This window comes from Methylobacterium sp. E-045 (assembly GCF_022829685.1).
In the GTDB taxonomy this organism is placed as follows: Bacteria; Pseudomonadota; Alphaproteobacteria; order Rhizobiales; family Beijerinckiaceae; genus Methylobacterium.
Genome location: NZ_JAKSYE010000060.1, coordinates 1 through 57,671 on the forward strand (window position 1 = coordinate 1; position 57,671 = coordinate 57,671).

Sequence of the window (57,671 nt, forward strand, 5' to 3'; positions counted from 1 at the left end):
AGCGCAACCGCGTGCATCTGGCCCGCACGCTCAAGGGCGGCGCCAACGTGCTGCTCCTCGACGAGCCCACCAACGACCTCGACATGGAGACCTTGCGGGCCCTCGAAGAGGCACTGGAGGATTACGCCGGCTGCGCCGTCATCATCAGCCACGATCGCTGGTTCCTGAACCGTATCGCGACCCACATCCTCGCCTTCGAAGGCGAGAGCCACGTGGAATGGTTCGAGGGCAACTTCTCGGATTACGAGGAGGACAAGAAGCGCCGCCTCGGCGCCGATTCCCTGATGCCAAAGAAGATCAAGTACAAGAAGTTCTCGCGCTGAGGACGAAGCCCGGTCCGAGACCGGGCCGTTCCCGTCCGTCCGGCTCATGGCCGGGCGGGAGGCTGAAGCGACGATGCCGCACCGTATCGAGCGGGTGATGGCATCGTTCTTGCGAGATGGTACCAAAACATCGTCCGACCTTCGTATAGGCCGGCACGATCTCGGCGGGAGGCTCAGCGTTGAAGCAAAGGTGATCGAAACGTTACCGATTTCGACGTCTTCCGCTTTTCACTATGCCGAACAGAGTTTCCGAGGGGCCGCGCCGCCGTATCGATGGAGATCGGCCGACGGCAGGCGTTTCTACGCCACGGTGTGGCTCGCGGGTCATAGGCGAGCCGCGGGGGAGGGGCTAATTTGACCACAAGGTCAGCCCCACGGACATCCTCATCATGATCGCGAAGCTTCTTCTTGCCGGCACCGCCTCCGTTCTTCTGGCCGGCGCCGCTTCGGCCGCGGATCTTCCGCGCCGCGCCGCCCCCCCGGCAGTGTTCTCCCCCGTCCCGGTCTTCACCTGGACCGGCTTCTATCTCGGCACGCACAGCTCCTACGCCTGGAGCGACAACCAGACGATCCGCACCACCGGCAACGAATTCAATACGCGCGAGAACGTGCGCCTGGACCGTCGCCCCGGCACCTTCCGCTCCGAGCAGGACGGCATCGGAAATATCGGTGGCGGCATCGGCTACAACTACCAGCTCACCCCCGGTTCGGGCTTCGTCCTCGGCGTCAACGCCGACGTGACCTGGACCGACATCAGCAAGAGCTACGCTTATTTCGGCCCCAGCAGCACCGTCGGCGGCCCCCTCAATCCCGCCAACCTGCGCCAGCGCCTCGACTATCTCGGCACCGTCCAGGGCCGCATCGGCTACGCCTTCGACACGGTCCTCGTCTACGGCACCGGCGGCTTCGCCTACGGCAACGTCAATTACGGCGCGAACTTCTTCAACGGTGCCGGCGCCCTGGCCTATGCCGGCCGCTACAACGACATGGAAACGGGCTACGCCTATGGCGGCGGCATCGAGTGGGCGATCCCCACCGACAGCTTCCTCAACCGCTTCAACTTCATCGGCAGCTTCATCGGCGCCAGCGCCATCACCCTGAAGGCCGAGTACCTGCATTACGACCTCGGCAGCCGCAGCGTGCTGGTGAACAACACGGGCCTCGGCGCTCCCTCCACCGGCTCCTACACCTCGCGCTTCAGCACCGAGGGCAACCTCATCAAGGCCGGCTTCAACTACAAGTTCGGCGGTCTCTGAAATCGAAGCCTGCCGGAGCGGTTCTCGCTTCGGCAGCATCGTCACAGCGACGAGACTCACACGGCCCGGTCCTCAGGACCGGGCCGTTCGTTTTTGGCAGACGATCCCGCTGCGCCGGCCGGTCCGCGCGTTCAGCGCGTCGCGTTCACGCCCAGCGCGGCACGCAGGTCGGCGCCATCGACGAGCTTGCGGTTTCGCCTCGCGAGAGCCGCCAGCAAGGCCCGGTCCGGGAACGGGCAATAGGGCAGGCTTCCGGCCGCCACGCCCTCGCCGAGGGTACCGGACGCGAGATCGCCGAGCACGTGGTCGAGGAGGATCCGCCCCCGCTCGTGCAGCAGCATCGCGGCACGGGTGGCGGTGGTGCCGGACGGCAAGTCCGAGGCCTCCTGGGCGAGGATCGCTCCCGCGTCGATGGCGGGCGTCAGGCGATGGATCGTGACACCGAAGGCGGGAGTCACTTCAGCCAGAGCATGAATCGTCGGTACCGGCCCGCGATGGCGTGGCAGCAGGCCGGGATGGACGTTCAGTCCCCCGAGCGGCGCCAGCGACAGGGTCGCAGCCGAAAAGATCTGGTCGAAGTGAAACGCGACGATGAGATCCGGCGCATGGGTCGCGAAGGCCTGGGCCACGTCCGGTCCGTTGACGTCGTCGATGCGCAGAGTCGGAATGCCCAGTGTCCGGCACGACGCCTTGAGGGGCGTCGCCGTGGCCGCGTCGCCAGTTCCGGTCAGGCGGCGCAGCAGTCCCGAGGCCGGAGCCAGCAGGTCGGGCAGCCCGAAATTCACCGCGAGATAGGGCAGGAACGCCGGGCCGGACCGGGCGAGATGGCGCCGGACCTGGCCGGTGAGACCGCCGGAACTCGGACGCTCGGCATTCGACAGTCCGACAAAAGCGATCTGCCCGGCATGGTCCTGCACGAACCTGCGCACGGCGCGGGCATTCGGCAGCGCTTCCAGCACGAAGAGCGCGATGCGCGGGCGGGTCATCGCTTGCTGCGCCCGACCTTGAACCGGAAGCCGCGCATGGAGCGGCGGCGCAGGCCTTCGGGCAGCAGGGCCGATCCGCGCGCCAGGGAGGCGAGGGGCTCGGGAAAGGCGATGATTTCGAGGTCGCGCGCGAGACCGCGCGCGATGCGGCCTGCCGCCTCTTCGGCGCTCATCTCCATCGGGCGCCAGCCCTCGTAATCCCCGCCCATGGTGGTCTTCACATAGCCGGGCGTCACGACGTTCATCTTGATGCCGCGGGGGGCGAGCTTGGCGCGCAGCGCCAGTCCATGGGCGAGCAGGGCCGCCTTGGTGCCGCTGTAGGCCGGCGCGTCGGGCAGGGGCGCGAAGGCGGCGAGCGACGAGATCAGGGCGATCTGACCGCTCCCGCGCGCCAGCATCAGGGTGACGCAGGGCAGGGCGACGTTCAGGGCGCCGTTGAGGTTCACGTCCACGGTCTCGAAGGCCATGGCCTCGGTCTCGATCTCACCGCCGGGATGGCCGCCATTGATGCCGGCATTGACGATGACGAGATCGAGGGGCGATGCCGCATGCGTCTCGCGCAGCCATTCGGCCACGGCCGGCCTGTCGCGCACGTCGAGGGACCGGGTCGCCACGGTTGCGCCGAGGGCCTGGCAGGCGGCGGCGACGGCATTCAGCCTCTCGAGACCGCGCGCATTGAGAACGAGGTGCGTGCCGGGCGCGGCGTAATGCCGGGCGAGGGCCGCGCCGATCCCGCTTGAGGCACCGGTGATGAGAATGACGGGCATGGGGCCTGTTCTAGAGCATCATTCCGGCAAGCGGGACTCCGCTCTCGGAGGAGATTACGCCGTGCCGATGACGGGACGTGACCGCTTGCGCGGAACGAACCGGGGACCGGCGCGCGGTCAGTAGACCGGCGCGAGTTCCGGCGTCGCGGTCGAGCGCTCGCGGATCGCCTGAGCCGCGGCCAAGGCGGGGGCGGGAAGCCTGGATTCCAGACGCAGGACGCTGCCCGCCACCGCCCGGTCGATGGACGCGCGGGAGAAGAAGCCGCCGTTCACCTGAGTCCGGTGAAGGACGACCCGGCGAAAATCCGCCATCAGCGCCATGTCCGGGGCTTCGGGCTTCCTCCAGAACGTGTCGAGGCCGCCCTGATGGGTCAGGCAGGACAGGTTGTAGATCGCCTCGCCTGCGGCGATGGTCGGACGTCCGAGTTCGAGGGACAGCATCCCGACCGTGCTGTTCACGAGCACCACGCCCCGGCTGCCCGCGATGAGTTTGGGCAGGTCGCCGCCATCGATGAAATCGAGCCGCTCGTCCACGCCGTGGCGCCGGGCGGAGTTACGGGCATGCTTGCGCCAATTCACCAGACCGCTGTCGAGCGGGTGGAGCTTGATCAGCAGTCTCGACGTCTCGGATGCATGGGCGGCAAAGGACGCGATGACCCGATCCATGAATCCTTCCACCCCGAGGAAGGGTGAGTGGACGCGGATCTGATAGTCGCTGTCGAGCTGCAACGGCAGCAGGAAATACTCCTCCTTGCGCGCCGCATAGATCTCGTTGAGCTCCCGCGCCTGGCGCCGTGTGCGGCTGCGACCGGCGAACTTCTTGATCCAGCCCACATATTCGGCCGCGACATGGATCGGCCGGTGGCTGCGGAAATGCGGGAAGAAATAGGGAAAGCCGATATTCGCGACGTTGTAGGCCACGTCCCAGAGGCTGCGCCGGGCCATGTCACCGCTCGCCGGCATCGCGCGCCCGGCCAGGGGCAGGCGCCGGGCGATGGCGCGGATCTCGTCCGGGCAGCGAGGCAGCGACGAATGGCCGTTGACGCCGCCGAGCTCGCACGTGACCCAGTTCGGCCGCAGGTATCCCTCTTCGAACACGTGAATGCGGATGCCGAGGGGCTCGGCGGCCTCGCGCGCCGCCACATGGTAGGGTCGGCAATCGCCGAACAGGACGACATCCGTCACGCCGTGCTCGACCATGTAGCCGGCGACGTAGGCGTCCCACCCCTCGCGGGGGCCGCGATAATTGTCCGAGCCGAGTCGCCAGAACAACCAGTCACCCGAGGAGAAGTTGATCCGTCGCACCTGGTGGCCGCGCTTGACCAGCGCACGGCCCAGATCGGCGAAGAACGGCGAGGCGATCCCCTGCAGGAACAGGAAGGTCGCAGGCCTCTCGCGTGGGGTGTCTACGCGTGTCGGCAACATGCGGAAGTGCTTGCTCCTGCGCCCGGGAAGGGCGTGTCGAATGGGCACGTACACCGCCCTGATCGCATGAATGGTGCAACGCGACAATTGCGTAGCACGGTGTTGTTAACGGAATTCCTGGGGGCGTGATGTGTCGGCAACAAGGCACCTCGTCGGTCCCTTCGAAACCCGACCCCGATCGTCCCTCGGACGACGGGATCGGATCGCCTGAGGGCGCGGATCGTCGTATGGGTGCGTCCTCCCGGACCGGATCAGCGAGCGCCGTTGCCCATTCTTTCGACGCCATTTCCCTCGGCAACGCGATCGCTCCTCGCCGCGAGCCGGCCCGTCCGCGCCCTGCGAGCGGAGATCGAAGCCGTGACGGGCCTCGGTTTCGCCCGGGCTTGGAAGCCGGGGACGATCGGCGTGGTCTGGGGGAGGGGCGGCCTTGCCGCATCGGGCCTGCGCCGAGCCGGTCGCGCGATCCTCGCCGTCGAACCCGGGCCTCTGCTCAGCCCCTACGATTCGCCGGCGACGGGCCTGTCGACCCTGCGTCTCACCCTCGACGGCGCCCCGTTCGGCGGGGATGCCGGGATCCACGCGTTCGACCCGTGGACGCGGCGGCCGATCCCGTTCGAGGAATGCCGAGACAAGGTGGCATGGCTGGAAAGCCGGTTCCGTAACAACCACCGTCCCACCGTCCTCGTGGGCATCTCCCGCTGGAAACGGCCGGCCCTCGATGTCTTCGTCGGCGGCCCGTCGGGCAAGCCTGTCCATGCCATGAACGCCGAGGATGCCGTGGCGAAGGCCAGGGCCGGTCATGCCCGCATCCTCGCCTGGGCAACGCGGATGCCTGAACGATTGCCGGCGCTCTGCGCGGAACAGGGCATTCCCCTCGCGCGGATCGAGGACGGGTTCCTGCGCTCGGTCGGCCTCGGAGCGAGCCTGCAGCCCGGCGCCTCCATCGTGGTGGACGACAGCGGCATCTATTACGACCCCCGCACCGAGAGCCGCCTCGCCCGCATCCTCAGGACCGAGAGTTTTTCGCCGGACCTCGTGGCCCGGGCATCGGCCCTGCGACGGCTCGTGGTCGAACGGCGCCTGACGAAATACAATGTCGGACTTGCGGGAGACGCATCGGACTGGCCCGAGGACCGGCGCATCGTGCTGGTGCCGGGCCAGGTCGAGGACGATGCCTCGGTGCGCCATGGTTCACCGCATGTCCGCTCGAATCTCGAACTCCTGCGCGCGGCCCGCGCCCGCAATCCCGGGGCTTTTCTCCTCTACAAGCCGCATCCCGACGTGGAGGCCGGGTTCCGGCCCGGCACGATCCCGGAGGCCGAGGTTCTGGCCTTGGCCGACCGGATCGTGGCCGGCCTCTCCATCGTCGATCTCCTCGACTGGGCGCACCACGTGGAGACGATGACCTCGCTCGCGGGATTCGAGGCCCTGATCCGCGGCCTGAGCGTGGCGGTCCACGGCCGTCCCTTCTATGCGGGTTGGGGCCTGACCGACGATCTCGCACCCGGTGCCGACAGGGGGCGGCGGCTCGCCCTCGACGAGCTCGTGGCAGGCGCACTCCTCGTCTACCCGCTCTATCTCGACCCCGTGGCGATGAAACCCTGCACCCCCGAACAGCTCCTCGACCGTCTGAGCGAGACTCGCGAGGCCGCGCCACCCTCGAAACTCGCCCTCAGCCGCCCGGCACAGATCGTCATGCGCCTGCGCTACGCCGTGCTGAACCCCATCGTCCGCCTGATCCGGGCGCGACGGGGGATCGGCAGAGGCGGCGACAAGGCATGACGGTCCTCGCGGCACTCGCCCTCGCACTGATCGGCTCCCTCGCCATCGAGGCGTTGGACGGCGCGGATCGTCGGCCCATCGGACGACGCCCTGCCGAACTGGCCCTGCGCCTTGCCGGATACGCGCTCCTCACGGTGTTCTGGTTCTGCTTCTCCTGGCGCCCCTGGCTCGCGGCCTTCTCCTGCCTGCTCACCGTCGCGATCCTCGTCGTCGTCAGCCGGTTGAAGCAGGCGGTGATCGGCGAGCCGCTGGTGTTCAGTGATTTCGCGCTGCTGCGGCAGGTCCCGCGCCATCCCGACCTCTATTATACGCGGCCGCTCACCGACCCGCGCATGGCCGTCCCCCTCGGGGCGAGCCTCGCCCTCGTCGCCCTGTGGTACTGGATCGAGCCCGCCGCCTTGCCCGAAGAGCCGAGCGTCGCCCTCGTCGCGCTCATCGGCTTACCCTGCCTCCTCGTCGGGCTGGCCTCGGCGCTTGGCACCGGACGTCTGGCGCCCTGGCTCGCGGCCCGGTTTGCCCGGCCCGATCTCGACGCGGATTGCGCCCGCTACGGGCTGCCGGCCACGATCATCGCCTATGCCCTGCGCTGGAAACGCGAACCATCGCCGCCGGAGACGGCCGGCGACGTCTCCCTCGGGCAGCCCAGCCCGCCGCCAGTGGTGGTGGTCGTCCAGCTCGAATCCTTCATCGACCCGACCCGTCTCGGCGGGCCGGCCCTGCCGCTGATGGAGACGATACGGACCCGCGCCTCGCGCCACGGCCGGCTGACGGTCCCGGCCCACGGCGCCTACACGATGCGGACGGAACACGCGGTGCTCACCGGGAGGGAGCCGGAGAGCCTCGGTTTCGGACGCTACGATCCCTACCTCAGCAACGGCGGCGACGAGCCGGCGAGCATCGCCCGGCGGGCAAGGGCTGCCGGATATGCGACCGTGTTCGTGCATCCCTTCCATCGCGACTTCTTCCATCGCGCCGAGGTCATGCGGCGGTTCGGCTTCGCGCGCCTGGTGATGGAGGAGGATTTCGCCGGTGCCCCGCGCATCGGCCCCTATATCGGCGACGAGGCCCTGGCGGCGCGCATCCTCGCGGAGGTGGAGGCGGCGACGACACCCGTCTTCGTCTTCGCGGTGACGATGGAGAACCACGGCCCCTGGAAGCCCGGCCGGCTCGACGGGATCGACGATCCGCTGGCGCAATATCTTCATCACGTGGCCCATACCGGCCGCGCCGTCGAACAGCTGATCGCCGGCCTCAAGGGGCGGGATGCGATCCTGTGCGTCTATGGCGATCACGCTCCGTCCCTGCCCACCTGCCGGCCGGGCTTCGGCGACACGGCCACGGAATATGCCGTCTTCGGGTTCGGGGCTTTAAAGGACGCTCCCCACCGCACCGATACCGCCGCCCACGAACTCGGTCGTTTCCTCCGGACTGTCATCGCAGGGTGCTCGGCAGAACTGCCAGGATCGGCTATCGGCTCACCATCGTGCTGACACGAACGTGACCGAGGCGACCCCGCGCATCGGTCCGACAATGCGATAGTGGAACGATCGTTAAACGATCGAAGAGATTTGGCGCTATCAAGGGTGGACCGTTCGTGACGACCGGCCTCGCACCGGCCGCCACGGCTGGCGGCCGGGACCGGCGCCGACGGACGGTTCGTATCCGCCGACCGACACGTGATCCGACAAGACACTCGTCGTGGGGGCGGGTCTGAGGAGAGTTCGATGTATCCCAAAGCCACGCTGGCCATCGCCATCGCCGTCACGGTGTCCGGCTGCAACGCCTTCCTGCCCGCCGCCGGTCCGTCGACCTCGGCCGTGGTGGACGGCGCGGACCAGGCGACGAGCGAGGGGACCTTCGCCCGCTACGAATTCATCGACGTGAACTCCGCCGTGGTGGAGGCCCTGCGCGGACGCCCCCTCGACAGCCTTCTCTCCTCGTTCGGTGACGGACGCATGCCCTCGGAACCGGTGATCGGGATCGGTGACGCCGTTGCCGTTTCGGTGTTCGAGGCCGGCTCGGGGGGCCTCTATTCCGGTCCGCTGACGGTCAACTCGATGTCCGCCGGCTCGAAGGCGGCGCAGCTGCCCGAGCAGATCGTCTCGCGCGATGGCGCCATCTCGGTGCCCTATGCCGGCCGGATCAAGGTCGCGGGGCGACGCGCCCAGGACGTCCAGGCGCTGATCGAGACCGAGCTCGCCGGCAAGGCGATCCAGCCTCAGGTCATCGTCACCGTGAGCCGGCCGGTCTCGCAATCCGTCACCGTGGGGGGCGAGGCGGTGGGCGGCGCCCGCGTCCCGCTCGGCACCCAGGGCGATCGCATCCTCGACGTCATCGCCACCGCCGGCGGCGTGAGAGCCCCCGTCAGCGAGACCTTCGTGCGCCTGTCGCGGGCCGGCAGGACGGCGACGGTGCCGCTCACGACCGTGGTGTCGAACCCCAAAGAGAACATCTACCTGCGCCCCAACGACAACCTCACCCTGGTGCGCGATCCCCAGACCTTCCTGGCCATCGGCGCCCTCGGCACGTCCAACGAGATTCCGTTCCAGGCCGAGGGCATCACCCTGGCGCAGGCGCTGGCCAAGGCACGCGGCCAGAGCGACGCCGACGCCGACCCGACCGGGACCTTCATTTTCCGCTTCGAGCCTGCCCCGGTGGTGCGCCGCCTCAAGCCCGGAAGCCCGCTCCTCGGCACGCCGCTGGTGCCGGTCGTCTATCGCTTCGACATGCGCGACCCCAACAGCCTGTTCCTCACCCAGGCCTTCCGCATGCGCAACCGCGACATGGTCTACGTTTCGAACGCGCCGTTCACCGAGATCAAGAAGGTCCTCTCGGTCTTCGCCGCCGCGTCCCAGCCGATCACGACCGGCGTCCGCGTGAGCGGCGCTTTTTAAGGTGGGATGAGCGCGCGCCGGCAAACGGCGCGTCGCAGGTTCTCAACCGCCGCAGGGAGAGGTGTCCGTTCGCCTGGGGCGGGCTCCAGACAATTTCGGCGCAGACTGCATGTCCATCACCGTTTTCATACTGGGTCGCGGTATCCCGTCGGGCGATCCCGCATCATCTGCCCGGCCGAGCCGGCAGGCTGACCTCAGGGCTTGCCGCGCTTGGCCATGAGCTGCTCGATCAGCGAGCCGCCCTTCTCGATCTCGGCGAGCTCCTCGGCCACGGCCGCGACGGTCTCGCGGATCTGCTCGGGCGTATGCTCGGAGGTGATGAAGAAGCGCAGGCGCGACGAGCGCTCGGGCACCGCCGGATGGATGATCGGCTGCACGTTGATGCCGCGCTTGTAGAGACGGTCGGACAGGGTCACCGATTTCAGCGAATCCCCGACGATGACGGGAATGACGGCGAGGCCGAGGCTCGTGCCGGTATCGAGCCCGTGCTTCCTGGCGCAGGACAGGAACAGGTGGCCGTTCTGGCGCAGGCGCTCCACCCGGTGCGGCTCGGCCCGCAGCAGCGCCAGGGACGCCTCGGCGGCGGCGGCCAGGGGCGGGGACAGGCCGACGCTGTAGATGAAGCCGCCGGCGGTGCATTTGAGATACTCGATCAGCGCGGCCGGACCGGCGATGTAGCCGCCGCAGGACGACAGCGTCTTCGACAACGTGCCCATCCAGATGTCGACGAGCCGCGGATCGACGTCGCAATGCTCGGCGAGGCCGATCCCGGTCCGGCCGAGGACGCCGAGCCCATGGGCATCGTCCACCATCAGCCAGGCGTCATAGCGCTGCTTCAGGGCGACGAGGCCGGCGAGATCCGGCGCGTCGCCGTCCATGCTGTAGAGGCCCTCCACCACGATCAAGGCGCGGCGGTGCTCGTGGCGGGTGGCGCCGAGCAGGGTCTCCAGGGCATTAAGGTCGTTATGGGCAAAGGAGCGGCGCTGGGCGCCCGAAAGCTGGGCCCCGGTGACGATGCTGTTGTGGCTCAAGGCATCGTGGAAGATCACGTCGCCGGGTTCGAGCAGGGCGCCGATGGTGGTGACGTTGGTGGCGTGCCCGCTCACCATCACCACGCAGGCTTCCGTCTCGTAATGCTCGGCCAGCGCCTGTTCGAGGCTGAGATGTCCGGGCCGCTCACCCGCGACGATCCGGCTCGCCGAGGCCGACGTGCCGTACGCGTCGATGGCGCGCCGCGCCGCTTCGCTCACGTCCGGGTGCCCGTTTAGGCCGAGGTAATCGTAAGACGAGAAGTTGATGAAGCCCTTGCCGGCGATGCGCGTGGTGGCGCCCGCCCTGGTCTCGTGGACCCGGAAGAACGGATTGCCGAGGCCGATGAGGTCGGCGGCCGAACGCTGCAGCCGCAATTCCCGGTAGCCGGGAAGGGACTCGAACTTCTGGACCGAGGCGTCCGTCGCCTTCGCCTCCGGACGCGGGGCGGCCGGCCGGTTGGCGTTGCGGCCGAGGCGATTGGTGACGAAGCCCGCGAGTGCCGCGCGGCCACCGTCGGGGCGGGGTGGGTTGGACATACGGATAGGGTCTTCCGGTTGCGGATCGCGAGGGCTGGCTCGGGTCAGCCCTCCTTTACGGCAGGATTTCTCTGATCTGGAGGCTGTTCTGCTCGACGAGTTCGTGGAACGGCTCGAGGGTACGCACGTCGACGCCCTCGCTGGCATGGCGCTGGGCCAAGCTCATCACCGCCGCCGACGCGTCGTCCACGGGGGCGGCCACGGACTGGATCAGGGTCTCCGCCAGTTCGACCACGGTCAATCCCGAGGAGATGCCCGAAGGCGGCGCTTCGAGGGCGAAGCGCTCCTGCAGGCTGGCGCCCAGTTCCACGCCCATCAGCGAATCGAGGCCGATCTCGGAGAGATGGCGCACGCGGCTGATATCGTCCTTGGGCAGGCGCAGGATGCGGGCGATGTCCTCGACGATGGCGTCGGAGACGGTCTTGCGCACGGCGTCGAGATCCTGGCCCTTCAGCAGGCTGCCGATGTCAATGGTGGCCACCGTCCCGGCTTCCGCCTGCTGGTCTGAGCCGAGGTCGCCGTAGCTCGGGGAGCGCATGGTGGCGAGGCGCTCGCGCGCCTTGCCCCAATGCATCGACGCGATGGCGAGGACGGCGTCGTCGGGCGACGAGCCCTGACCTTCCAGGGCCTCGGCCATGAGGTCGAGGGAACGGCGGGCATCCATCGGCGTCACGCCGACGCGGCCTGCCAGGGTCTCCATCACCGCGCGGTTGCGGGCGAGCACTCCGACATCGCCGATGGCGCCCCAGGCGACGGCAAGGGCGGGCAGTCCCAGCGCCCTGCGACGGCGGGCGAGGCCCTCCATGAAGCCGTTGGCAGCGACGTAGGCACCCTGGCCCGGATTACCGATGAAGGTCGTGGCCGACGAGAACAGGACGAAATAATCCAGCGACCGGTCCCGCGTCGCGGCGTCGAGGTGCTCGGCTCCGACGACCTTCGGGCGGATCACCGCGTCGAGGGAGGCGGCGTCGAGGTTGGCGATGAGGCCGTCCTGCAGCACCATCGCCCCGTGGATTACGCCGGCGAGCTTGCGGCCGCCGCTCTCCACCTCCTCGATGAGGTCGTCCACCGCCTGGCGGCGGGTGATGTCGCAGGCCATCGCGGCGACGCTGACGCCGCGGGCCGCGAGATCGGCCACCACCTGCTTCGCCTCGGGGCTCGACGCCCCCTTTCGTCCGACGAGAACGAGGTGACGGGCTCCCCGATCGGCGAGCCACCGGGCCGCCTCGATGCCGAAGCCGCCGAGCCCGCCGGTGATGACATGCACACCCTCCGCCGAGACCCGGAAATCGGACTTGCGCTCGATCACGATGCTGCCGGGCTTCGGCGGCGCGATGACGATCTTCCCCACATGTCCGGATTGCTGCATGAGCCGGAATGCGTCGGAAACCTCGTCGGCGGTGAAGGGCTGGAACGGCAGGGGCTTGAGGCCGCCTTCCGTGAACAGGGCCATCACCTCGCGGAACAGGCGTGCTCCGTCCTCGCCCTGGTGCTGGAGCACCTGATCGAGATCGACACCGAAATAGGAGAGGTTCCGGCGGAACGGCCGCAGGCCGATATGGGTGTTGGCGACGTAGTCGCGCTTGCCGAGTTCGATGAAGCGGCCGAACGGCTTCAGGCAGTTCAGGCTGCGCTCCATCGCCTCGCCGAACAGGCTGTTCAGCACCACGCCGACGCCGTCCCCGGTGATGCGGCGGACTTCGTCGACGAAGGCCAGCGAGCGGGAATCGAGGACGTGCTCGGCCCCGAGCGCCTTCACGAGGGCCCGCTTCTCGCGCGAGCCGGCGGTGGCGATGACGCGCGCGCCCTTCAGCTTGGCGATCTGCAGGGCGGCGAGGCCGACGCCGCCGGCGCCGCCATGGACCAGCACCCACTCGCCGCGCCGCAGGCGGGCGCAGCTGACGAGGCTGTAATAGGCGGTGAGAAAGGCCACCGGCACCGTGGCCGCCGCCTGCGGATCGAGACCGGGGGGGCTCGGAGCCACCACGAGTTCGGGCACGACGATGTGAGTCGAGAACCCCGACTGGGCAAAGGCGACGACGGAATCGCCGACCTTGAACGCCGCGGCGCCCTTGCCCACCGAGACCACGCGGCCGGCGACTTCGAGGCCCAGGCGCGGTCCGGCAAAGCCGTCCTCGAGGATCTCCTCGGGGAGCATGGAGAGCGCCCAGAGCACATCGCGGAAGTTGAGGCCAGTGGCCTCCACCGCGATCTCCACCTCTCCGTGCCCAGGCACGCGGCGCTCGGCCGGTCCCCAACGCATGTCGTTGAGGCCCCCCGTGGCGCTGCGCTCCAGCTGCGCGGCCGGCGCGGCCACGGCATCGACGGCCGGGCGGCGCGAGAGCTGCCCCGGCGAGAACCGGATCACCCGGGTGGCATCGACGTCGAGGACGATCTCCGTTTCGGGGGTGCCCGACAGGATCACGTCGCGCAGGCGCTCGGAGGCGATCTTGGTCGGCATGGCCCCGGTGAGGTCGATGCGGCGGATGTCGAGATTGGCGACCTCGTTGGCGAGGGTGCGGGTGAAGACCCAGAGACCGGCTTCCACCGCACCCGCTCCCTCATGGCGCGTCGCGCCGGGACAGACGACCCAGAGACGGGTCTGGCGCGTGCCGAGATGCTCGACGCAACGCTTGAGACCGAGGCAGCGCTCGCGCAGCCGGTCGGCGGCTTCGCCACCGGAGCCGAAGGCCCCGGCGAGGAACACCACCGTGTCGGGGGTCTCTCGTTCGAGCTCGAGCAGCGATTGCTCCGAATCGAGGATGATCGAGACATGGACGCCGGCGGCGACGAGGAGCGTCGCCAGCGAGGAGGCAGTTTCGGCCGCGAAGGAATCCTGCGAGCCGATGATGAAGGTGAAGGTCTGACCCGTGGCGGCCCTTGCCCGCACCGGCGCCTCGGCGAGGAAGAGGAGATCGTCACCATTGGCCGAGGCGGCCCGGTCGACAGCAATGCGGACGAGGCCGGTATCGCTGAGCGACCGCTGCCAACCGGTGATGTCGTCGAGGCGACCGAGCGGCATCCCGTCCACGCTCTCGAACCAATCCGGCATCAGGCCGAAGACGAGATCGCGGAACAGCGACGCACCCGGCTCCACCGCCAGGAGGAAGCCGCCGGTGGCGAGGGAATCGGCGACCTTGCCGAGGAGGCCGCGCTCCGAGCGATGCAGGACGTTGCTCGCCAGGATCGCGTCGAAGCCGCTCTCCGTCAGATCCGCCTCGTCCTCGATCACGGTGACGCCGCGAGGCAGGGCGAGGCGGGCCCGCTCGGCGAGGCGGCGATCGGTCTCGAACACGGTGAGCTGGGCGGCGATGCCGTCCGCGATGGCAGCGGCCTGCGCCGAAAGCGGCCCGAACCCGACCTGGAGGAGGCGCAGCGAGCGGTCCTTCGGCAGGTCCGCGCGGGCTCCTTCGCAGATCGCCGCGATGACGTCGGACGATGCGCGGGCGGTGGCGCTGCGCAGGACGAAGGCGTCGAGGGCGTTCTGCGACAGGGTCGGCGGGCTCGTGAGTTCACCGGCCACGAGGCGGGCGACGACGGCGCCGAGATCCGCCGTGAGCACCAGCTCGGCGGAGAGCTCCGGATGGTCGGCCGCGATCCAGCGCATGATCTCATCGGGCGCGGGGAGGGTGACGTCCTTGCGCAGGGTCCAGCGCGTTCCGTCGAGGGTGGCGAGGCCGCTGCTCTCGAGGGCGTAGAGGGCATTCAGCAGCCAGGGCCGCATCGCCTCCGGCACGCGATCGTCCACGGCGACGGTGCCGGAGCGCTGCAGTCCCTCGGCCATGCGGTAGGCCAGCGAGGTGGCCCAGCCTTCGAGCAGCAGATGGCCCGGCGAGAGGGCCGCATCCGCCGGGGCGAGGGCCGCCTTGATGCCGGGGCGAACGGCATCGGCGATGCGGGCGCGCCGGTCGAGGGGGATCGCGGTGGGTTCGGTGGCCAGTTCGGACCGCTGCGCGATGGCATAGGCGGCGAGATCCTGCCCGGACTTGGTGCGCAGGGCCTGGAAGCGGCCTTCGCGCAGGGTGGCGATCACCTCGCCCGCCTCGTCCACCAGGGTGAAGTCGGCCAGGATGCTGCGCTCGTTGCAGCGCCGGGTGCGGATCATCGCCCGCGCAATGACGGCGCCGGGCCGGATCAGCCTGATCTCGCCAAAGCGCACGGGAACATAGGCCTTGGTCGAGCCCTCGCCCATCAGGTCGGCGAAGAGCAGGATGAGGCCGTGGAAGCAGGCGTCCAGCCGGGCCGGCACGAGGCCGAATCGCGGGTCGGCCTCGGCCGGCTTCAACTGGGAGACGATGGTCGTCTCGTCCACGCGCGCACTGAGGGCGACCTGCCGGAAGCTCGGGCCAAAATCGAGGCCGGAGGCGGAGGCGAGGCGATAGAGCCCGGCCCCATCGACGGCGTTCTCGGCCGGGATGTCGATGTCCTGGCGCGCGCGGGCCGCGAAGGCGCCGTCCACGACCTTGGCGGAGGCATGCAGCTGCCAGCCCGCCTGGGTCAGGCGCGGGCGGCTCAGGATCTGGATCTGGTTGCCGCTGCCGGAGAGCCGAACGGCGACCTCGCGTAGGGCCTCCTCGGCGAAGACCATCGGAGACTGGATCTCGAACTCAGCCAGCACGACGTCGTCGCTGCGCATGGCTTCGCGGGCGACGCCCAGCGCCATCTCGATGAAGGCCGCACCCGGCAGGATCGCCTGGCCGTCGATGCGGTGATCGTCGAGGTCGGGCACCGTGGCGATGTCCACATGGCCGAGCCATTCGAGCCCGTCCGGCGACAACCGAGACCCGTAGAGCGGGTGATAGGTCCGGGCGGTCGCCGCACCGACGCCCTCCGACGTCTCGGACAGGCGGAAGGGCCGGCGCTGCCACGGATACGAGGGCAGGGCGACGTCGCCCTTCGGATTCTCGCCGAAGACCACCGCCTCCTCGACGGCGGCGCCGTGCACGAGGGCCGAGGCCAGGGCACGGGCGAACGGGTCGCTGCCCACGGGCTTGTTGGTGAGGACGCCCACCGTGGCGTTCTCGATGCCGAGGGGCTCGATGCAGTCACCGATATGCGGCAGCAGGGTCGCCCGCGGGCCGACCTCGACGAAGATCCGGGCGCCCTTGCGGGTCGCCTCCTGGACCGCATCGCAGAAGCGCACCGGCTCGCGGATGTTGCGCCACCAATAGCCGGCGTCGAACTCACCGCCGTCCAGCACGGTGCCGGTCACGGTGGACACCATGGCGATGTCACCGGGATGGGGCTTGAGCCCGGCGAGATCGCGCAGCAGCGGCGTCTCGGTCGGATTCATCAGCCGGCCGTGGAAGGGATAGGCGAGATCGAGCTTGCGGCCACGGCGGCGCTTGCGCGCCAAGGCCTTCATCGCCGCATCGATATCGGCGACGGGGCCCGCCACGGTGACGGCCTTCGGGCTATTGTAGGCGGCGATATCGAGGCTCGGATAATCCTTGAGGAAGATCTCGATCTCCTCGACGGGCGCCAGCAGCACGGCCATGGTGCCGAGGCCCCGCGTCGTCTCCTGGTGCTGGCTGCGGTAGAAGATGACCTTCACCGCCTGTTCCAGGCTGAGGATGCCGGCCCCCTCGGCCGCCGCGATCTCGCCGACGCTGTGGCCGAGGACGAAGGAGGGGACGAGACCGGCGGCCTTCAGGGCCGTGGTCGAGGCGCTGGAGATCGCGAAGATCAGCGGCTGCGAGACCCGGGTGAGGACCATGCGCTCGGCGAGATCCTCGCCGAACAGGGCTTCCTTCAGCGACCAGCCGGAGATCTCGGCGAACAGGACGTCGATCCGGTCGAAGGCCGATTGGAACGCGGCGCTGCGCTCATAGGCCTCGCGGCCCATCCCGACCCATTGGCTGCCGTTGCCGGAATAGACGAAGGCGACCTCCGCGTTGCGGTCGACGGCGGTGCCGACGCGGGCGATGTCGGTCTCCTCGGCATCGGCGACCGCCCGCAGGGTGGCGGGCAGGTCGGCGTCGAGGGGCATGGCGAGCCGGGTGGACAGGCGCTCGCGCCGATGGGCGGCGGCGGCGGCGATGCGAACGGTCTGGGCCTCATCGGCCTGCTCGAACCGCTCGGCGTAGTCGAGGGCGAGTTCGTTGAGGGCCGCGCGGCTCTGGGCCGAGAGGAGCAGCAACTCGGGCCCGCGCCCGGCCTCGCTCGCGGCGAGGGAGGGCGTTCCGTCTGTGAGGACGATATGGGCGTTGGTGCCGCCGAAACCGAACGAATTGACGCCGGCGAAACGCTCGCCCCGGCCGCGCGGGATCGCCAGCGGCGCGGTGACCACCGCGAGATTGAGCTTGGCGAAGGGGATGTCGGGATTGAGAACGGTCGCATGCAGCGACGGCGGCAGCAGGTCGTGCTCCAGGGCGAGACTGGCCTTGAGCAGGCCGGCGAGGCCCGAGACCGGCTCGGTATGGCCGATATTGCTCTTGATCGAGCCGATCGGCAGGGGCTCCTTGCGGGGCCGTCCGATCTTGCCGCCGATGGCGCCGGCCTCGATCGGATCGCCCACCGCCGTGCCGGTGCCGTGCGCCTCCACGAAGGCCACCGCGTCGAAATCGATCTCGGCCTCGCGATAGACCTGTTCGAGCAGGGCGCCCTGCGCGTAGCCCGAGGGCAGGGAGATGCCGGTGGTCCGACCGTCGGAATTCACGCCGCTCGCCGCGATGACGCCGCGCACGGTATCGCCGTCGCGGGCCGCCTGACGCGCCGATTTCAGGACGAGGACGACGCCGCCCTCGGACCGGACGTAGCCGTCGGCATTGGCCGAGAAGGCCTGGCAGAGCCCGGTGCGCGACAGCATCTGCGCGTTGGAGAAGCAGATGAAGTTGAACGGGCTGGCCAGCAGGTTCACGCCCGCCACCACCGCGGTGTCGATCCGGCCGCTGGCGATCGCCGCCACGGCGGCATCGAGCGCGACGAGCGAGGACGAGCAGGCCGTGTCGACGGTGAAGCTCGGCCCCTTGAGGTCGTAGATGTAGGAGATCCGGTTGGACAGGATCGAGAGCGTGTTGCCGGTGGCCGCATAGGCATCGCCCGAGGACGTATCGAGGACCCGCAGGTTGCCGTAGTCGAGGGACGACGCGCCCACGAACACGCCGATCTGCGAGCCGGCCACGGCGGAGGGACGCAGGCCCGCATCCTCCAGGGCCTCCCAGGTCAGTTCGAGAAGGAGCCGCTGCTGCGGGTCCATCTGCTCGGCTTCGCGGGGCGAGATGCCGAACACGCCGGGATCGAACGACCAGATGTCGTCGAGAACGCCCGCCGACCAGGTGTAGCTCTTCCCGCGCTCCTGAGCGCGCGGGTGACCGAACCGCTCCAGCGACCAGCGATCCTCAGGGATGCGACCAACGGCGCACCGTCCTTCGCTCAGAAGCTGCCAGAGGCCATCGACGCTGGCAGCACCGGGCAACCGGCACGAACGGCCGACGATCGCTATGTCTGTACGCTTGATCACGTTCGATTCGCACACGCTCTTGCATGGAGGAAACCACCGTCCTGCAGCGAACGGGCGACTTCAAGATGCATAGTATGCAGCCGGAACCGTGTCCAACCCATGGCAGCTTTGCTGCAGCACGAAGACGGACGGACTTTCATACCAAAGACAATCTCGGATGAGACAAATCTCGCGACGAGAAGACACGAAACGAACCTAATTCAACAGGATAGATAACGTTTATCAATCTTCATACAGAATTTCATGGTATTTACTGTTTTATCATACATCAATATCGACTTTATTCGATCAAATATAAATAGAAACCGTAAATTCTACGGTATCAGAAAACGATTTTCGTCACAAAAATGTTGATACGCTCTATCTTTTCATGTTACATAAGAAATATATTGTCAATATTTGATACGTCGGATCGATTATTAGCTGCATTACATTGAAAAAAGTTCCAACAACCATGGATAGAGGTCAAATCATCGATTTTGTGCTGGCATTTCGCGCACTCGACAGCTCAAGCCGGGTTTCACATTCTCCCGTGCCCGTCGCTTTTCCGCACCTCGTCGCTGCGATGCAACATGGGCATGTCGCGCCAACACGAAACGGGACGCCGGGAGGGACCATGACGGAAAAGGGCTTCGAACGCGCGGAACACAGGCTTTCCCACGAAAGGCCCTTGACGCCCGTTCAAGCCGAAAGCTATACGCCGCTCCTCGCTGCAGCGGAAACGCTTCAGCCGGGGCGCGTAGCTCAGCGGGAGAGCACTACCTTGACATGGTAGGGGTCACAGGTTCGATCCCTGTCGCGCCCACCATTCCCCTCTTCAGGGGAATGGACGAGAGAACAAAGGTCCCGGAAACGGGGCCTTTTCTCGTTGACGCAGAGCCTCTCCGTCAACGCAGGACATGCTTCATCGGCAAGGAACCTGCGCCCTGGGGGTGAATGGCCCCTGCCCGATGTCCTTGAGCGTCACGCTTGCGTGAGCCGGAGCGCCGGTCACAGAACCGCCTCAGACAGATCGTGTAAGACGAGCGCTTTCATTCGGTGCAGAGCCTCTCGGCCAGAGCTCCCGGATGCCGGAGATGATGATGAGCCGAAACTTGGCCTTCTCGAATGCGGTCGGACGGTTCGGTCTCGGATGCGGCGCCCTCGATCTGCCCGCCATTGACGATCCGCGCGGCTACGTCCGCGTGCAGCTCGACATGCCGTTGACGATGCCGGAAGCCAAGTTGATGTCCAGCAGTGACCAGCTGCAGGCGATGATGCATCGTCGTCAGCTCGCGCGGCAGCGCCGCGAGGCAATGGCGGATACGGGAAACGCCAAGGTCAAGCAGGACGGCGATATGCAGGACGGCGCCATGGCCATGGCGCCCCGCCCGGAGCCGTCGATGGGCGGCGGCGTGATGGGGAACGAGCCCGAGACCAAGGGCACGCCGGGTCCGATCACGAAGAACCCCGATGAACTGATCGCCTGGCTGAGACTGGCGGCGACGACGAAGGCGCCCCTGCACGAGCGGCTGTTCCTGCACTGGAGCAACCACTTCACCGTCGGGGTGGGGAAGGGGAAATCCAGCCTGACGGCGGGCTCGTTCCAGCGGGAAGCCATTCGGCCATTCATCCTCGGCCACTTTCACGACATGGCCAAGGCGGCGATCCTGCACGCCTCGATGCTCTATTATCTGGACAACGCATCATCGACCGGCCCCGATTCCAAGGTCGGACGCATCAAGAAATCCGGCCTCAACGAGAATCTCGGGCGCGAGGTGCTCGAGCTCCACACCCTCGGCGTCGATGGCGGCTACAGCCAGGCCGACGTCACGGCGCTGGCCTCCGTCCTCACGGGCTGGACCGTGGATCTCAAGCCGCAATCGGAGACTTTCGGCGAAGTGGTGTTTCGCGAGCGCCAGCATCAGCCGGGGCCGAAGACCATTCTCGGCAAGCGCTACGCCGAGGCGGGAGCCGACGAGTTCCTCGCCGTCCTGACCGACCTCGCCCGGCATCCCTCCACGGCGCGCTACGTGACGCGACGGATGGCGCGTGCCTTCGTCTCGGAGAAGGCGTCCGACTCACTGCAGAAGAGCCTCGCCAAGGTCTTCAGGGACAGCGACGGCGACCTCAAGGCCGTGACCGCCGCCCTGATCCAGAGCGACGAGGCCTGGACCGCAGCCCCCGTGAAGCTGCGCCCGCCGATCGAGTTCCTCGCCGCGACCGGTCGCCTCCTCGGGCGCGCACCGGTCAAACCCTCGCCGAAAGCCTCGCTCCTCGCCATGGGCCAGCCGTTCCTGGCCGCCCCGTCGCCGAAGGGGTGGGCCGAGGAGGACGATGCCTGGGTGACATCGGATGGGATCAAGAGCCGGATCGACTGGGCGCAGCAATGCGCGACGCTCAACGCCGACCATGTCGACATCCGCACGCTCGTGGACGACCGGATCGGGGGCTACTTCTCGGACGAGACGCGGCGCGTGATCCGGCAGGGCGAGAGCCCTGAACAGGCCTTGGCCCTGCTGATGCTCAGCCCGGAATTCCAGCGGCGCTAAGCAGGTCCGCCTTGGCAAGCCGGCGCTTCACCTCGCTGAGGCCTTTGGAAATGTCGCAGGTTTTGAGGCGCGAAACCGGTGACCACGTTTGCGAAACCCGCTTAGCCGGTCGAGAGGCGATGACCCCATGAACCCTCAGGAACACGCCCACCTGCCGACCCGCCGCAACCTCCTGCTCGGCGCCGGTGCGCTCTTCGCGTGGCCCTATGTGCCCAAGGTCTGGGCCGCCTCGGGCCGCGACCCGCGCTTCCTCGTGGTGGTGCTGCGCGGGGGCCTCGACGGCCTCTCGGCGGTGATGCCGGTGGGCGATCCGCAATTCGCGGCGATCCGCTCCGACTTCAAACTGTCTCCGACGCACACGCCGTTCCGGCTCGATCCGCTGTTCTCGCTCAACCCGGCGATGCCGAACCTGGCGGATCTCTATGCCAAGCGCGAGGCCACGCTGTTCCACGCCGTCGCCACGCCCTATCGCGCCCGCTCGCATTTCGACGCGCAGCAAGTCCTCGAGAACGGGATGACCCGCGCGAATGCGGGCATCGATACCGGCTGGCTCAATCGGGCGCTGTCCCTCATTCCCAAGGCCAAGGGCATCGAGTTGCGGCCGACGAAGGCCCTCTCCGTGAGCGCGACGACGCCACTGATCCTGCGCGGGCCCGCCCAGGTGGAGACGTGGCAACCACAGACGATGCCCTACGCGGCGGCGGACACGCTGATGCGCCTCCAGGCCCTCTACGACGACAAGGATCAGGCCCTGGCCAATGCCCTGCGGGAGGGCGTGCAGGTCGACGACTTCATCGCCTCGGATCCGAGCATGGCGGCCATGGGAAAGCAGCCGTTGAGGGGCCCCAACAGCTTCGCCTCGGCCGCCCGCGCCGCGGCCTCGCTCATGGCACCGGTGACCGGGCCCCGCATCGCCGTGATGAATTTCGACGGCTGGGACACCCACTCTTCGCAAGGCCCCTATGAGGGGCGTCTCGCCAAGAACCTCGCCTCCCTCGATGCCGGCATGGCGGCGATCAAGGAGGGGCTCGGTGCCTCCTGGGCCCAGACATCGGTGCTGATCGTCACCGAATTCGGCCGCACCGTGCATGTGAACGGCTCCTCCGGCACGGATCACGGCACGGCCACGGTGGCTTTCCTCGTCGGAGGCGCGGTGGCCGGGGGACGGGTGATCGCCGATTGGCCGAGCCTCAAGGAGAACGCCCTGTTCGAAGGCCGCGACCTCGCGCCGACGATGGATCTGCGCGCCGTGATGAAGGGCCTGCTGATCGACCAGTTCGGCTTCGAGGAGAAGGTCCTTTCCGAGACGATCTTCCCCGGCAGCGAGAAGGCGCCCGGCATGAGGGACCTGATCCGGGCCTGATGCGATCACGGAGACCGCCTCGGTCCCGCGTCAGAAGGACGTTGGTTTCCGCCTGCGCGAACGAATCCCGACACCGCCTGGTTCGTCGATCGTCGGCGGCCGGTCCGAGGAAGTCGTCACCGGCTCCGGCGCCGCGACCTGGACACGCGGCGGCGCGACCTTGCCGACGCGCTCGATCCTGACGCCGACATAGTCGCCGCGCCTCCAGGCGAGCTTCACCATGCAGACGAAGTCCCGGCCGATGATGCGGAGCAGGAACGACTCGGGCAGCGCGTGGTAGCCTGGGATTCCGAGCTTGGCGCCGGATTTTGAGACGTCCTTGACGGTGCACGGGATCTCTCGGCCGTCGGGAAGCCGGACGTTCGCAATCCAGTTGGTCGCGTTCCGGTCCTCGCGCCGCGGTACCGGCTCCGGTGCCTTATCAGATTCCTTGTCCGACCGCACTGAGGACGCTCCGACGCTTCACCGCTTCTCATACCGGTATAGGCCGAGAACGTTTACGGACCATGCGTGATCGGGGTTTCCGCTGGGGCTCAGACACCCGTGTCGACCGCATCGTCTCCTCTCCGCATGCGAAAGGTCTCGTCGCGGGCGGAGGAAACGGCTCATCGCCCCCCTGGGGCCGCGCGAGGGCCGGGGGCGAACGCATCGAGAGACGGACTCGCCGGCCACAGGCGGCCATAATCCAACCGCAGAAGCATGTTTTCGAGTTCTCGACTTCGCGCTTTTCTTATAAAGGGAGCGAGTGTCGGACCGCCGTTCCCGAACGGTATCACAGACTACCATTCCATCTAAACTTGACAATTGAACGCGACGGCGGGGGCGGCAGTGGCTAAGGGGCGGGAATCAGCCGAGATCATTTCGGCATTGGCAAGTTGCCGGACGGCATTCATCGGCGTCGCGGTGATGAGCGGCTTGGTGAATATTCTGTATCTGACCGGCTCGTTCTTCATGCTCGAAGTCTACGACCGCGTCATCCCGAGCCGGAGCGTGCCGACACTGGTCGGCCTCATGATCCTCGCGCTCGTCCTCTACGGATTTCAGGGCGTCCTGGAGACGATCCGCTCGCGCATCCTCGCGCGCGTCGGCGCGTCGCTGGACGAAGCGCTCAGTGCGCGGGTGTTCGACATCGTCGTGCGGGCCCCCCTGAAGGGCGCGACCCCGGGCGACGGGCTGCTGCCCCTGCGCGACCTCGACCAGTTGCGCGCCTTCCTCGGCGGCACGGGCCCCTCGGCCTTCTTCGATCTGCCGTGGATGCCGATCTACGTCTTCATCTGTTTCCTGTTCCACCCTCTCATCGGCATCGCGGCCCTCGTGGGCGCGGCGGTCCTGGCGGTCCTGGCCCTCACCACGGATCGATCGACCCGCGCTCCGACCCAGACCGCAACCGCCCACGGCATGCGCCGCAACGGATTGGCGGAAGCCGGACGTCGCAACGCCGAGGTGCTGGCCGCCATGGGTATGCAGGGGCGCTTCGCCGATCGCTGGGGTGGCGCCAACCGCGACTACATGCAGTCGCAGATGAACGTCTCGGATGTCGCCAGCGGTTTCGGCGCGGGCTCGAAAGTGTTCCGCATGGCGCTGCAATCGGGGGTGCTCGCCCTCGGCGCATGGCTCGTCATCAACAACCTCGCTTCGGCCGGCGTCATCATCGCCTCGTCGATCCTCGTCGCCCGCGCCCTAGCTCCGGCGGAACTCGCCATCGCCAACTGGAAGGGATTCGTCCAGGCGCGCCAGAGCTGGGGCCGCCTCTCGGAACTGTTCGCGCGCCTGCCTGCCGTCGAACAGCCCCACGCTCTGCCCGCTCCCTCGCAGAATCTCGTGGCCGAGAACGTTACCCTCGCACCGCCGGGAACCCAGCGCATCGTCGTGCAGGACATCAGCCTTTCGCTGCAGCGGGGGCAGGGGCTCGGGATCATCGGCCCGAGCGCCTCGGGCAAGTCGAGCCTGGTCCGCGCCATCGTCGGCGTCTGGCCGCCCGTGCGCGGCAAGGTCAGAATCGACGGCGCGGCCATCGACCAATGGTCGAGCGCCGATCTCGGACCTCATATCGGCTTCCTGCCGCAGGAGGTGGAGCTGTTTGCCGGCACCATCGCCGAGAACATCGCCCGGTTCGATCCCAATGCACAATCGGGCGCCGTCATCGCGGCGGCCAGATCGGCGGGCATCCATGAGATGATCCTGCGTCTGGCGGAAGGCTACGACACCCGGATCGGGGAGGGCGGCGCCGGCCTGTCGGCGGGTCAGCGCCAGCGGGTCGGGCTGGCGAGGGCGCTCTACGGCGACCCCTTCCTCGTGGTGCTCGACGAACCGAACTCGAACCTCGATGGAGAGGGCGAGAACGCCCTGACCCAGGCGATCGTCGGGGTACGGCAGCGCGGCGGCATCTGCATCGTCGTGGCGCACCGCCCCAGTGCCCTGGCGGCCGTCGACATGATCCTGATGATGGCCGACGGGCGCGCCCAGGCCTTCGGCCCCAAGAACGAGGTGCTCAAGCGCGTCCTCCGGTCGACTCCGGCTCCCGGCGCCGAGCCGGTCGCCGCACAAAGAACAGGCGCGAACGTCGCCACCCTGCAGGAGAGCGCGTGATGGCCATCGCAGTGTCGCCCAGCGGACTCCCCGCCGCTCCGATCCGCCCCACCGCCAATGGATCGATCCGCCGTCACCTCGCCGCGGCGATCGGGATCGGCGCCGTCCTCGTCATCGGGGTCGGAGGCTGGGCCACCTTCACGATGATTTCGGGTGCCGTGATCGCGCCGGGTCAGCTCATGGTCGAATCGGACGTGAAGAAGGTCCAGCACCCCACCGGCGGCGTCGTCGGGGAGTTACGGGTGAAGGAGGGCGCGCGGGTAAAAGCGGGCGACATCCTGATTCGGCTGGACGAAACCCAGACCCGCGCCAATCTCGACATCATCCTGAAGGCGCTCGATGAGTTCGCGGCCCGTCGGGCGCGGGACGAGGCCGAGCGCGACGGCGCGTCCGAGATCACCTTCCCGCCGGACCTCCTGGCCCGTAAGGCCAAGGATCCGTCCGTCGCCCACCTGGTCGATAGCGAAACCCGCCTGTTCCAGGCACGCGTCGCCGGTCGTGAAGGCCAGAAGGCGCAGCTGCGCGAGCGCGTCTCGCAGCTTGGCGAGGAGATCAAGGGGCTCACCGAGCAGGCCTCCGCCAAGGAGCGGGAGACGGCGCTGATCGGGACCGAGCTGAAAGGCGTACGTGAACTCTACGGCAAGAACCTCGTGCCGCTCTCGCGGGTCACCGCCCTCGAACGCGACGGCGCCCGCCTGCAGGGCGAGCGCGGGCAGCTCATCGCCTCCACCGCTTCGGCCAAGGGCAAGATCACCGAGATCGAGCTGCAGATCTTCCAGATCGACCAGGACATGCGCACGGAGACCGGCAAGGAGCTCGCCGAGATTCGCGGCCGCTGGTCGGAATATGTGGAGAAGCGAATCGCCGCCGAGGACCAGCTCAAGCGCATCGACATGCGCTCGCCTCAGGACGGCACGGTGCACCAGCTGACGGTGCATACGATCGGCGGCCTCGTCGTTCCCAGCGAGCCGGCCATGCTGATCGTGCCCGATGCCGACAAGCTGATCGTCGAGGTGAAGATCCAGCCGCAGGACATCGACAACGTGCGCGTGGACCAGCGGGCGATCCTGCGCTTCGCGGCCTTCAACCAGCGCACGACGCCGGAGATCGACGGGGTCGTGAGCCGCGTTTCGGCCGACGTGTCCCAGGATCCCAAGACGGGGATAACCTACTACACCGCGCGCATCCGCATGACGGAGGATCAGCTGGGGCGCCTCGGCAAGGTCCAGCTCGTGCCCGGCATGCCCGTGGAAGCCTTCATGCAGCTCGGGGACCGCTCGGTCCTCTCCTACCTGACGAAGCCCCTGACGGACCAGATCGCCAAGGCCTGGCGCGAGCGCTGACGGCTCCGAACGGCGAAGGATGAGGCCCCGGCCGTGCGCCGGGGCGAGAGTTTGAAGAATCCGCATCCCCGGCAGGTCGGTTGCACCTTGCCTTCAGGCGCTCAAGCCTGATATGGCAACCGCCTTTCCGCGATGCGTGAACTGCCATCGCCGAGGACGCCTTACCGAGGTGCCTCGTTCCCGAGACCCTATGGACAGGCGGCGGGCTCAAACCCGGCCGACGTGAGACCGATGAAGATTCGCAACTCCCTCAAGTCCCTCCGTGGCCGTCACCGCGACAACCAGCTCGTGCGCCGCAAGGGCCGCGTCTACGTCATCAACAAGACGCAGAAGCGCTTCAAGGCCCGCCAGGGCTGAGACTGCGGGCTGCCGGGTATTCGGCAGCCGCGTCAAGCCTGCCTGTTGACGGCGGCGTGAAGGGCGAGGAAGCTCGCTGTCATGACGCTGTCCCGGCCCCTCGGCACTCTTGTCACCGCTGCGCTCCTGAGCGCCGCGTTTTTTTTGTTCGGGATGTCGCCGGCCATCGCTCTGCCGCCGGCGAGCCAGGGCAGAGAGAGCGGCGATGCGCCCAAGAAGGCGCAGGCGCCGAGCCTCGATGACCTCTATGCCCGGCTGAAGGCCTCCGAGGACGATGCCGAGGCCAAGGGCATCTCCCGCCTGATTGAGCAGCGCCTCGGCCGCTCCGGCAGCGCCACCGCCGACCTTCTCACGGAACGCGCCCGACAGGCGATGTCGGGCCGCGACTACGCCCTCGCCGTCGAGTTGATGGACCGCGCCACCCATCTCGAACCGCAATGGGCCGAGGGCTGGAACCGGCGGGCCACGGTGTTCTGGCTGCTCACCGACCAGACCAACGCCGTGGCAGATCTCCAGCGGACACTGGTGCTGGAACCACGGCATTACGAAGCCTGGGCGGCGCTGGGGCGGATCTATCTCTCCATGGACGACAAGCGTCGCGCCTTGGACGCCTTCCGCCGCGCCTCCGCCATCTATCCGCGCATGGAGAAGCTTCAGAGCGCCATCGATCGATTGGCGCCGGAGATCGACGGGCGGGATCTCTAGCCGGACATGATGGGTCTGCACTGGCTAGGACTGATCGCGGGCGCGATGCTCGGGCTGATCGTCAGCGTGCTCGCGGCCGGAGCCCTCGTCACCCTGATCGTCACCCTGCGGGTCGGCACCCGGTTTCCGCCGCAAGGGCCTTTCATCGAGGTGGATGGCGGGCGGCTCGCCACCATCGAGGCCGGCCCGAAGGCGTCGTCGAAGGGGACCGTCGTGCTCCTGCACGGAGCCTCCGCCAACGCGGCCGACCCGATGGAGGGTGTCGGCCGCAGGCTCGGCGAGAGCGGCTTTCGCGTGATCGCCTTCGACAGGCCCGGATACGGCTGGAGCGACCGCATCGGCGGTCGTGAAGGGGCGAGCCCGGCGGCGCAGGGCCATGCGATCGCGCAGGCGATCGGGCGGATGGGGACGGGCCCCGTGATCCTGCTCGGCCATTCCTGGTCCGGCGCCCTCGCCACCGCCATCGCCCTCGACCATCCGGAGGTCGTCTCGGGCCTCGTGCTCGTGGCGCCGGTGGCGATGCCGTTTTCCGCCATGCCGCCCCTGCCGTGGTATTACCGCCTCGCGCTGAAGCCTCCGGTGGCCTGGCTGCTCAGCCGCACCGTCGCGACGCCGCTCGGCCTCTATTATCTGGAGCGCGCGGGTCGTGCGGCCTTCCGGCCACAGGAACTCCCCGGGGACTATCTCGAGCGCAGCCGCTCGGCCCTGGTGCTGCGCCCTCCGACGATGCTCGCGAATCTCGAAGACCTGATCGGCCTGCCCGCCGCCCTGGCGGCCCAGGCGCCGCGCTATGGGACCATCGCCGTACCGACGGTCATCGTCTCCGGCGATGCGGATGCGGCCGTTCCGTCGACGCGGCATGCCGAACCCCTCGCCAGAATCATCCCCGGCGCCCGGCTCGTTCTCCTGCCGGGCATCGGTCACATGGTGCCCTACATGGCGACGGACGCCCTCGTGGATGCCGTCGAAGGGCTCGCCGTCCGGATCGGCGCGACGGGACAGGCACCCGTCGCGCCCTGACAGTCGATCAGGCTCTTGCGGCGTGATCGCGGGTGACGAAGGCGATCCGCACCAGGTTGGTGGCGCCCGGCGTCCCGAACGGCACGCCGGCCACCACGATGACGCGATCACCGATCTCGGCGAATCGCTCGCGAACGGCGAATTTCGCCGCGCGGAACGCCATGTCGTCCACGTCGCTGGCATCGTTGGTGACGATCGGATGCGTGCCCCAGCACATCGCCAGGCGCCGGGCGGTCTCGCGCTTCGGGGTCAGCGCGATGATCGTGGCATTGGGCCGCGAGCGGGCCAGGCGCAGGGCCGTCGATCCCGAATGCGTCCAGGCCATGATGGCGGAGAGGCCGAGAGCGTCGACCATCTGATGGGCGGCCGCCGCGATGGCGTCCGACGCGGTGGCGTCGGGCTCGGAGCGCTGCGCCGTGAGGATCGTCCAATAGAGGGCGTCGCGCTCCACCTGCTCGGCGATGCGGCTCATCATCGAGATCGCCTCGATGGGGAAGGCGCCGGACGCGCTCTCCGCCGAGAGCATCACCGCATCGGCGCCCTCGTAGACGGCGGTCGCCACGTCCGAGACCTCGGCGCGCGTCGGCACCGGGGCGGTGATCATCGATTCGAGCATCTGCGTCGCGACCACGACGGGCTTGCCGAGACGACGGGCCCCACGCGTGATCCGCTTCTGCACGCCGGGCACCTGCTCCAGCGGCATCTCCACACCAAGATCGCCGCGCGCCACCATGATGCCGTCGGAGATCTCGATGATCTCGTCGAGGCGGGTGAGGGCCTGCGGCTTCTCGATCTTGGCCATGACCAGGGCACGGCCGGCGGCGACCTTCTTCACCTCGGCCACGTCCTCGGGGCGCTGGACGAAGGAGACCGCGATCCAGTCCGCCCCGGCATTGAGCCCGGCCTCGAGGTCGCCGCGATCCTTCTCCGTCATCGCCGCCACCGGGATCACGGTGTCGGGCAGGGACACGCCCTTGCGGTTGGAGATCCTGCCGCCGATGACGACCTCCGTCACCGCGCGTCCCTCGGAGACGTCGGTCACGACCAGGCGCAGCTTTCCGTCGTCGATGATGACGACGTGGCCGGGCTCCAGAGCCGAGAGAATCTCGGGATGCGGCAGGTAGACCCGATGGATGTCGCCCGGGGTCGGATCCGAATCGAGGACGAAGGAGGCCCCGTTCTCGAGGATCGCGCTGCCCTCGGCGAAGGCGGCGACCCGCAGTTTCGGCCCCTGGAGATCCACCAGCACCGCGATGGGCCGGCGCAGCTCGCGCTCGATGGTGCGGATCACCTCGATCTTCTCGGGCAATTTCTCGCGCGGAAGATGGCTCATGTTGAGCCGGAACACGTCCGCACCGGCGCGGAACAGCTTCTCGATCATCTCCGGCGTATCGGAAGCCGGACCGAGGGTGGCGATGATCTTCGTGCGGCGCGAGCGTTTCACTCCGGTCTCCAATTTTTCGAGGATACCCGTCGGTTTCGATCGGCCGATTGTGGGTAGGGGGGCCAGAAGCACTGCGACGGCATACACGTCAAGCTGCTGAGACTTGTTCTCTCCGGCCTCACCGAGGGGGTAGCTGCCGCCTATGGAGCCAATGTGACTGAAGGGCACGTTCGCCGGCTTCGCAAGCTGCGAGACGATATGCGGGAATCATGGGCTCGACACTCGAACCTTGCCAACCCAAAATCACCTGCTGCGGAAAGGTGTTCGGGTTTACAGAATTGTCCGGCATGCTGTACCTCGCACGTGCAATGCCGGACGCCCAGTCGGGTTTGGGTCGAGATTGGACAGGAGTGAGTTCGATGAACGAACAACATACCCCTCCTCGTTCGGAAAAAGCCGAACTGAAGCGCCAAGCCCGCATAAAAGTGCGCAAGGACGCTCACATTGAGGCTCGGAAGGCGGAACGTAAACAGAAGCGTATTGCTAGCCGCACGTCCGATGCGGGAAAATCCTGAATCTCCTCGGCCAAATTTTCGATTAAGAACAGGATTAGTGATCAGTGCTATTTGGCGCCCCTTCCAAATCTATTAGTCGCGCACGAGAAGCAGTAAGGACCTGCCGCGACGAGGCAGCGGCCAATCGCTGGGATCAGGTAATAGCAATCACTGACAACCCCGAGCTGATTACACAACAACCACAGCTGCTTCTTCAACGCCTGCAGGCTGCCTTTATTCTTGCCGATGACGATATTATCGGCCGCATCTTGAAGGATCTTCCCAACGCAGCGCTTCCGCAAGCGGTAAAGTTTGCGACTGTGCGGCAACTTGCTGTTAACAAGCGCGCACATCTGGCGGCCCGCCTACTCATAGACACGTCATCCCTTCACGATACGACACGTTTTCTCAAGTCGACTGGCCTCGTTTTTAAGAACCTGCGCGACGCCAAGCTCAAACGTGAGCTTCTTGATCTGGTCGCGAAGGTGAGTGGAGGCGGATCGTCGATAAAACCAACTGTATCTAAACTGACATTTGCTCCTCAGCCTGCTCAGGAAGTTTTCGGTAGCGTCAAGCTCGTTGCATCGTCCAACACTGATGCGATTCACCTCAAGGGTTTGAAACGTGAAGTTGCGATATTCAATCGGCTCATTGCACGCCCCCTGAAACCCACAGTTTCTGAGTACAGGAACGTTTTCACCCATCCATCCGGGCAAATTTGGACCGAGAACAAAGCGATCGTCGTTTCGAAGGGGTTCCCCCTCGATGTCACCGACAGGACCCAAGCGGAGAATATACCGCTCGCGCTTGGTCTCAATCGTGGAAGCCGCGGAATATATCATTGGCTCATTGATTATCTTCCAAGACTAGCATGGCTCAAAAGCAGTGATTTGATCGAAAATGAGGGGTGCAAAATCCTTCTCAACGCTGCGCGGTCCAGCTTCGAGCAAGATACTCTCGAAATGCTCGAGCTTGGAAATGCAGTCCAAAAGCTAGACAGATCGGTCTTCGTCGAACGCCTGTTGGTCGCGCGGGTCGGTTTCCGTGGCATGTCAGGATGGCGCCATCTAGACAGCATCTACGAAGAACTTGGTGAACGCGCGAGCACCTTGGCCGCAAGCAACTCCGCTGAACTACCGGATCGCGTCTACGTGACACGACGAGACGCCGCCCGGCGTGTGATGAAGAATGAAGCTAATGTGGAAGCCGTAGCGAGAAAGCTCGGATTCACCGTGATGGAGTTCTCAAAGATCCCTCTCTGGCACCAATTCGCTATCGCCCGGCATGCCTCGGTCATCATGTCCCCTCACGGCGCTGGATTATCTCACATCATTGTCGCGAACCCCGGCCTTCAAGTGATCGAGATCCTTCCGATCATGGAGGGGACGTACCAGCTGCGTTTCAATTACGCTCGCCTTTCAATCGTCAAGGGCCATCGATATTCCGCGTGGCTCGAACCCCAGCATCCAGGCTTTGATGCATGGACTGTCGATCTGCCGGCTTTCACGACTTTCCTCAAGAAGACTCTCAAGGCACAGCCGGCTGGCTCGGGTCGGTGAGCTGGATCGTCCAGCTCTTCTGCTCGCCGGTATCGACCTCGTAGAAGCCGTTGCGGTCGTAGCCTCGTGCGAGACAATCCTCGACGCCGCGTATCGTGAATTCGGTGTCGCGGGTGCACATGAGCGAGCGGCCGTTCCACTCGCCGCCGCGGGTATAGTCCACCGCGTAGACGTAATAGAACCGCGCCGCCAGGGCGCCGCGCAGCAGGGTTTCGCACCCTTTGGGCGCCACGTCCCACCATCCTTCCGTCACCCAGCCCTGCGTATCGCGATAGCCCAGCGAGATGCCGACCTTGCTGGCGGTCTGGTTGCACATGCGCAGATCGGCGCGGGCGGGCGCGGCGGTGAGGAACAGAACGGCCAGCGCGGGGGCGAGCCGGAGACCCTTTCCCCTCCCCACGCGCGGCGGGGAGGGGGCCTGTGGGCAACGGTTCACGCCGTTAGCCGACGAGGATGATGCGGCAATCGTTGACATTGGTGCGCGTGGGACCTGGCTGGACGAGATCGCCGATCGTGGCGAAGAACTTCGTCGAATCATTGTCCGCGAGCATCGCAGCGGGATCGAGGCCGGCGGCACGGGCACGCGCCAGGGTCGTCGGGTCGACGAGACCGCCGGCCGGATCGGTGGCCTCGCCGCGTCCGCCATCGGTGCCGTCGGTATCGGCGGCGATGCCGAGAATGCCGGATTCGCCGTCGAGGCCGAGGGCGAGGGCGAGGGCGTATTCCTGGTTCGGGCCGCCATGGCCCTCGCCGACGATGGTCACGGTGAGTTCGCCGCCGGAGATGATCGCCACCTTGCGGCCGGCCGCCTTCATCTCCTTAGCGAGGGCGGCGTGTTCCGCCGCGACCTCACGGGCCTCGCCTTCCACATCGGGGCCGAGCATCACGATCTCGTAGCCGGCGCGCTTGGCCGCTTCGGACGCAGCGTTCAAAGCGTCGATGGGACGGGCGATGATGCGGTACTCGGCTCGGGCGAAGGAGGGGTCGCCTGCCTTCGGGGTCTCGTTGGCCGGGTCGTTGAGGAGCGCCTTGGCGGTCTCCGGCAGGGGGATGTTGCGGCGCTCGCAGATCGCGCGGGCGTCGGCGAGGGTCGAGGGATCGGGCACGGTCGGTCCCGAGGCGATGACCGCCGGATCGTCGTGCGGTACGTCGGAGATGGCCAGGGTCAGGATCGAGCGGGCGTTGCGGGCCATCATGGCGAGACGTCCGCCCTTGATCCGGGAAAGGTGCTTGCGCACCGCGTTGATCTCGTTGATCGGCGCGCCCGAGCGCAGCAGCGCCTTGGTGACCGCCTGTTTCTCGGTAAGGGTGAGGTCGCCGGCGGGCGCGATCCAGTTGGCCGAACCGCCGCCCGAGAGCAGCACGAGCACGTCGTCCTCCGGACCGGCATCGGCCGCGATCTTCAGGGCGTCGATGGTGGCGTCGATGCCGGCCTGGTCCGGCACCGGGTGCCCGGCCTCGACCATGCGGATCATCGGCGCCTCCTCGCCGTAGCCGTGACGGGCCACCGCCAGGCCGACGATGCGGCTCTCGTCGACGCCGTGCTGCTCCCGGTAGAACCGGCTCGCCACGGCGGCCATGCTGCCGCCGGCCTTGCCGGCACCGAGGATGATCAGCCGTCCCGTCCCGGGGGCGGGCAGGTGCGGCACCAGGCAGCGGGACGGATGCGCGGCGGCGATCGCCTCGTCGAGGAAGCCGAGAAGCAGGCCGCGAGCGGCGTCGTGGGACGAAGGAGAGGAAGCGGGCGAGGCGTCTGAAGGCGCGGTCATGGCGTGTCCGTGTCTTATCGAGGTCCGATCGCGCGGGCCGGATTGCTTGTCCGCCGGATTGTTGCCGTGGCGGCGCGATCGCCTATACGTGCTGTGCCCGAGCCCTGCCGCCTCGGCAAGCGTGCGATGACGCGACCGGCGGCGTGTTTCCTGCCTGCCGAGGGGGATTTCCTCCCGATCGGCCCCGAAGGACCGTGTCCGCCACATGTTTCCGCCGCATCCCGTCGAGACGATTCCCGGCAATCCCGCCCTGGGGCTCCTCCTCATCTGCGAGCATGCCTCGAATCACGTTCCCGAGGATCTGGCGCAGCTCGGCGTTCCGGAACGGGAATTCGCGCGTCACATCGCCTACGATATCGGCGCGGCCGAGGTCACCCGACGTCTGGCGGCGCATCTGGGCGTGCCGGCCATCCTCACGCGGTTCTCGCGCCTCGTCATCGATCCCAACCGGGGGCGGGAGGACCCGACTTTGGTCATGCGCCTGTCGGACGGTGCCGTGGTGCCGGGCAACGCCCGCATCGACGAGGCCGGAAAAGAGGAGCGCATCCGGCGCTTCTACGTGCCGTTCGACGAGGCGGTGGATGCGGCCGTGGCACAGGCCATGGCGGCTTGCGTGCCACCCTCCATCGTGACGATGCACAGTTTCACGGCGTCCTGGCGGGGATACATGCGGCCCTGGCACGTGGGCATCCTCTGGGACGGGGACGACCGCATGAGCGCGCCCCTCATCGCCGGCCTGCGCGCCGATCCCGCCGGGCTGACGGTGGGCGACAACGAGCCCTATGGCGGCGGCCTGCCGGGCGACACGATTGACCGCCACGCCATCGCCCGCGGCCTGCCCAATGCCCTGGTGGAGATCCGGCAGGATCTCATCGCCGAGGAGCCGGGCCAGATCGAATGGGCCGCACGCTTCGCCAAGCTCCTCCGGCCGCTGATGCCGACACGGGGCTGACCGTCATCGTGAGCCGACACCCAACACAGACGAAGGCGGCGGAGCTCACGCCCCGCCGCTTTCGTCATCGTCGTAAGGTCCGGGTTTAGCGGGGGCCGCCGGAGGTGCGGCCGTACTGCCAGACCGGGAAGCTATTATGCTCGGCATTGCCTTCCTGGGCGGAATCGCTGTCGCGCCGGCTGACGACCGAGCCCGTGGTCAGATCGTCATCGATGAGGACCTGACGGTCGGCATAGCCGGGAGCCGCGTTGGCCGAGATACCGGCAGGAGCCGTGTAGCTCTGGGCCAGGGCGGGAGAAGCGACAGCGGCCGCGCTCAAGACAACGGCAGCAATAGCGGAAGCAAGACGGGTCTTCATGACTGAGTCCTATTAGATGTCGCGGTCTCCGTCATAGGGCGGTGGGCCGTGAGTTCTTGTATAGACCCAACATAGGACGACCTCCGTCGCAATGTCGTGCGATTTGGCACCCCATGCACGAGACGACTGACGAGTGCCCATGAGGAGCTTGGCCCTGCGCCGGTTGCACGCAGCGGGCGGCAGGGACCGCCGTGGCTGTCGCCCGCGGGGGCCGCAGGCGGGGACGCGCCGTGGTACCGGCTCGAAGGCCGTGATCGCCCCCCGCTCGGAGACGGGACCGCATGACAGCGATGGTGTATCCTGCAGCGGACGCGGCAGCACCCGACCGCACGCCCCATGACAAGGATCCGACCATGACCGAGATCGACCCCGCCACCCGGACCGAGCTCGAAGCCGCGGTCTTCCGCCGCCTCGTGGCGCATCTTCAGAAGCGCGGCGACGTGCAGAACATCGACCTGATGAACATGGCCGGCTTCTGCCGCAACTGTCTGTCGAACTGGATGAAGGACGCCGCCGACGAGCGCGGCCTCGACCTCAGCAAGGACGAGAGCCGTGAACGCGTCTACGGAATGCCCTATGAGGAATGGAAGCGGCTGAACCAGGCCGAGGCCACGCCCGAGCAACAGGCAGCGTTTTCAAAGGCGCAAGCCGAGCCGCACTGAGTGTCTCTCACAAAACTGCCGATGCGCCGTCGTGCTCCGAGCGAGACCACACCGAGACCGGGAGTTTTGTGAGGCACTCTAAGCTTCCGGTAAGCGTGATCGCTTAACCAGCCTCCTCCGGCGCATCCGACCCGATGCGCGTCAGATCAGGAATTGAGACGCTCATGGCCGCTTCCGCCGCACCCGCCGTCGATGCCTCCTCGGTTGCCGCCGACCAGCTCAAGAGCTTCATCGAGCGCATCGAGCGCCTGGAGGAGGAGAAGGCCGGCCTCGCCGGCGATATCAAGGACGTCTACTCCGAGGCCAAGGGCACCGGCTTCGACGTGAAGGCCCTGCGCAAGATCATCTCCCTGCGCAAGAAGGACCATGCCGAGCGCCAGGAGGAAGAGGCGATCCTGGAACTCTACATGCAGGCCCTCGGCATGGTGTAGGCCGACATCGCCGCGTGCGGGCGCGTGCCTCCCGCGCCTACGGCCACAGCCACGACACGACGTGCCACGCGGGCGGGAGGTCCTCGGCGCCTCCCGCCGCCTCAGCGCCGGGTCCGTGCCTCGCGCAGGGTGGAACCCGGCTCGACGGCGCCCCCCTTTGAGACGGCGATGCGCTGCGACAAGTAGATGCCGTGATGCCCCGAACAGGCATAGGCGGCAAAGCAGGCGACCGCCATGGCGACCCCATGCGTCGCCCCGAACAGTTCGATCCCCATCAGCGTGCAGGCGAGGGGCGTGTTGGCCGCGCCCGCGAACACCGCCACGAAGCCCAGCGCCGCCATCAGGTCGAGGGGCGCTCCCATCCATCCGCCAAGGGCATTGCCGAGGGCGGCGCCGATGAAGAACAGCGGCGTCACCTCGCCGCCCTTGAAGCCCGCGGCCAGGGTGACGACGGTGAAGAGGATCTTCCAGGCCCAGGACCAGGGATGGACCTCCGGGCCGAAGAAGCTCGCGATGCTCAAGCCCCCCGCATCCGGCGCAGTGACGCCGAGGCCGAGATAGTCGCGGGTGCCCAGCGCGTAGACGAGGCCGATCACCGCCAGGCCGCCGAGGACGGGGCGCAGGGGGGCGTAGGGTATCAGGCGCTTCAACCACCCGCCGAGGATGTGATTGGCCTCGGCGAAGACGAGGGCCGCGAGCCCGAAGGCGATGCCCGCGACGGCGACTTTCGCCAGCAGGATCGGATCGAGGGCGATGGGGCCGGTCGCATCCGCCAGATAGGCGATGCGGAACAGCGAATGATGGATGCCCCAGGCCTGGCAGGCCCAGTCGCCGATGACGGAGGCGAGCAGGCAGGGGATCAGAGCGGCATATTCCATCCGGCCGATGGCCAGGACTTCGAGGGCGAAGACGGCCCCGGCGATGGGCGTGCCGAACACCGCCCCGAACCCCGCCGCCACGCCCGCCATGAGGACGATGCGCGTACCCGCCGGATCGAGCCGCGCCAGCCGTCCGATGGCGCTGGCCAGGCTGGCGCCGAGCTGCACCGCCGTGCCCTCACGGCCGGCGGACCCGCCGAAGAGATGGGTCACCACGGTCCCGAGAAAGATCAGGGGCGCCATGCGCAGGGGAACGCCGCCACCGGGCTCATGGATCTGATCGACGACGAGGTTGTTGCCGCCCTCCACGCCACGCCCGACGCGGTGGTAGAGAAGGCCGATGGCCAACCCGCCGACCGGCAGCAGGAACAGCAGCCAGGGATGCGCGAAGCGGGCGTTCGTGGCGGCGTCGAGGCACCAGAGAAAGGCCGCGCAGAGGGAGCCCACCGCCGCCGCCATCGGCACGAGGATCACCGCCCAGCGGGCGAACGCGACGACCCAGCCCACGCGGACCATCGTGGCGCGCTTCAGGTCGGCGGCTCGGTTCTTCAGAGCGACAGGCATGGTTCCACCGTCTTGCTGCGTGGCAAAAGGGTAGGAATCATCAGCCCTTATGGCGGTTCGGCTGAGTGTCTCTCACCAAACCCCCGCTGCGCCGTCGTACTCCGAGGGAGGACCGACCGTGATCGGGAGTTTTGAGAGGCACTCTTCACGCCCGGCAGAATCCATTGCCGCAGCCTTCGTGTCGCGGCGCAAAGAGAACGTCAAGCCGAAGATCGCGCTCCGCCTCCGACGTGTCGCCGCTCATGAACGCGGAACGGTTCAGCGCCCCGCAGCCACCGCGCGGGTAGACGAGCCGGTGAAGCGTGCGGCGGTGAGGTCGTCGCCGGGGCTGCGTCCCGAGAAACGGCTGCGCACGCCGCTTTCCGCCTGGGCGACGAGGCCGGCCGGCGCGGCATCGGCGCGGGCGCGGGCCGGGGCGACGTGGACGGGTGAGGCGCGGCTGGCCGGCGCGGTCTCCGCGGCGGCCACCTCGAACAGGGCGCGCAGCTGCGTGCGCGCATCGGCATCGGCGGCGACGGGCCGGGCGAAACGGGTCGGCGTCCCGGTGGCGGGCGGCGTCGCGGCCATGCCGGTGGGAGCGAGACTCGCCACCTGAATGGCGGGACGCGGCGGCGGCAGGGGCATGGTGAGGGCGGCGGCGACGGCCGCGAATTCCGATGGCCGGCGTGGCGGCAGCGGCACGTCGATCGACGTCGATTGCGTCTCGTCGGCGATCGCCGGCTGGGAGACGTCCTGGGTGAGAAGGCTCTGGGCATCGCGTCCGTCGCGGCGCAGGAGGGCACCCTTGAGGGCATCGGACGCGGCCGGCGCGGCATAGGCCAGGGCCTCGCGGGTGCCGGATTGGTCGTCCGGATCGGCGCTGGCCACGAGAATGCTGGGCTTTGCCCGGGCCCGGGCCGGAGCCTCCGGCTGAGCGGCGGGCGCCTTCGCGCCGCCGCCGAAGAGACTGGCGAAGAAGCCCTTGATGCTCGGGCCGTCATCCTCGTCGATCATCGCGACCTGGGTCACGCCGAGCACGGTGCCGCCGCGCGCGAGGACCTCCGCACGGGCGAGCTCGTAGCCGGGCAGGGGGCGGTTGTCGGCGGGCAGGTGCACGGTCTTGCCGTCGGGGAACAGGCGGGCCAGCTGGTCGTGGCTCATGCGCGGCCAGGAGCGGACAGAGCCGACATCGAGATGGACGAAGGGCGAGCCGGCATGGGGATACCAGCCGACACCGCCGCGCTGCATCCGCATGCCGACGGCGCGAAGCTGGTCGATGGAGACATCCGGCAGGTAGAAATCCATCGCCTTGCCGAGCATGTGCTGGCTGAACTCGGCTACCGCGCGCGACCGGCGGCGCAGCATGGCGTTGGTGCCCGGCGAGCGATAGGCCGAGACCACGGTGATCGGCTCCTGCGAGCCCACCGACCGGTACGCCTCCCACACCGTATCGAACAGGCGCGGATCCATTTTGGTGGGCTCGTCCACGCGCCAGTCGCGCAGCATCCAGTTGAGCTGTTCCAGGGCGGCCCGGTCGTAGCGCCCGTCACGCTTGAACGTGATCGTGGCGCTCTCCTTCGTATGGGTATGGTAGATCGAGAGCGTGCGGGTATCGCCGTTGGCGACCGCGTCCTGCGTCCCGCGCGTGCCCGCACCGAGCGCCAGGGCGATGCCCGACGCCGCGATGATCGAGCGGCGCAGCCGGGGATGGGAGAAGGCATCGCGGAGACAGTCGCGGAAGCGCGAGACCGGCTGGGTGGATCGATCGGCCGGTTGGGCCTCTTCACGCAGCGGAATGCCCACGATCGTCCTCACCTCTGCCAGACCACGCGTTGTCGCGCGGATCATGGTGAACGCAAGGTTACCGAAAACCGTAAACGCACAGTTATCGGATCCTCAGCCATTCGCCGGTCGACACAACGGCTAGGTTTCAACCGTGGCGAAATCGTGCCGACCCGCGGACAAGATCGAGCATCGGCAAGAGCGGCATCGCACATTCCCGATCGCGTTGCATTCGTGCAACGACGGCGGCTGCGCGCTACCACCAGCCGCGAGAGACCGGGGCAGGGGCCGGTGCCGGCCCCCAGGGATCGACGGGAACCGCTTCGGCGGATCTGGCGGCCGGTGCCCTGACCGCCCGCGCGGGATTGGCGCCGGAAGGGGCGGCGTGCGACGCGGCGCGGCGAACCTCCGACGACGCCCCGGCCGCGCTCGGCGCCGGTGTCGCCGGACGTGCCGCGACCTTGGCCGGCGCTTTCACCTGAGCCTTGGCGACGAGCAGGCTGCCCGGTGCGAGGCCGAGGGCGATCTTCATCCGCGCATCGTGCCCGTAGAGATCCGAAAACGTCCGCAGGGATCCGCGATCGTCCGCATCGAGGGTGAAATAGGCCAGATGGACCGGCAGCTTCTCGGGCAGACGGATGGTGCGCTCGCCCTTGCCGATGAGTTTCTTCAGGCGCTCGCTCGACCACGCTTCGGGCAGGACCGAATCGGCGAACCGGAAGGGATCGTCCACACGCACGCAGCCATGGCTCATCGCCCGCTGTGAGGCGGAGAACAGCGAACGGTTGGGCGTGTCGTGCAGGTAGACGGCATGGTTGTTGGGGAACAGGAACTTGATGAATCCGAGCGCATTCCGCTCGCCCGGCGGCTGGCGCACCGAGATGTTGCCGTTGCGATAGACGACCTCGTAGCCACGACGGGCCGCGTAGTTCGGGTCGCGGGCCAGGGCGGGCAGGAATTCGTTCTTGAGGATCGAGGGCGGCACGTTCCAGGACGGGTTGACGACGGCGTATTCCATCATCCCGGAAAAGACCGGCGTCGGCGTCTCGGCCTTGCCGACGATGACGCGGGACTCGTCGCGCTGCATGCCGTTGCGGACCACGCGCAGACGGAATTCGGGGATGTTGACGAGGACGTAGTCACGACCGAGATCGCTCGGCAGCCAGCGCCAGCGCTCCATGTTGACGAGGACGGTCGCTTCCTCGTCGCCGACGCGCGACGATGCCTCGGCCCGACCCAGGGCGGCGACGGTCTGGGGCGTGAGCGTGCCGGTGGCCGGCAGGCCACGGCCGCGCTGGAACTTCGCCACGGCAGCGGACACGGTCGCATCGAACGCATCCGGCTCGCCGGAGGCGGCGTCGAGGGTGCCGGCGGTGCGAGTCGGCAGGCCGAAATGGCGGCGTAGAACGGGAACGCGAGGATCGTTCATGCCGACCTTGAGCACCGGCCCGGCGGGAATCGTGACGGGCGACACCGCCATGGGCGCGCCGTGGAGATTGCGCAGGCTGGCGAGCCGCGCCTTCAGAGCGAGGTAGCCGGCCTGCGCCGGGTTGTAGCCCTGCAGCACGGTGCCGGCTTGGGGCCCGGCGCTGGCGATGCGCGCCAGAACGGCATCCGCGCCCGGAATGTCCAGGGTGGGCGTGATGAGGCGGGATATGGCGGACAGGTTGATGCGCGCCCCCCGTGCGTCCTTGGCGTAGAGCACGATGGCCGCCGAGAGTTTCAGCTCGATCTCGGCGGTCTGGGCCTCGGTCAATCCCTGTGTGCCGATGACGGGCACCGGATAGGCCTGGACGTTGAGGCCGTCCTCGGCCGCGAGGGACAGACGGGACGCGGCGGCCTTGGCCGCGGGGGTGAAGACACCGTCGACGACCCAGACCGGCTTGAAAGCGCCGAGGCCGTAGAAGGCCTGCATCGCCTCCCGGTCCTTGGTGCTCAGGCGGGCGAGGAGAGGGGCCGGATCGGCGAGGCGCGCGGCGAGGGCCGCCCCCATCGGATCGGTCGGCACCGGAGCGGCGGCCACGGCGTCGGCGGGATCGGATCCGGCCCCGGCATTCGTGGTCTCCGCCTTACCTGTATCGGACGGGCTCGCGGGGGCTTGGACGGCCTCTCCCGCGGCAGCGGGCTTCGCGAGGTCGGGGGAGGGCGAGACCGGCGGCGAGATCGCCCCTGTCGCCACCGTGTCGCCTTTCCCCTGATCGGGCGAGGCCGACGGTGCGGCAGCGCTCTGTACCACGGACGGAGCCGGGTCGAGCCGGGACTCGGCCTGTGCCGCGTAGCCGACACAACCCGCCATCAAGGCAGCCAGTGCAACCGAGGCGGAGCGCGAAGCGCCCATGATGAAACTCCCGGAACCGGCCATGACGGCCGTGTTTGAGCGCAAAACAATCGCTGCTCGCGCCACCGCTTGCAACGGCGTGCGGGCAACAGTGGATGTCCGGCATGCGCCGGAGGCTGGAGTCGCAGTGCCGTGACGCACATCCCGACCGACGGGACGCGAAGGGGACGCGCCCCCCGTGTCTCAGGCAGCGGCTTCGTCGCCCTTCTCGTCGCCGTCGAGACCGAGATCCTTCAGCTTGCGGTAGAGGGTCGAGCGGCCGATGCCGAGGCGCCGCGATACTTCGGACATGCGACCCCGGTAGTATTGAAGGGCGAAGCGGATGATCTCCGCCTCCAGCGCGTCCATCGGTTTCATCTCGCCGGACTCCTCGGTGACGAGGGTCATCGCATGGGGGTCGCGGACCTCCACCCGGACGATCTCGCGCACCGGCTCCGGGGTACCGGCATGGACCATGGGCTGGACCGGGGCGGCGGGAATACGCACGTCGAACCCTTCGACCTGGGCGGCGATCTGCGGGAACTCGGCCACGGTGAGCTCGTCGCTATCGGCGAGCACCACCGCGCGAAACAGGGCGTTCTCGAGCTGGCGGACATTGCCGGGCCAGCCGTAGCGGCTGAGCAGGGACATCGCCTCCGGCGTGATCGCGCGGACCCGCTTGCCCTCCTCGGCCGCGAAGCGCGCGCAAAACGAGCGCACCAGATCCGGGATATCCTCGCGGCGCGCCCGCAGGGGGGGCAGGGTCATCGGAAAGACGTTGAGACGGTAGTACAGGTCCTCGCGGAAGCGGCCCTGCTTCACGAGGTCGAGGAGCGAACGGTTCGTGGCCGAGATGAGCCGGATGTCGATCCGGACGCTGCGCTTGGCGCCCACCGGATCGACTTCCCCCTCCTGCAGGGCGCGCAGGAGCTTCACCTGGGCATCGAGGGGCAGTTCACCGATCTCGTCGAGGAACAAGGTACCGCCCGACGCCTCGACGAACTTGCCCACATGACGCTCGGTGGCGCCGGTGAAGGCGCCCTTCTCGTGCCCGAACAGGGTCGATTCGACGAGGTTGTCGGGAATCGCCCCGCAATTGACCGTGACGAAGGCCTTGCCGCGCCGGTCGCCCGACCCCTGGATCGCGCGCGCCAGCACCTCCTTGCCGACACCGGACTCCCCCTCGATCAGCACCGGGATGTTGGACTTGGCCGAGCGCTCGGCCAGCCGGATCACGCGCTCCATGTCGGGGCTGCGCGAGGACAGGTCCTTGAAGGTGAGCGAGCCGGAGGCGCGCCGCCGCATGCGCCGGACCTCCTCCTCGAGCTGGTCGACCTTGAGGGCGTTCTTGATGGAGACCTGGAGCCGTTCGGCGCCGGCCGGCTTCACTACGAAATCCGTGGCGCCGGCACGCATGGCGTTGACCACGGCATCGATGGAGCCGTTGGACGTCTGGACGATGACGGGGGTGTCGAGACCCGATTGGCGCATCTGGGCCATGACGGCGAGACCATCGAGACCGCCGGGCATCACCAGATCGAGGAGAACGACATCGATGGGTTCGCCCGAACGCAGCACGGACAATCCGTCCTCGCCGTTCTCGGCGACCTTCACTTCGAAGCCGAGACGACGCACCATCGCTTCGGCGAGCCGGCGCTGGACGGGATCGTCGTCGACGATGAGGATCGTTGTCGACATGCGGAGAGCCTCGACCGTGTGCTGAGAAAGGCGATCGTCCCAGGGATGTCGTCCTGCGAGTCGGCCACCGGTGTTTCGTTTCGATCCGTAGGGTGAGCGAAGAGCGTAAAGCTGCGCTTAACGACGATCCCACTTTCTTCCCCGATGGTCCACTCCCCGGGGCGAGCGCGGACGATGCCGGAGATTCGTTGCGGCCGAATGGGCCGAGTCGGTTGATCGCAGGGCCTTACCGCTCGATATCACCGGAAACGGCGAGGAAACGCCGCTTCAGGATCAAAGACACCATGTCGAGTCGTGCCGTCGTCCATGCCAGCCTCTCCAGCGCCGCCCGGATGCCGGCCGGGCAACGATCGGAAGGGACGAACGTCGCGCGGGCCGCCGCTCTCGCCCTCGATCTCGGCTCGCTTCCCGAATGGGATCTGAGCGACCTCTATTCCGGGATCGATTCGCCGGACTTCCGCGCCGACCTGATCCGGGCGGAAGGCGAATGCAGCGCCTTTTCGGAGCGCTACGGCGGCGTCATCGCCGAGATCGCCGGCGGACCCGACGCGTCCGCGCGCCTCGCCGAGGCGGTGGCGGCCTATGAGGCGATCGAGGACCGGCTCGGCCGTCTGATGTCCTTCGCCGGCCTGGTTTACTCCGGCGACACCACGGACGAGCGGCGCCAGAAGTTCTACGGCGACACCCAGGAACGCCTGACCACAGCCTCCGGCCACCTGCTCTTCTTCGCCCTGGAGATCAATCGGGTCGACGATTCCGTGATGGACGCCGCCATGGCGGAGGGGCCCCTCGCGCATTACCGCCCGTGGATCGAGGATCTGCGCCGGGAGAAGCCGTTTCAGCTCGACGACCGCACCGAGAAGCTGTTCCTCGAAAAGTCGGTGACCGGGCGCTCCGCCTGGAACCGGCTGTTCGACGGCACGATCGCGTCCCTGCGCTTCCCGCTGCAGGGCGAGATGCTTACCCTCGAGCCGACGCTCAACAAGCTTCAGGACCCCGATGGAGCCGTCCGCAAGGAAGCGGCCGGCGCCCTGGGCGACGTATTTCGCGCCAATCTGCGGACCTTCGCCCTCATCACCAACACCCTGGCCAAGGACAAGGAGATTTCCGATCGCTGGCGCGGCTTCAAGGACGTCGCCGACGACCGGCACCTCTCCAACCGGGTCGAGCCCGAGGTGGTGGCGGCCCTGGTGGACGCGGTGCAAGCCGCCTATCCGCGCCTGTCGCACCGCTACTACCGGCTGAAAGCCAAGTGGTTCGGGGTCGACGTCCTGCCCTATTGGGACCGCAACGCGCCGCTGCCGCGGGTCGAACAGCGCACCATTCCCTGGGCCGAGGCGCGGGACATGGTGCTCGACGCCTACGGCGCGTTCTCGCCGCGCATGGCCGACATCGCCAAGACCTTCTTCGACCGCCGCTGGATCGATGCACCGACGCGGCCGGGCAAGGCGCCGGGCGCTTTCGCCCATCCCACCGTGCCCTCGGCGCATCCCTATGTGCTGGTGAACTACCAGGGCAAGCCCCGGGACGTGATGACCCTCGCGCACGAACTCGGCCACGGGGTGCATCAGGTCCTCGCCTCCCATAACGGTGCCCTGATGGCGCCGACGCCCCTCACGCTGGCCGAGACCGCGAGCGTGTTCGGCGAGATGCTGACCTTCCGGCGCCTGCTCGCCGCCACCACCGATACGGTCCAGCGCCGGGCGATGCTGGCGGCGAAGGTCGAGGACATGATCAACACGGTCGTGCGCCAGATCGCGTTCTACCTGTTCGAGCGGAAGGTCCACCTCGCCCGCGCCGAAGGCGAACTCACCGCCGAGCAGATCAACGGCCTCTGGATGTCGGTGCAGGCGGAGAGCTTCGGTCCGGCGATCTCCCTTGATGCCGGCTACGAGCCGTTCTGGGCCTATATCCCGCACTTCATCCACTCGCCGTTCTACGTCTACGCCTACGCGTTCGGCGACTGCCTCGTGAACTCGCTCTACGGCGTCTATGCCAATGCCGAAGAGGGTTTCGTGGACCGCTACTTCGCGCTGCTCTCGGCCGGCGGGGCCAAGCCCTACGGCGAACTCCTCGCCCCCTTCGGCCTTAATGCCAGCGACCCCGCCTTCTGGCAGATCGGCCTCAACATGATCGAGGGGATGATCGTCGAACTCGAGGCGATGGAGGGGTGAGGGTGCCCTGAGACCGGCTGCCCATACTCTGCTGTCTTGGCCGCCCCCGCCTCCTGTTGTACATTTCGTACAACAGGAGGCGATTCGCCATGAAGCTCGAAGTCAAGAAGATCGGCAATTCCACCGGGCTCATCCTGCCGCGGGAGCTTCTCACCAAGCTCAACCTCGCCCAGGGTCAGTGGCTTCACGTCACCGAAATGCCGGATGGCGGCGTCCGGCTGACGCCATACGACCCGGAATTCGACCGCGCGATGGCGCTCGTCGACGACATCATGGATGAATACAAGGATACGCTCCGGGCGCTCGCCCAATGACCGAGCCGCGCTGGCTGACCTCCGAGGAGGTCCGGATCGCCCACGAACGGCAGCTTGTCCGTTTCGGCGGCCCGCCAGGTCTTCGCGACGAGAACGCCCTCGAATCCGCCCTGGCCCGGCCGATCAACCGATGGCGCTACGAGGACGGCGACCTTGCCACGCTCGCGGCGGCGTACGCCTTCGGGCTTGCCCGCAACCACGCCTTCATCGACGGCAACAAGCGGATCGCGTTCGTCGCGATGGTCCTGTTTCTGCGTCTCAACGGCATCGCGTTCAGGCCGGAGCAGGCGGAGGCCACGACCATCATCCGCGGCCTCGCCGCCGGAGAGATCGAGGAATCCGGTCTGGTCAGATGGATCCGCGACAACTGGCCGAAGGCCTAGCGGCCATCCGCGCTCCAACCGCGCAGCGCCCTGGCAAGCCTCGGCGGCGCGCTTATCTCGGTGACGACCGACATGCCGAGTAGAATGGACCCGATGGCCGATCACGACAACGAAGCCAACCGCTTCTCGGCGCGCGCCAGCCGCTATGCCCGTGTCGGCGCCAATGTCGGCGGTGTCGCCGCGCGGATGGCCGGGGCGCGGCTGTTCGGCGGCAAGGAGGCCCCCACCAATGCGGCAGCGCTGGCCCAGGCCCTCGGCGGCCTCAAGGGCCCGATCATGAAGGTGGCGCAGCTGCTCGCCACCGTGCCGGACCTGCTGCCGCCGGAATATGCTACCGAACTCCAGAAACTTCAGGCGGACGCGCCACCGATGGGTGCGGCCTTCGTCAAGCGCCGGATGATGGCCGAGCTCGGGTCGGACTGGCAGTCCCGCTTTCGCAGCTTCGACCTGAAGCCCGCCGCCGCCGCCTCCCTCGGGCAGGTCCATCGTGCGACCGGTCTCGACGGGACGCCCTTCGCCTGCAAGCTCCAGTATCCGGACATGCAATCGGCCGTAGAGGCCGATCTGAAGCAGCTCGAAATCGCCTTCGCCCTGCACCGTCGGCTCAGTTCCTGGCTCGACACCCGCGAGATCGCCAAGGAAATCGGCGCCCGCGTGCGCGAAGAGCTCGACTACGAGCGCGAGGCCAAGCACGCCGCCCTCTACGGGGCCGTCCTGCAGGACATCGCCGAGGTGAGGGTGCCCGCCATCCACACCGACCTCTCGACCAAGCGCCTCCTCACCCTCGGCTGGCTCGAAGGCGACAGGATCCTCAGCTTCTCCGATCAGCCCCTCGAGATCCGCAACCGTCTGGCGCAAGCGATGTTCAAGGCGTGGTGGCATCCGTTCAGCCGGGCCGCGGTGATCCACGGCGATCCGCATCTCGGCAATTACACCGTCTTCTCCGAGGACGGCGAGGCGCGCGGCATCAACCTCCTCGATTACGGCTGCGTCCGCATCTTCCACCCCCGCTTCGTCGGCGGCGTGGTCGATCTCTATCGCGGCCTCCTGGAGAACGACCACGCCCGGATCGTCCATGCCTACGAGGTGTGGGGTTTCAAAAACCTCAACAAGGAGCTGATCGAGATCCTCAACATCTGGGCCCGGTTCATCTACGGCCCGATCCTGGAGGACCGCACGAGGACGGTGGCGGATGGCGTCAAGCCCGGCGAGTATGGCCGGCGCCAGGCCTTCGAGGTGCATCAGGCCCTCAAGCAGCGCGGACCCGTGACGGTACCGCAGGAATTCGTCTTCATGGACCGCGCGGCCGTGGGGCTCGGCGCTGTGTTCCTGCACCTGCGCTCCGAGCTGAACTACCATCGCCTGTTCGAGGCCGAGATCGAGCGCTTCTCCCTCGATACCCTCACCGAACGGCAGGGCGCGGCGCTGGCGGCAGCGGGATTGCCCTCTCCCGAGTAATCGGCGGGATTCCCGACCTGCGCATGACAAGCCGGGATCGACTGTCATTCTCCGGCTTAAAACCGCCTTCCCATATTTTCGCGAGTCGGTATCTCGATTGCGAGCGACAGAGGCATGCGCTAAATCCGCTTGGAACCAATCAAGATGATACCCAAGGGGACGACGACAAGATGGCCGATGCGAAGACCGTGACCGGCGTACGTTACAGCCCGGCGATGGACGAAAAGACCCATGAACAGACCTACCGTGGGTTTGTGCGGTTCGTGGAAATCGGCACCTTCGTGGTGATCTGCTGGGTGCTCGCTCTGGCCGTGGGTGGCATTCGCGAGGCCTGGCTGACCGCGATCTTCGGCGTCCTGCTGTCGGGCGTGGCGGGCACGGTGGGCGCACTGTCCCCCGTCGTCGGCTGGAAGGCTCCCGCTGCGGTCGCCGTCCTTCTACTTCTGTACCTCTTCTTCGCGTGACGTAGCCACGGACCGCTGGTATACCAGAGGTCCGGGCTCTATATTCCTGCCAAGCTACGGCGATCGCGAATGATCGCCGAGGAGGAACTCCTGAATGCGCATCGCTGTATTGACAGAGTCGGACCCCGCCGAGCCGCGGGTGGCGGCGGTGCCCGAGACGATCAAGAAATTCAAGGGCCTCGGGGCCGACGTGACGATCCAGTCCGGGGCCGGCCTCAAGGCCGGTGTTCCCGATGCGGATTACGAGGCGGCGGGCGCCACCATCGCCGCCTCGGCGGCGGAGGCCGCCGGGGATGCCGACCTCGTCCTCAAGGTTCGCCGTCCGAACGAGGACGAGCTCAAGCTCCTGAAGACCGGCGCCACCGTCGTCGCCATCATGGATCCCTACGGCAACGAGACCGCGCTGAAAGCCATGGCGGATGCGGGGATCAGCGCCTTCTCCATGGAGCTGATGCCGCGCATCACCCGCGCCCAGGTGATGGACGTGCTCTCGAGCCAGGCCAACCTCGCCGGTTATCGCGCCGTGATCGACGGCGCCGCCGAGTATGGCCGCGCCATGCCGATGATGATGACGGCCGCCGGCACCGTGCCCGCCGCCCGCGTCTTCGTGATGGGTGTCGGCGTCGCCGGCCTCCAGGCCATCGCCACCGCCCGCCGCATGGGCGCCGTGGTCACCGCCACCGACGTGCGGCCCGCCACCAAGGAACAGGTCGAATCCCTCGGCGCCAAGTTCGTGGCGGTGGAGGACGACGAGTTCAAGCAGGCCGAGACCTCCGGCGGCTACGCCAAGGAGATGTCCGCGGACTATCAGAAGAAGCAGGCCGAGCTGGTGGCGACGCATATCGCCAAGCAGGACATCGTCATCACCACGGCGCTCATCCCCGGTCGCCCGGCTCCGAAGCTCGTGTCGGAGGCGATGGTCGCCTCGATGAAGCCCGGCTCGGTGCTCATCGATCTCGCCGTCGAGCGTGGCGGCAACGTCGCCGGTGCCAAGGCCGGTGAGATCGTCGACACGGAGAACGGGGTCAAGATCGTCGGTCACGTCAACGTCGCCGGCCGCCTCGCGGCAACCGCGTCGAGCCTCTACGCCCGCAACCTGTTCGCCTTCGTCGAGACCCTGATCGACAAGGAGTCGAAGGCCCTCGCCGTCAAGTGGGACGACGAACTGGTGAAGGCGACGAACCTCACGCGGGACGGACAGGTGGTCCACCCGTCCTTCCAGTCCACAGCAGCCTGATCGCGACGGAGAGACAGATGGCAACCCTTCCTCCCGAACAGGCCGCCGAACAGGCGCGCACCGCCGCCGCGACCGCGCGCGCCGCCGCGAACCAGGCACAGAGCCTCGCCGACAGCCTCGGTCAGGGCATCAGCCACGGCATCGCCGCCGCCACCCACGGTGCGGTCGACCCCACCGTCTTCCAGCTGGCGATCTTCGTGCTCGCGATCTTCGTCGGTTACTACGTGGTGTGGTCGGTGACCCCGGCGCTCCACACGCCCCTGATGTCCGTCACCAACGCGATCTCCTCCGTCATCATCGTCGGCGCGCTCCTCGCCGCCGGCGTTCCGCTGATCGAGAAGGGCACCGGCTGGGCGCGCTTCTTCGGCTTCGTCGGCATCGTGCTCGCCAGCGTCAACATCTTCGGCGGCTTCCTCGTCACCCAGCGCATGCTCGGCATGTACAAGAAGAAGGCCTGAGACGATGTCCCAGAACGTCTCCGCCCTCCTCTATATCGTCTCCGGCGTCCTGTTCATCATGGCGCTGCGGGGGCTCTCGCACCCGACCACGTCGCGGCAGGGCAACCTGTACGGCATGATCGGCATGGGCCTCGCGGTCCTGACGACCCTGGTCGGCCATCCGCCGGCCGGGTTCGGCGCCTGGATCATCGTTCTCCTCGGCCTCGGCATCGGCGGTGGCGCGGGTGCGGTCATTGCCAAGCGGGTGCCGATGACGGCCATGCCCCAGCTCGTGGCCGCCTTCCACTCCCTCGTCGGTCTCGCTGCCGTGGCGGGTGCGGCGGGTACGCTCTACGCTCCACAGGCGGTGGGCATCCTCGAGAACGGGCATATCCATAAGGAATCGCTGTTCGAAATGGCGCTCGGCGTCGCCATCGGCGCCATCACCTTCACCGGTTCGGTGATCGCCTTCGCCAAGCTCGACGGACGCATGTCCGGCAAGCCGATCATGCTGCCGCAGCGTCATGCGATCAACATCGCTCTCGGCATCGCCCTGATCGGTCTCATCGCGATCTTCATCGGCACCGAGAGCAAGGCGATCTTCTGGCTGATCGTCGTGCTGTCCTTCGTGCTCGGCGGCCTCCTGATCATCCCGATCGGCGGCGCGGACATGCCCGTCGTCGTGTCGATGCTCAACTCCTATTCGGGTTGGGCGGCGGCCGGCATCGGCTTCACCCTGGGCAACCTCGCGCTCATCATCACCGGCGCCCTCGTCGGCTCTTCCGGCGCGATCCTGTCCTACATCATGTGCAAGGCGATGAACCGGTCGTTCATCTCCGTGATCCTCGGTGGCTTCGGCGGCGATGCCGCGGCCGGGGCCGGCGGCGGCGCGGTCGAAACGCGTCCCGTCAAGCAGGGCTCGGCCGACGATGCGGCCTACATCATGAAGAACGCCGAGCGCGTCATCATCGTCCCCGGCTACGGCATGGCGGTGGCGCAGGCCCAGCATTCTCTCCGGGAGATGGTGGACATGCTCAAGAAGGAAGGCGTCGACGTGAAATACGCCATCCACCCCGTCGCCGGACGCATGCCGGGGCACATGAACGTGCTGCTCGCGGAAGCCAACGTGCCCTACGACGAGGTTCACGAGCTCGAGGACATCAACGGCGACTTCCCCCAGGCGGACGTGGCGTTCGTGATCGGCGCCAACGACGTCACCAACCCAGCCGCCAAGACCGACAAGACGTCGCCGATCTACGGCATGCCGATCCTCGACGTGGAGAAAGCCAAGACGGTTCTCTTCATCAAGCGCGGCATGGGCTCCGGCTATGCCGGCGTGGAGAACGAGGTGTTCTTCCGCGACAACACGATGATGCTGTTCGGCGACGCCAAGAAGGTCGTGGACGCGATCGTCAAGAACCTCTGAGCCACGGGGCTTTCGATCCCCGACGACGCTCACGCAGAAGGGGCCGGCGCATCACGCGACGGCCCCTTCTGCGTTCGGCACGACCGGTCCCGGTGTCGGCACCACCCCGGCGACCGGTGGCACTCACCATGATCCGGCGTCATAAAGTGGCGAAGCGTCTTCGATAGGAATCGGTCGTGCCCGGCGGCACGATTCCGCAAGGGAGAGGGCAATGACCGAGACCGGCCGTTTCGTCTGGTACGATTTGATGACGACGGATCTTCCCGCAGCCCGGGATTTCTACGGTCATGTCGTCGGCTGGGCCATCGCGGAAGCCGGCATGCCGGGGACCGATTACTCCCTGGTCCGTCTTGGACAAATGATGGTCGGCGGGATGATGACGCTCCCCGACGAAGTCCGTGCCCAGGGGGGCCGCGCCGGCTGGATGGGCTACGTCGCCGTGGCCGATGTCGACGCCGCCTCGGCAGCGGTCAGTGAGGCCGGCGGCACGATCCACCGGCCGCCCGCCGACATTCCGGGGATCGGCCGCTTCTGCGTTGCCGCCGATCCGCAGGGCGCGGTGTTCGTGCTCTTCCGGGGCGACGGGCCCCTGCCGCCGGCCCCCACCCCCGGTACGCCCGGGCATTTCGGCTGGCACGAGATGCACGCAACCGACTGGGAAGAGGCCTTCGCCTTCTATGCGCCCCTCTTCGGCTGGGTGAAGACCGAAGCGGTGGATATGGGTCCCTTGGGGATTTACCAGCTCTTCGGCGCCCCGGGCCCCGATGGCGGCTGCTCCGGACTCCATGCCGGCGGCATGATGACGAACGCGCAGGTGCCGGCCCCCTTCTGGCTCTACTACGTCAATGTCGAGGACATCGACGCCGCGGGATCGAGGATCACCGCAGGCGGCGGCCGAGTCGTCGCCGGCCCGCATCAGGTGCCCGGCGGGGCCTGGACCATCCATGCCCTCGATCCGCAGGGGGCGATGTTCGGCCTCGTCGGTCCACGGCCGGGCGCGTAACGCAGTGGCGCCGGATGGCCGGAGGCGGGTAGACTGGCAAGGTGTCAGCCGCCTCAATCCTTGCCCCATCCCGCGCCTTCCTCGGCGTTTCCCGCTCCATCATGGGGCGGCCCTGGCGTGACCGCTGCGGCGACCCCGCCGCCCAGGCCTACGCCGCGACGATGGTGCAGGCCCATGGCCTGCCCGACCTTCTCGCCCGCGTCCTCGCCTCGCGCGGCGTCCGGCCGGACGAGGCGGCGGCCTATCTCGAACCGCGCCTGCGCGAGCTGATGCCGGATCCGTCCCGCCTCGTGGACATGGAGACCGCGGCCGAACGGCTCGCCTACGCCGTCGAGACCGGCGAACGCGTGGCCGTGTTCGGCGATTACGATGTCGACGGCGCCGCGAGCGCTGCCCTGATGGCCGGCTACCTGCGGGCCCTCGGCCTCGACGTGGACATCCACATCCCGGACCGGATCACGGAAGGCTACGGCCCCAACGTGGCGGCGGTCACTGCGCTGGCGGAGGGCGGCGCGAAGCTCCTCGTCTGCGTCGATTGCGGCACGAGCGGCCACGAGCCCCTGGCGGCCGCCGGCGACCTCGGACTTGCCGTGATCGTCCTCGACCATCACGGCGCGCCGGAGATCCTGCCCCCGGTCGAGGCACTGGTGAACCCGAACCGGCTCGACGACATCTCCGGCCTCGGCCATCTCTGCGCGGCGGGGGTCGTCTTCCTCACCCTCGTGGCCCTCAACCGCCGCCTGAGGCGGGGAGGGCGGGAGGATCTGCCGGATCTCGCCGAAGCCCTCGATCTGGTGGCCCTGGCGACGGTGGCCGACGTGGTGCCTTTGACCGGCCTCAACCGTGCCTTCGTGGTCCAGGGATTGAAGGTCATGCGGGGGCGGGGCCGGATCGGTCTCGCCGCCCTGTTCGACGCCGCCTCCCTGAGCGAGCCGCCGGAATCCTGGCATCTCGGCTATCTCCTCGGTCCGCGCATCAATGCCGGCGGGCGAATCGGCCATGCAGGGCTCGGCGCCGCCCTTCTCACCAGCGGAGATCCGGCGGAAGCAACCCGCATCGCCACCGAACTCGACCTCCTCAACCGCGAGCGCCAGGGCATCGAGGCCCAGGCCGTTCTCGAAGCCGAGGCCGAGATGGATCGGGCACTGACACTGGCCCCCGACACGCCGATCCTGGTGACGGCCTCCGCCTCCTGGCATCCTGGCGTGGTCGGCCTCGTGGCGGCGCGGCTGAAGGAGCGGTTCGGCCGGCCGGCTTTCGCCTTCGCCCTGCGCCCGGACGGGACCGCCACGGGATCGGGCCGCTCCGTCGCGGGAGTGGATCTCGGCCATGCGGTGCGCGAGGCGGTGGATGCCGGGCTCCTGGTCAAGGGCGGCGGGCACGCCATGGCGGCCGGGGCGACGCTGCCGAGCCACGACACCACGCCTCTGAGCGACTTCCTGGCGGCCGCCCTCGCCGCGGCGGTGTCGGAGGCGAGGGCGGTGGAGGCGTTGCTCGTGGACGGCACCGTGAACGCCGGCGGCGCCACGGCGGAGGTGGTGCGGCTCGTCCAGCGTGCCGGGCCGTTCGGCGCCGGAGCGCCGGAACCGGTCTTCGCCCTGCCGTATCACCGGCTGGTCGATGCGGCGGTCGTCGGCAACGGCCACGTCCGCGCGCGCTTCCGGAGCCGGGACGGCCAGGCCATCGGCGCCATCGCCTTCCGCTCCGCCCCGGGGCCGCTGGGCCAGGCGCTCCTCGGCGGGATCGGGCAGGAATTCCACGTGGCCGGAACCCTCGCCATCGATACCTGGCGCGGCGGCGAGCGCGTGCAGTTGCGCGTCGGCGATCTCGCCACACCCTGAACTTTGCGTCGGTGCCTGCACGGGACGTGTTGACACCCGCGCGAGCCCTCACCATAAGGGCCCGCGCGCTGCCGAAAGGCGGTGGTTTGGGGGAATGTCCCGAGCGGCAAAGGGGGCGGACTGTAAATCCGCTGCGTAAGCTTCGTAGGTTCGAGTCCTACTTCCCCCACCAATCCATTTCGATACGCTGGCAACGCGGCCGATGAAGGGATCACCTTCTCAAATCCGCCGTGTCATGCTATCGGGCGCCAGATGCGGGTGTAGCTCAATGGTAGAGCAGCAGCCTTCCAAGCTGAATACCCGGGTTCGATTCCCGGTACCCGCTCCACTCTCTCCTTCCCGAAAAGCCTAGCAAATACAGCCCGATAGGGTAGGGGCGTGGTATCCAGTGGCTGTTTGCCTGGGTGGTGGATACCACATGGATACCACCGACGAACCGTTTCAGGCCTCGCACCCGAACGTGTAAAACGATTTCCGGATCGCGTTTGTGGAATCGTTTTACACGTTGGCCGGGTCGGGCCTCAGGCAGCCTTTCGCTTCCCACGCGGCACGAAACCGACGTGCCGGTAGCCCGCCTGCCTCAGGATCTTCGACACCATGTCCTGGGACACGCCGACCTCATTCGCGATGCGGGCTTGGGTGTAGCCGTGGGCGAGCAGCGTGAGGATGCGGTTCAGGCGCGCCCCGGTGGGGTCCGAGTCCATCTTCCCGCACACGCCGGCCTCGCGCAGGATCTCCGAGATGAGGGACTGTCGAAGCACGAGCCTCTCAGCAATGGCGACTTGCGTCAGGCGTTCGCCCCGGAGCCTGAGCACCGTCTCCTCGATGGTCTCGGCCATGATCAGGCTCCGTCGATCTGCTGCCCGACGATGTCGAGGACCTTGTCGATCCGGCGGACCTCGGCCTCATCGCCGGCATCGAGGGCCTCCACCCGGCGCAGACCGAGCATGCGGTTCTGTTCCATGAGCCCGGCGATGTGGGTGGCCTGCGCGGCCGCCTACTCGTGCAGTGGCGTGGCGGACGCGTCGCTCATGGGTATTAGCCGCCAGTGGTCTACAGGTCGGGCTTCCGTCCCCCTCCAAACCATCAGGCAGCAGATGACGGCGACCGTCGCGGTCATCCTCGAGGAGATCGAGAAGGCCGGCACAGGGACTACGAACGGGTCGCTCCACGACGGGCTCCTACCCATGCTGGATCATGCCGAGGTCTACAGGGACCCCTACCTGGAGTGCGACACCAACCTGTCCGGCGTCACGTTCCTAGCCACGGCGAACGGCGTCGCCGGCATGCCCCGGCCACTGCTCGACCGCTTCCGCGTGTTCACGATGCCGGAGCCCACGCTGGCCGACCTGCCGGCCCTGGCGCGGGGGATCGTGGGGGACGCCCGGCGCGAGCGGGGGACCGACGCCTCCTGGCTCCCGGACCTGGATGGAGACGAGCTCGGGCTGATCTCCGAGCACTGGAGAGGGGGGAGCGTCCGCAGCCTGCAGCGTCTCGTCGACACCGTCCTCGCCGGTCGCGAGACCCTCGCGGCTCGGCATTGAGGAGGGGATCATGAACACGCATGCACCCATTCTCGACTACCGCCTGCTCCAGATCCGGGCCGAGCGCCGGGCAGGCCTCATCAATGCCGACGTCGGGCGGGCGGCCGAGGCGATCATTTCGCGAGCGATTCGCATGGCGGACGAGGGCCGGATCCCCGGCACGCAGGCACTGGACATCAGCGGTCGCGCGATGGGCATGGCCCACGCCTTCCCCCTGGTGACGGAGGATCGCCATGCACCCCGTTAGCCTCCCGGCGATCCGCGAGCGGGTCCGGTTCGCTTGGTCGACCCGGAGGGCCTGCGGGCTGTTCGCGGTCGCCGCCGGGATCCGGATCGACCGCATCATCGAGGACGAGGCGGCCGGCAAGATCGCCACGCACGACGCGATCCGGATGGCCGCGGAGGCTGAGGCGGCCGCGCTCTGCTTCCCCCCTCTCGCCCTCCGGTGACCGAGGTCTGCCGGAATCTGACGCGCCACTGCTGGTCGCTTCGTGAACGCGGCCGCGTCGTGGCTCACCTCCATTCCCTGACCCTCGCCGACGTCGTGATGATCGTCCGGCCAGGGTCTCGGGCCCGGGTTTTGAGGACCGGCAATCGCGAGGTCCACGCGTGGGTCAGGGGCACAATCGTCCCCCACGCCGGCGTCCCCACGGGGGCCGCGAGGCTCCACTACCGGCCGTTCCTGGCCGGCCATTTCACGGACGAATGCGGTCGGCCCGTCGTGGCGGCCGCCTTGGCTTTCTTCGACGGGGACGGCAGGGCATGGCACAGCGAAACAGGTACCCCGGCACCCGGATAGACCTGACAGATCTTGGCGACCGGCCGCTGTTCCACGACTGGACCATCACTCCCGACGATCGGTCTGCGGACGGGGCCGTGCTCACGGGGACGGTCTACGGGCACCCCACGTTCCCCGACGGGACCGGCCTGACGACGTCGACCGTGGAGGCGTTCGATGCTGAGGCTGGATGGGCGTACTGCTACTCGTCAGGTCTCGTTCGCCTCGGCCGGTGCCGGGACCCCGAGGCCTGCGAAACAGTGGACCTCATGTAGTCCAAACGCGGTATCTATGGGAAAGACACAAAGATCAACGTGCGCTCGGGTGGCGATTTTCGGAGGGCAGCAAACGACCTGTCGGGAGGGGCGCTGGCGGCAAATCGTCTATTCTGAGGATCGCTTGCGGCAAAACGCCTGGGCTCCCCCGGACCGAAAGGGCGTTTGGGTCATCCTGATACAGCCCCCTCGCGCAAACAGGTCAACGCGGGCTGTATCCCGTACGGGAATTTTTTAGTCACGGGATGCCGCATCCGCGTCGGAAAGTTCCCGTACGGGAAACAAGTCGTCCCGGATCATCCGGACCACTCCAGCGTCACAGGCGCCCAGTCCCAACAATCCACGCTGACATCGGGGCGCGTCTCTGTGTCTAGGACCGAACCACGGGAGTGCCTATGCAGGTGAAGGCCGCCCCTATTCGAGCAGGGGTAACTCACACCTTGCTGACCCGAATTATCCGAGACCTCATTAAGGGCTTTCGACATTCGGCTTGATTTCGATCATAGAAGGCAGCTTAATGATCCTGCCGGGTCAATTTATGCCAACTCATTATCACTCATTGCAAGTCTAAAGGCTGCTGCCGAAACCAGGCGGGCCGGCTGTACGCTATCAAGCTTGAACACCATCTCGTTACCAGCCTCCCTTGCTGCTGCTTCGGTTGAGAAGGAAATGAGGGAGTGTCTGAAGCTCACGCCATCTGGAGCAGCGATCATCCAGCGGAACCGATTGCGGCTCAACGAACATCTGCGTACGATGACTTCATGGATGGTCCGCATCTTTCGCATCATCGCAAAGATCTTATTAGATTAAGACTAAATGGTTTTTCAGTCTAATTTTTTGAATTTATCTTTTTTTATACTGATTGATTTCGCAATTTCCATTTCATCCGTCAGACGCTCAAGCGAATGGCAGACAGTATTTATTTCCAACTCACAATTTTTATTATCTTTGTAAAGCAATCCGGTCCAGCTTTTCATCATTCGCGCCGTCGATGCGCCGGTCACGAAACAGATGGTTTCGTCCGCAACGGATCCAACGACAATCTTACTGCGGCAAGAAACGTCTGTATCTTTCTTTGT

The 57,671-nt window shown here is 67.5% G+C and carries 46 protein-coding genes, 3 tRNA genes, 1 pseudogene and 1 riboswitch (1 of these 51 running past the window's edge); of the genes and pseudogenes, 34 read left to right on the forward strand and 16 right to left on the reverse strand.

Annotated elements, in window-relative coordinates:
* Together MKK51_RS07550 and MKK51_RS07555 are read left to right on the forward strand one after the other, a co-directional pair.
* Positions 1-323: pseudogene (locus MKK51_RS07550) on the forward strand (energy-dependent translational throttle protein EttA); the annotation flags it as partial.
* A 389-nt stretch (positions 324-712) separates the two neighbouring features.
* Entirely contained in the window at positions 713-1,579 is an 867-nt protein-coding gene (locus MKK51_RS07555) for an outer membrane protein (protein WP_243976068.1), read from the forward strand.
* Between the two features lie 131 nt (positions 1,580-1,710).
* Here MKK51_RS07555 and MKK51_RS07560 read toward each other — a convergent pair whose 3' ends face one another.
* The 3 genes from MKK51_RS07560 to MKK51_RS07570 form a co-directional block, all read right to left on the reverse strand.
* The gene (locus tag MKK51_RS07560) at positions 1,711-2,565 is read right to left on the reverse strand and encodes a formyltransferase family protein (protein WP_243976069.1); all 855 of its coding nucleotides are present in this window, start codon (positions 2,563-2,565) and stop codon (positions 1,711-1,713) included.
* Positions 2,562-3,332 (reverse strand): SDR family NAD(P)-dependent oxidoreductase, encoded by a 771-nt coding sequence (locus MKK51_RS07565; protein WP_243976070.1) that lies wholly within the window; start codon positions 3,330-3,332, stop codon positions 2,562-2,564. Before MKK51_RS07565 ends, MKK51_RS07560 begins: the two co-directional genes overlap by 4 nt.
* 117 nt (positions 3,333-3,449) lie before the next feature.
* A complete protein-coding gene (locus MKK51_RS07570; protein ID WP_243976071.1) occupies positions 3,450-4,757 on the reverse strand; it encodes a capsule biosynthesis protein in 1,308 nt (435 codons plus the stop codon).
* A 264-nt stretch (positions 4,758-5,021) separates the two neighbouring features.
* On the opposite strand from MKK51_RS07570, the gene MKK51_RS07575 reads away from it, so the two are divergent.
* The 3 genes from MKK51_RS07575 to MKK51_RS07585 all read left to right on the forward strand — a co-directional run bounded on the left by MKK51_RS07575 (position 5,022) and on the right by MKK51_RS07585 (position 9,433).
* Positions 5,022-6,539, forward strand: coding sequence for a capsular biosynthesis protein (locus tag MKK51_RS07575; RefSeq protein ID WP_279601022.1), 1,518 nt, complete (start codon positions 5,022-5,024; stop codon positions 6,537-6,539).
* Positions 6,536-8,029 carry an LTA synthase family protein gene (locus MKK51_RS07580; RefSeq protein ID WP_243976073.1) on the forward strand — a complete coding sequence of 498 codons (1,494 nt, stop codon included), beginning with the start codon at positions 6,536-6,538 and terminating at the stop codon, positions 8,027-8,029. The genes MKK51_RS07575 and MKK51_RS07580 overlap by 4 nt, the downstream gene beginning before the upstream one ends.
* A gap of 234 nt (positions 8,030-8,263) precedes the next feature.
* Positions 8,264-9,433, forward strand: a complete 1,170-nt coding sequence (locus MKK51_RS07585; protein WP_243976074.1) for a polysaccharide biosynthesis/export family protein — start codon at positions 8,264-8,266, stop codon at positions 9,431-9,433.
* A gap of 194 nt (positions 9,434-9,627) precedes the next feature.
* On the opposite strand, the gene MKK51_RS07590 is transcribed toward MKK51_RS07585, so the two are convergent.
* Both MKK51_RS07590 and MKK51_RS07595 read right to left on the reverse strand, forming a co-directional pair.
* Positions 9,628-11,001 carry an aminotransferase class I/II-fold pyridoxal phosphate-dependent enzyme gene (locus MKK51_RS07590; protein WP_243976076.1) on the reverse strand — a complete coding sequence of 458 codons (1,374 nt, stop codon included), beginning with the start codon at positions 10,999-11,001 and terminating at the stop codon, positions 9,628-9,630.
* A gap of 55 nt (positions 11,002-11,056) precedes the next feature.
* Positions 11,057-18,463 carry a type I polyketide synthase gene (locus tag MKK51_RS07595; protein ID WP_243976077.1) on the reverse strand — a complete coding sequence of 2,469 codons (7,407 nt, stop codon included), beginning with the start codon at positions 18,461-18,463 and terminating at the stop codon, positions 11,057-11,059.
* Positions 18,464-19,196: 733 nt separating this feature from the next.
* Here MKK51_RS07595 and MKK51_RS07600 point away from each other — a divergent pair.
* From MKK51_RS07600 to MKK51_RS07610, 3 genes are all read left to right on the forward strand, one after another.
* A tRNA-Val gene (locus MKK51_RS07600) sits at positions 19,197-19,271 on the forward strand.
* A gap of 274 nt (positions 19,272-19,545) precedes the next feature.
* The gene (locus MKK51_RS07605; RefSeq protein WP_243976079.1) at positions 19,546-20,994 is read left to right on the forward strand and encodes a DUF1800 family protein; all 1,449 of its coding nucleotides are present in this window, start codon (positions 19,546-19,548) and stop codon (positions 20,992-20,994) included.
* Between the two features lie 127 nt (positions 20,995-21,121).
* Positions 21,122-22,357 (forward strand): DUF1501 domain-containing protein, encoded by a 1,236-nt coding sequence (locus tag MKK51_RS07610; RefSeq protein WP_243976080.1) that lies wholly within the window; start codon positions 21,122-21,124, stop codon positions 22,355-22,357.
* A 30-nt stretch (positions 22,358-22,387) separates the two neighbouring features.
* On the opposite strand, the gene MKK51_RS07615 is transcribed toward MKK51_RS07610, so the two are convergent.
* The gene (locus MKK51_RS07615) at positions 22,388-22,801 is read right to left on the reverse strand and encodes a PilZ domain-containing protein (RefSeq protein ID WP_243976081.1); all 414 of its coding nucleotides are present in this window, start codon (positions 22,799-22,801) and stop codon (positions 22,388-22,390) included.
* Between the two features lie 384 nt (positions 22,802-23,185).
* Here MKK51_RS07615 and MKK51_RS07620 point away from each other — a divergent pair, with 384 nt between their 5' ends.
* The 5 genes from MKK51_RS07620 (at position 23,186) to MKK51_RS07640 (ending at position 28,371) form a co-directional block, all read left to right on the forward strand.
* Positions 23,186-24,946, forward strand: a complete 1,761-nt coding sequence (locus MKK51_RS07620) for a type I secretion system permease/ATPase (protein ID WP_313898801.1) — start codon at positions 23,186-23,188, stop codon at positions 24,944-24,946.
* The gene (locus tag MKK51_RS07625) at positions 24,946-26,289 is read left to right on the forward strand and encodes an HlyD family type I secretion periplasmic adaptor subunit (protein ID WP_243976083.1); all 1,344 of its coding nucleotides are present in this window, start codon (positions 24,946-24,948) and stop codon (positions 26,287-26,289) included. Before MKK51_RS07620 ends, MKK51_RS07625 begins: the two co-directional genes overlap by 1 nt.
* 231 nt (positions 26,290-26,520) lie before the next feature.
* Positions 26,521-26,646 (forward strand): type B 50S ribosomal protein L36, encoded by a 126-nt coding sequence (ykgO, locus tag MKK51_RS07630; RefSeq protein ID WP_003601867.1) that lies wholly within the window; start codon positions 26,521-26,523, stop codon positions 26,644-26,646.
* 81 nt (positions 26,647-26,727) lie between these two features.
* Positions 26,728-27,351, forward strand: a complete 624-nt coding sequence (locus MKK51_RS07635) for a hypothetical protein (RefSeq protein ID WP_409565639.1) — start codon at positions 26,728-26,730, stop codon at positions 27,349-27,351.
* 6 nt (positions 27,352-27,357) lie between these two features.
* Positions 27,358-28,371 carry an alpha/beta fold hydrolase gene (locus MKK51_RS07640; protein ID WP_243976084.1) on the forward strand — a complete coding sequence of 338 codons (1,014 nt, stop codon included), beginning with the start codon at positions 27,358-27,360 and terminating at the stop codon, positions 28,369-28,371.
* A 7-nt stretch (positions 28,372-28,378) separates the two neighbouring features.
* On the opposite strand, the gene pyk is transcribed toward MKK51_RS07640, so the two are convergent.
* Positions 28,379-29,815, reverse strand: coding sequence for a pyruvate kinase (gene pyk / locus MKK51_RS07645; protein WP_243976085.1), 1,437 nt, complete (start codon positions 29,813-29,815; stop codon positions 28,379-28,381).
* A 209-nt stretch (positions 29,816-30,024) separates the two neighbouring features.
* On the opposite strand from pyk, the gene MKK51_RS07650 reads away from it, so the two are divergent.
* Together MKK51_RS07650 and MKK51_RS27370 are read left to right on the forward strand one after the other, a co-directional pair.
* Positions 30,025-30,330: a hypothetical protein gene (locus tag MKK51_RS07650; protein ID WP_243976086.1), complete on the forward strand. Its 306-nt coding sequence runs from the start codon at positions 30,025-30,027 to the stop codon at positions 30,328-30,330.
* A 44-nt stretch (positions 30,331-30,374) separates the two neighbouring features.
* Positions 30,375-31,868 (forward strand): glycosyltransferase family 61 protein, encoded by a 1,494-nt coding sequence (locus MKK51_RS27370; protein WP_243976088.1) that lies wholly within the window; start codon positions 30,375-30,377, stop codon positions 31,866-31,868.
* Here the strand turns inward: MKK51_RS27370 and MKK51_RS07660 are convergent.
* Together MKK51_RS07660 and MKK51_RS07665 are read right to left on the reverse strand one after the other, a co-directional pair.
* Complete coding sequence (locus MKK51_RS07660) at positions 31,837-32,268, reverse strand: DUF1036 domain-containing protein (protein ID WP_409565640.1); 432 nt, start codon at positions 32,266-32,268, stop codon at positions 31,837-31,839. The two genes, MKK51_RS27370 and MKK51_RS07660, sit on opposite strands and share 32 nt — an antisense overlap.
* A gap of 40 nt (positions 32,269-32,308) precedes the next feature.
* Positions 32,309-33,637, reverse strand: a complete 1,329-nt coding sequence (locus MKK51_RS07665; RefSeq protein ID WP_243976090.1) for a glycerate kinase — start codon at positions 33,635-33,637, stop codon at positions 32,309-32,311.
* 205 nt (positions 33,638-33,842) lie between these two features.
* On the opposite strand from MKK51_RS07665, the gene MKK51_RS07670 reads away from it, so the two are divergent.
* Entirely contained in the window at positions 33,843-34,589 is a 747-nt protein-coding gene (locus tag MKK51_RS07670) for an N-formylglutamate amidohydrolase (protein WP_243976092.1), read from the forward strand.
* An 85-nt stretch (positions 34,590-34,674) separates the two neighbouring features.
* Here MKK51_RS07670 and MKK51_RS07675 read toward each other — a convergent pair whose 3' ends face one another.
* Complete coding sequence (locus tag MKK51_RS07675; protein ID WP_243976093.1) at positions 34,675-34,947, reverse strand: hypothetical protein; 273 nt, start codon at positions 34,945-34,947, stop codon at positions 34,675-34,677.
* Between the two features lie 353 nt (positions 34,948-35,300).
* Between MKK51_RS07675 and MKK51_RS07680 the strand changes: the two genes are divergently transcribed.
* Positions 35,301-35,609 carry a DUF1244 domain-containing protein gene (locus tag MKK51_RS07680; protein ID WP_243976095.1) on the forward strand — a complete coding sequence of 103 codons (309 nt, stop codon included), beginning with the start codon at positions 35,301-35,303 and terminating at the stop codon, positions 35,607-35,609.
* A gap of 164 nt (positions 35,610-35,773) precedes the next feature.
* On the forward strand, positions 35,774-36,040 hold the full coding sequence (locus MKK51_RS07685) for a DUF2312 domain-containing protein (RefSeq protein ID WP_243976098.1): 267 nt from the start codon (positions 35,774-35,776) through the stop codon (positions 36,038-36,040).
* A gap of 101 nt (positions 36,041-36,141) precedes the next feature.
* Here the strand turns inward: MKK51_RS07685 and MKK51_RS07690 are convergent, their stop codons facing one another.
* The 4 genes from MKK51_RS07690 to MKK51_RS07705 all read right to left on the reverse strand — a co-directional run bounded on the left by MKK51_RS07690 (position 36,142) and on the right by MKK51_RS07705 (position 43,258).
* Positions 36,142-37,434: a voltage-gated chloride channel family protein gene (locus MKK51_RS07690; RefSeq protein WP_243976134.1), complete on the reverse strand. Its 1,293-nt coding sequence runs from the start codon at positions 37,432-37,434 to the stop codon at positions 36,142-36,144.
* Positions 37,435-37,506: 72 nt separating this feature from the next.
* Positions 37,507-37,660: riboswitch (Fluoride riboswitch) on the reverse strand.
* An 80-nt stretch (positions 37,661-37,740) separates the two neighbouring features.
* Positions 37,741-39,276, reverse strand: a complete 1,536-nt coding sequence (locus MKK51_RS07695) for a DUF882 domain-containing protein (protein WP_243976136.1) — start codon at positions 39,274-39,276, stop codon at positions 37,741-37,743.
* A 223-nt stretch (positions 39,277-39,499) separates the two neighbouring features.
* Positions 39,500-41,581 carry a murein L,D-transpeptidase gene (locus tag MKK51_RS07700; RefSeq protein WP_243976100.1) on the reverse strand — a complete coding sequence of 694 codons (2,082 nt, stop codon included), beginning with the start codon at positions 41,579-41,581 and terminating at the stop codon, positions 39,500-39,502.
* A 183-nt stretch (positions 41,582-41,764) separates the two neighbouring features.
* Positions 41,765-43,258, reverse strand: coding sequence for a sigma-54-dependent transcriptional regulator (locus tag MKK51_RS07705; protein ID WP_243976102.1), 1,494 nt, complete (start codon positions 43,256-43,258; stop codon positions 41,765-41,767).
* Between the two features lie 332 nt (positions 43,259-43,590).
* On the opposite strand from MKK51_RS07705, the gene MKK51_RS07710 reads away from it, so the two are divergent.
* From MKK51_RS07710 to MKK51_RS07765, 12 genes are all read left to right on the forward strand, one after another.
* Positions 43,591-45,432 carry a M3 family oligoendopeptidase gene (locus MKK51_RS07710; protein ID WP_409565641.1) on the forward strand — a complete coding sequence of 614 codons (1,842 nt, stop codon included), beginning with the start codon at positions 43,591-43,593 and terminating at the stop codon, positions 45,430-45,432.
* Positions 45,433-45,521: 89 nt separating this feature from the next.
* A complete protein-coding gene (locus MKK51_RS07715) occupies positions 45,522-45,746 on the forward strand; it encodes an AbrB/MazE/SpoVT family DNA-binding domain-containing protein (RefSeq protein WP_243976106.1) in 225 nt (74 codons plus the stop codon).
* Entirely contained in the window at positions 45,743-46,129 is a 387-nt protein-coding gene (locus tag MKK51_RS07720; protein ID WP_243976108.1) for a type II toxin-antitoxin system death-on-curing family toxin, read from the forward strand. The genes MKK51_RS07715 and MKK51_RS07720 overlap by 4 nt, the downstream gene beginning before the upstream one ends.
* 93 nt (positions 46,130-46,222) lie before the next feature.
* Positions 46,223-47,587 (forward strand): ABC1 kinase family protein, encoded by a 1,365-nt coding sequence (locus tag MKK51_RS07725; protein ID WP_243976138.1) that lies wholly within the window; start codon positions 46,223-46,225, stop codon positions 47,585-47,587.
* A gap of 170 nt (positions 47,588-47,757) precedes the next feature.
* Positions 47,758-48,051: an aa3-type cytochrome c oxidase subunit IV gene (locus tag MKK51_RS07730; RefSeq protein WP_018044344.1), complete on the forward strand. Its 294-nt coding sequence runs from the start codon at positions 47,758-47,760 to the stop codon at positions 48,049-48,051.
* A 94-nt stretch (positions 48,052-48,145) separates the two neighbouring features.
* Complete coding sequence (locus MKK51_RS07735; protein WP_243976110.1) at positions 48,146-49,288, forward strand: Re/Si-specific NAD(P)(+) transhydrogenase subunit alpha; 1,143 nt, start codon at positions 48,146-48,148, stop codon at positions 49,286-49,288.
* 17 nt (positions 49,289-49,305) lie between these two features.
* On the forward strand, positions 49,306-49,746 hold the full coding sequence (locus MKK51_RS07740; RefSeq protein WP_243976112.1) for a proton-translocating transhydrogenase family protein: 441 nt from the start codon (positions 49,306-49,308) through the stop codon (positions 49,744-49,746).
* A gap of 4 nt (positions 49,747-49,750) precedes the next feature.
* A complete protein-coding gene (locus tag MKK51_RS07745) occupies positions 49,751-51,151 on the forward strand; it encodes an NAD(P)(+) transhydrogenase (Re/Si-specific) subunit beta (RefSeq protein ID WP_243976114.1) in 1,401 nt (466 codons plus the stop codon).
* Positions 51,152-51,362: 211 nt separating this feature from the next.
* Positions 51,363-52,154: a VOC family protein gene (locus MKK51_RS07750; protein WP_243976117.1), complete on the forward strand. Its 792-nt coding sequence runs from the start codon at positions 51,363-51,365 to the stop codon at positions 52,152-52,154.
* Between the two features lie 101 nt (positions 52,155-52,255).
* On the forward strand, positions 52,256-53,995 hold the full coding sequence (gene recJ / locus MKK51_RS07755; protein WP_243976140.1) for a single-stranded-DNA-specific exonuclease RecJ: 1,740 nt from the start codon (positions 52,256-52,258) through the stop codon (positions 53,993-53,995).
* 88 nt (positions 53,996-54,083) lie between these two features.
* A tRNA-Tyr gene (locus tag MKK51_RS07760) sits at positions 54,084-54,167 on the forward strand.
* 82 nt (positions 54,168-54,249) lie between these two features.
* Positions 54,250-54,323 (forward strand) — tRNA-Gly (locus tag MKK51_RS07765).
* 193 nt (positions 54,324-54,516) lie between these two features.
* Here the strand turns inward: MKK51_RS07765 and MKK51_RS07770 are convergent.
* A complete protein-coding gene (locus MKK51_RS07770) occupies positions 54,517-54,834 on the reverse strand; it encodes a hypothetical protein (RefSeq protein ID WP_243976118.1) in 318 nt (105 codons plus the stop codon).
* Positions 54,835-55,092: 258 nt separating this feature from the next.
* Between MKK51_RS07770 and MKK51_RS07775 the strand changes: the two genes are divergently transcribed.
* From MKK51_RS07775 to MKK51_RS07790, 4 genes are all read left to right on the forward strand, one after another.
* Complete coding sequence (locus MKK51_RS07775) at positions 55,093-55,539, forward strand: hypothetical protein (protein WP_243976121.1); 447 nt, start codon at positions 55,093-55,095, stop codon at positions 55,537-55,539.
* Positions 55,540-55,549: 10 nt separating this feature from the next.
* Entirely contained in the window at positions 55,550-55,786 is a 237-nt protein-coding gene (locus MKK51_RS07780; protein WP_243976123.1) for a hypothetical protein, read from the forward strand.
* On the forward strand, positions 55,773-55,988 hold the full coding sequence (locus MKK51_RS07785) for a hypothetical protein (RefSeq protein ID WP_243976125.1): 216 nt from the start codon (positions 55,773-55,775) through the stop codon (positions 55,986-55,988). Before MKK51_RS07780 ends, MKK51_RS07785 begins: the two co-directional genes overlap by 14 nt.
* Positions 55,989-56,301: 313 nt before the next feature.
* A complete protein-coding gene (locus MKK51_RS07790) occupies positions 56,302-56,592 on the forward strand; it encodes a hypothetical protein (protein ID WP_243976127.1) in 291 nt (96 codons plus the stop codon).
* Between the two features lie 824 nt (positions 56,593-57,416).
* Here MKK51_RS07790 and MKK51_RS07795 read toward each other — a convergent pair.
* Positions 57,417-57,671, reverse strand: the 3' portion of a protein-coding gene (locus tag MKK51_RS07795; RefSeq protein ID WP_243976128.1) for an avidin/streptavidin family protein. The gene runs 87 nt beyond the window's last position; 255 of the gene's 342 nt are visible here — the last part of the coding sequence; the start codon falls outside the window, past its right edge; the stop codon is at positions 57,417-57,419.

Bases quoted from the DNA above. Each gene is read 5' to 3' on its own strand.
- MKK51_RS07555 (WP_243976068.1), top strand. From the start codon at position 713: ATGATCGCGAAGCTTCTTCTTGCCGGCACCGCCTCCGTTCTTCTGGCC.
- MKK51_RS07560 (WP_243976069.1), bottom strand. From the start codon at position 2,565: ATGACCCGCCCGCGCATCGCGCTCTTCGTGCTGGAAGCGCTGCCGAAT.
- MKK51_RS07565 (WP_243976070.1), bottom strand. From the start codon at position 3,332: ATGCCCGTCATTCTCATCACCGGTGCCTCAAGCGGGATCGGCGCGGCC.
- MKK51_RS07570 (WP_243976071.1), bottom strand. From the start codon at position 4,757: ATGTTGCCGACACGCGTAGACACCCCACGCGAGAGGCCTGCGACCTTC.
- MKK51_RS07580 (WP_243976073.1), top strand. From the start codon at position 6,536: ATGACGGTCCTCGCGGCACTCGCCCTCGCACTGATCGGCTCCCTCGCC.
- MKK51_RS07585 (WP_243976074.1), top strand. From the start codon at position 8,264: ATGTATCCCAAAGCCACGCTGGCCATCGCCATCGCCGTCACGGTGTCC.
- MKK51_RS07590 (WP_243976076.1), bottom strand. From the start codon at position 11,001: ATGTCCAACCCACCCCGCCCCGACGGTGGCCGCGCGGCACTCGCGGGC.
- MKK51_RS07605 (WP_243976079.1), top strand. From the start codon at position 19,546: ATGAGCCGAAACTTGGCCTTCTCGAATGCGGTCGGACGGTTCGGTCTC.
- MKK51_RS07610 (WP_243976080.1), top strand. From the start codon at position 21,122: ATGAACCCTCAGGAACACGCCCACCTGCCGACCCGCCGCAACCTCCTG.
- MKK51_RS07625 (WP_243976083.1), top strand. From the start codon at position 24,946: ATGGCCATCGCAGTGTCGCCCAGCGGACTCCCCGCCGCTCCGATCCGC.
- ykgO (WP_003601867.1), top strand. From the start codon at position 26,521: ATGAAGATTCGCAACTCCCTCAAGTCCCTCCGTGGCCGTCACCGCGAC.
- MKK51_RS07635 (WP_409565639.1), top strand. From the start codon at position 26,728: ATGACGCTGTCCCGGCCCCTCGGCACTCTTGTCACCGCTGCGCTCCTG.
- MKK51_RS07640 (WP_243976084.1), top strand. From the start codon at position 27,358: ATGATGGGTCTGCACTGGCTAGGACTGATCGCGGGCGCGATGCTCGGG.
- MKK51_RS07650 (WP_243976086.1), top strand. From the start codon at position 30,025: ATGGGCTCGACACTCGAACCTTGCCAACCCAAAATCACCTGCTGCGGA.
- MKK51_RS07665 (WP_243976090.1), bottom strand. From the start codon at position 33,637: ATGACCGCGCCTTCAGACGCCTCGCCCGCTTCCTCTCCTTCGTCCCAC.
- MKK51_RS07670 (WP_243976092.1), top strand. From the start codon at position 33,843: ATGTTTCCGCCGCATCCCGTCGAGACGATTCCCGGCAATCCCGCCCTG.
- MKK51_RS07675 (WP_243976093.1), bottom strand. From the start codon at position 34,947: ATGAAGACCCGTCTTGCTTCCGCTATTGCTGCCGTTGTCTTGAGCGCG.
- MKK51_RS07680 (WP_243976095.1), top strand. From the start codon at position 35,301: ATGACCGAGATCGACCCCGCCACCCGGACCGAGCTCGAAGCCGCGGTC.
- MKK51_RS07685 (WP_243976098.1), top strand. From the start codon at position 35,774: ATGGCCGCTTCCGCCGCACCCGCCGTCGATGCCTCCTCGGTTGCCGCC.
- MKK51_RS07690 (WP_243976134.1), bottom strand. From the start codon at position 37,434: ATGGTCCGCGTGGGCTGGGTCGTCGCGTTCGCCCGCTGGGCGGTGATC.
- MKK51_RS07700 (WP_243976100.1), bottom strand. From the start codon at position 41,581: ATGGGCGCTTCGCGCTCCGCCTCGGTTGCACTGGCTGCCTTGATGGCG.
- MKK51_RS07705 (WP_243976102.1), bottom strand. From the start codon at position 43,258: ATGTCGACAACGATCCTCATCGTCGACGACGATCCCGTCCAGCGCCGG.
- MKK51_RS07710 (WP_409565641.1), top strand. From the start codon at position 43,591: ATGCCGGCCGGGCAACGATCGGAAGGGACGAACGTCGCGCGGGCCGCC.
- MKK51_RS07715 (WP_243976106.1), top strand. From the start codon at position 45,522: ATGAAGCTCGAAGTCAAGAAGATCGGCAATTCCACCGGGCTCATCCTG.
- MKK51_RS07720 (WP_243976108.1), top strand. From the start codon at position 45,743: ATGACCGAGCCGCGCTGGCTGACCTCCGAGGAGGTCCGGATCGCCCAC.
- MKK51_RS07725 (WP_243976138.1), top strand. From the start codon at position 46,223: ATGGCCGATCACGACAACGAAGCCAACCGCTTCTCGGCGCGCGCCAGC.
- MKK51_RS07730 (WP_018044344.1), top strand. From the start codon at position 47,758: ATGGCCGATGCGAAGACCGTGACCGGCGTACGTTACAGCCCGGCGATG.
- MKK51_RS07735 (WP_243976110.1), top strand. From the start codon at position 48,146: ATGCGCATCGCTGTATTGACAGAGTCGGACCCCGCCGAGCCGCGGGTG.
- MKK51_RS07740 (WP_243976112.1), top strand. From the start codon at position 49,306: ATGGCAACCCTTCCTCCCGAACAGGCCGCCGAACAGGCGCGCACCGCC.
- MKK51_RS07745 (WP_243976114.1), top strand. From the start codon at position 49,751: ATGTCCCAGAACGTCTCCGCCCTCCTCTATATCGTCTCCGGCGTCCTG.
- MKK51_RS07750 (WP_243976117.1), top strand. From the start codon at position 51,363: ATGACCGAGACCGGCCGTTTCGTCTGGTACGATTTGATGACGACGGAT.
- recJ (WP_243976140.1), top strand. From the start codon at position 52,256: ATGGGGCGGCCCTGGCGTGACCGCTGCGGCGACCCCGCCGCCCAGGCC.
- MKK51_RS07770 (WP_243976118.1), bottom strand. From the start codon at position 54,834: ATGGCCGAGACCATCGAGGAGACGGTGCTCAGGCTCCGGGGCGAACGC.
- MKK51_RS07775 (WP_243976121.1), top strand. From the start codon at position 55,093: ATGACGGCGACCGTCGCGGTCATCCTCGAGGAGATCGAGAAGGCCGGC.
- MKK51_RS07780 (WP_243976123.1), top strand. From the start codon at position 55,550: ATGAACACGCATGCACCCATTCTCGACTACCGCCTGCTCCAGATCCGG.
- MKK51_RS07785 (WP_243976125.1), top strand. From the start codon at position 55,773: ATGCACCCCGTTAGCCTCCCGGCGATCCGCGAGCGGGTCCGGTTCGCT.
- MKK51_RS07790 (WP_243976127.1), top strand. From the start codon at position 56,302: ATGGCACAGCGAAACAGGTACCCCGGCACCCGGATAGACCTGACAGAT.